The organism is Serratia proteamaculans, assembly GCF_008830365.1.
Classification (GTDB): domain Bacteria; phylum Pseudomonadota; class Gammaproteobacteria; order Enterobacterales; family Enterobacteriaceae; genus Serratia; species Serratia proteamaculans.
The window spans coordinates 511,511-569,181 of record NZ_WBKI01000002.1 but is presented as its reverse complement, the minus strand read 5'-3'; the positions used below and the strand labels follow the sequence as shown (position 1 = coordinate 569,181).

The 57,671-nt window shown below is 55.3% G+C and carries 48 protein-coding genes, 6 tRNA genes and 1 pseudogene (1 of these 55 cut by a window edge); 25 read left to right on the top strand and 30 right to left on the bottom strand.

The window, feature by feature from the left end:
- The 7 genes from F8R23_RS11705 to miaB all read right to left on the bottom strand — a co-directional run.
- A protein-coding gene (locus F8R23_RS11705; protein ID WP_151415652.1) for an amino acid ABC transporter substrate-binding protein crosses the window boundary here: on the bottom strand, window positions 1-278 show its 5' end (the start). The gene continues 619 nt to the left of window position 1, outside the view; 278 of the gene's 897 nt are visible here — the first part of the coding sequence; it begins with the start codon at window positions 276-278; its stop codon lies beyond the left edge, outside the window.
- Window positions 279-659: 381 nt separating this feature from the next.
- On the bottom strand, window positions 660-2,189 hold the full coding sequence (lnt, locus tag F8R23_RS11700; protein ID WP_129938578.1) for an apolipoprotein N-acyltransferase: 1,530 nt from the start codon (window positions 2,187-2,189) through the stop codon (window positions 660-662).
- Between the two features lie 7 nt (window positions 2,190-2,196).
- Window positions 2,197-3,075, bottom strand: coding sequence for a CNNM family magnesium/cobalt transport protein CorC (corC, locus tag F8R23_RS11695; protein ID WP_012005653.1), 879 nt, complete (start codon window positions 3,073-3,075; stop codon window positions 2,197-2,199).
- A gap of 74 nt (window positions 3,076-3,149) precedes the next feature.
- Window positions 3,150-3,632, bottom strand: a complete 483-nt coding sequence (ybeY, locus tag F8R23_RS11690; protein WP_129935806.1) for an rRNA maturation RNase YbeY — start codon at window positions 3,630-3,632, stop codon at window positions 3,150-3,152.
- Window positions 3,629-4,684 carry a PhoH family protein gene (locus tag F8R23_RS11685; protein ID WP_085115586.1) on the bottom strand — a complete coding sequence of 352 codons (1,056 nt, stop codon included), beginning with the start codon at window positions 4,682-4,684 and terminating at the stop codon, window positions 3,629-3,631. Before F8R23_RS11685 ends, ybeY begins: the two co-directional genes overlap by 4 nt.
- Before the next feature lie 215 nt (window positions 4,685-4,899).
- On the bottom strand, window positions 4,900-5,235 hold the full coding sequence (locus F8R23_RS11680) for a zinc ribbon domain-containing protein YjdM (RefSeq protein WP_085115587.1): 336 nt from the start codon (window positions 5,233-5,235) through the stop codon (window positions 4,900-4,902).
- A gap of 191 nt (window positions 5,236-5,426) precedes the next feature.
- Window positions 5,427-6,863 carry a tRNA (N6-isopentenyl adenosine(37)-C2)-methylthiotransferase MiaB gene (miaB, locus tag F8R23_RS11675; RefSeq protein ID WP_129935804.1) on the bottom strand — a complete coding sequence of 479 codons (1,437 nt, stop codon included), beginning with the start codon at window positions 6,861-6,863 and terminating at the stop codon, window positions 5,427-5,429.
- Window positions 6,864-7,062: 199 nt separating this feature from the next.
- On the opposite strand from miaB, the gene ubiF reads away from it, so the two are divergent.
- A complete protein-coding gene (gene ubiF / locus F8R23_RS11670) occupies window positions 7,063-8,244 on the top strand; it encodes a 3-demethoxyubiquinol 3-hydroxylase (protein ID WP_151415651.1) in 1,182 nt (393 codons plus the stop codon).
- A gap of 103 nt (window positions 8,245-8,347) precedes the next feature.
- On the opposite strand, the gene F8R23_RS11665 is transcribed toward ubiF, so the two are convergent.
- From F8R23_RS11665 to nagB, 12 genes are all read right to left on the bottom strand, one after another.
- Window positions 8,348-8,422: transfer RNA gene (locus tag F8R23_RS11665), tRNA-Gln, on the bottom strand.
- A 19-nt stretch (window positions 8,423-8,441) separates the two neighbouring features.
- Window positions 8,442-8,518 (bottom strand) — tRNA-Met (locus F8R23_RS11660).
- Window positions 8,519-8,555: 37 nt separating this feature from the next.
- Window positions 8,556-8,630 (bottom strand) — tRNA-Gln (locus F8R23_RS11655).
- Window positions 8,631-8,677: 47 nt separating this feature from the next.
- Window positions 8,678-8,752: transfer RNA gene (locus F8R23_RS11650), tRNA-Gln, on the bottom strand.
- A 29-nt stretch (window positions 8,753-8,781) separates the two neighbouring features.
- Window positions 8,782-8,866, bottom strand: a tRNA-Leu gene (locus F8R23_RS11645).
- An 8-nt stretch (window positions 8,867-8,874) separates the two neighbouring features.
- Window positions 8,875-8,951, bottom strand: a tRNA-Met gene (locus F8R23_RS11640).
- A gap of 220 nt (window positions 8,952-9,171) precedes the next feature.
- Window positions 9,172-10,836, bottom strand: a complete 1,665-nt coding sequence (gene asnB, locus F8R23_RS11635) for an asparagine synthase B (RefSeq protein WP_099065033.1) — start codon at window positions 10,834-10,836, stop codon at window positions 9,172-9,174.
- A gap of 289 nt (window positions 10,837-11,125) precedes the next feature.
- Window positions 11,126-12,580 carry a chitinase ChiC gene (gene chiC, locus F8R23_RS11630; RefSeq protein ID WP_129935800.1) on the bottom strand — a complete coding sequence of 485 codons (1,455 nt, stop codon included), beginning with the start codon at window positions 12,578-12,580 and terminating at the stop codon, window positions 11,126-11,128.
- A 178-nt stretch (window positions 12,581-12,758) separates the two neighbouring features.
- Window positions 12,759-13,511 carry an HAD-IIA family hydrolase gene (locus F8R23_RS11625; RefSeq protein ID WP_151415650.1) on the bottom strand — a complete coding sequence of 251 codons (753 nt, stop codon included), beginning with the start codon at window positions 13,509-13,511 and terminating at the stop codon, window positions 12,759-12,761.
- A 67-nt stretch (window positions 13,512-13,578) separates the two neighbouring features.
- Window positions 13,579-14,799, bottom strand: a complete 1,221-nt coding sequence (gene nagC, locus F8R23_RS11620; protein ID WP_085115592.1) for a DNA-binding transcriptional regulator NagC — start codon at window positions 14,797-14,799, stop codon at window positions 13,579-13,581.
- A gap of 27 nt (window positions 14,800-14,826) precedes the next feature.
- A complete protein-coding gene (nagA, locus tag F8R23_RS11615) occupies window positions 14,827-15,966 on the bottom strand; it encodes an N-acetylglucosamine-6-phosphate deacetylase (RefSeq protein WP_085115593.1) in 1,140 nt (379 codons plus the stop codon).
- Between the two features lie 18 nt (window positions 15,967-15,984).
- Window positions 15,985-16,785: a glucosamine-6-phosphate deaminase gene (gene nagB, locus F8R23_RS11610; RefSeq protein WP_012005664.1), complete on the bottom strand. Its 801-nt coding sequence runs from the start codon at window positions 16,783-16,785 to the stop codon at window positions 15,985-15,987.
- A 334-nt stretch (window positions 16,786-17,119) separates the two neighbouring features.
- Here nagB and nagE point away from each other — a divergent pair, with 334 nt between their 5' ends.
- The 8 genes and pseudogenes from nagE (at window position 17,120) to F8R23_RS11570 (ending at window position 30,277) form a co-directional block, all read left to right on the top strand.
- On the top strand, window positions 17,120-19,066 hold the full coding sequence (gene nagE / locus F8R23_RS11605) for a PTS N-acetyl glucosamine transporter subunit IIABC (protein WP_129938576.1): 1,947 nt from the start codon (window positions 17,120-17,122) through the stop codon (window positions 19,064-19,066).
- 241 nt (window positions 19,067-19,307) lie between these two features.
- A complete protein-coding gene (glnS, locus tag F8R23_RS11600) occupies window positions 19,308-20,972 on the top strand; it encodes a glutamine--tRNA ligase (RefSeq protein ID WP_129935796.1) in 1,665 nt (554 codons plus the stop codon).
- Between the two features lie 580 nt (window positions 20,973-21,552).
- Window positions 21,553-22,956 (top strand): chitoporin ChiP, encoded by a 1,404-nt coding sequence (gene chiP, locus F8R23_RS11595; RefSeq protein WP_112350046.1) that lies wholly within the window; start codon window positions 21,553-21,555, stop codon window positions 22,954-22,956.
- Window positions 22,957-23,004: 48 nt separating this feature from the next.
- Complete coding sequence (chiQ, locus tag F8R23_RS11590) at window positions 23,005-23,331, top strand: ChiQ/YbfN family lipoprotein (protein WP_112350047.1); 327 nt, start codon at window positions 23,005-23,007, stop codon at window positions 23,329-23,331.
- A gap of 14 nt (window positions 23,332-23,345) precedes the next feature.
- Window positions 23,346-26,003: pseudogene (locus F8R23_RS11585) on the top strand (beta-N-acetylhexosaminidase).
- A gap of 76 nt (window positions 26,004-26,079) precedes the next feature.
- Window positions 26,080-27,225 carry an MFS transporter gene (locus tag F8R23_RS11580; RefSeq protein ID WP_129938573.1) on the top strand — a complete coding sequence of 382 codons (1,146 nt, stop codon included), beginning with the start codon at window positions 26,080-26,082 and terminating at the stop codon, window positions 27,223-27,225.
- A gap of 48 nt (window positions 27,226-27,273) precedes the next feature.
- The gene (galE, locus tag F8R23_RS11575; RefSeq protein ID WP_129936113.1) at window positions 27,274-28,326 is read left to right on the top strand and encodes a UDP-glucose 4-epimerase GalE; all 1,053 of its coding nucleotides are present in this window, start codon (window positions 27,274-27,276) and stop codon (window positions 28,324-28,326) included.
- Window positions 28,316-30,277: a glycosyltransferase gene (locus F8R23_RS11570; protein ID WP_151415649.1), complete on the top strand. Its 1,962-nt coding sequence runs from the start codon at window positions 28,316-28,318 to the stop codon at window positions 30,275-30,277. The genes galE and F8R23_RS11570 overlap by 11 nt, the downstream gene beginning before the upstream one ends.
- Window positions 30,278-30,475: 198 nt before the next feature.
- Here the strand turns inward: F8R23_RS11570 and fur are convergent, their stop codons facing one another.
- From fur to ybfF, 4 genes are all read right to left on the bottom strand, one after another.
- Complete coding sequence (gene fur, locus F8R23_RS11565) at window positions 30,476-30,922, bottom strand: ferric iron uptake transcriptional regulator (protein WP_085115541.1); 447 nt, start codon at window positions 30,920-30,922, stop codon at window positions 30,476-30,478.
- A gap of 320 nt (window positions 30,923-31,242) precedes the next feature.
- Window positions 31,243-31,782 carry a flavodoxin FldA gene (fldA, locus tag F8R23_RS11560; protein ID WP_012005674.1) on the bottom strand — a complete coding sequence of 180 codons (540 nt, stop codon included), beginning with the start codon at window positions 31,780-31,782 and terminating at the stop codon, window positions 31,243-31,245.
- A 229-nt stretch (window positions 31,783-32,011) separates the two neighbouring features.
- Window positions 32,012-32,299 carry a LexA regulated protein gene (gene ybfE, locus F8R23_RS11555; protein WP_012005675.1) on the bottom strand — a complete coding sequence of 96 codons (288 nt, stop codon included), beginning with the start codon at window positions 32,297-32,299 and terminating at the stop codon, window positions 32,012-32,014.
- Between the two features lie 291 nt (window positions 32,300-32,590).
- Window positions 32,591-33,364: an esterase gene (ybfF, locus tag F8R23_RS11550; protein WP_112350053.1), complete on the bottom strand. Its 774-nt coding sequence runs from the start codon at window positions 33,362-33,364 to the stop codon at window positions 32,591-32,593.
- Between the two features lie 241 nt (window positions 33,365-33,605).
- On the opposite strand from ybfF, the gene seqA reads away from it, so the two are divergent.
- The 4 genes from seqA (at window position 33,606) to F8R23_RS11530 (ending at window position 37,008) form a co-directional block, all read left to right on the top strand.
- Window positions 33,606-34,145, top strand: coding sequence for a replication initiation negative regulator SeqA (seqA, locus tag F8R23_RS11545; protein WP_112350054.1), 540 nt, complete (start codon window positions 33,606-33,608; stop codon window positions 34,143-34,145).
- Between the two features lie 77 nt (window positions 34,146-34,222).
- Window positions 34,223-35,866 carry a phosphoglucomutase (alpha-D-glucose-1,6-bisphosphate-dependent) gene (gene pgm / locus F8R23_RS11540; RefSeq protein WP_151415648.1) on the top strand — a complete coding sequence of 548 codons (1,644 nt, stop codon included), beginning with the start codon at window positions 34,223-34,225 and terminating at the stop codon, window positions 35,864-35,866.
- A gap of 186 nt (window positions 35,867-36,052) precedes the next feature.
- Window positions 36,053-36,709 carry a PadR family transcriptional regulator gene (locus F8R23_RS11535; protein WP_129935784.1) on the top strand — a complete coding sequence of 219 codons (657 nt, stop codon included), beginning with the start codon at window positions 36,053-36,055 and terminating at the stop codon, window positions 36,707-36,709.
- Window positions 36,709-37,008 (top strand): DUF3861 domain-containing protein, encoded by a 300-nt coding sequence (locus tag F8R23_RS11530; protein ID WP_151415716.1) that lies wholly within the window; start codon window positions 36,709-36,711, stop codon window positions 37,006-37,008. The genes F8R23_RS11535 and F8R23_RS11530 overlap by 1 nt, the downstream gene beginning before the upstream one ends.
- A gap of 27 nt (window positions 37,009-37,035) precedes the next feature.
- Here F8R23_RS11530 and kdpE read toward each other — a convergent pair whose 3' ends face one another.
- From kdpE to F8R23_RS11500, 6 genes are all read right to left on the bottom strand, one after another.
- Window positions 37,036-37,725 (bottom strand): two-component system response regulator KdpE, encoded by a 690-nt coding sequence (gene kdpE / locus F8R23_RS11525; protein WP_129935782.1) that lies wholly within the window; start codon window positions 37,723-37,725, stop codon window positions 37,036-37,038.
- An 18-nt stretch (window positions 37,726-37,743) separates the two neighbouring features.
- Window positions 37,744-40,437 carry a two-component system sensor histidine kinase KdpD gene (gene kdpD, locus F8R23_RS11520; RefSeq protein ID WP_129935780.1) on the bottom strand — a complete coding sequence of 898 codons (2,694 nt, stop codon included), beginning with the start codon at window positions 40,435-40,437 and terminating at the stop codon, window positions 37,744-37,746.
- A gap of 78 nt (window positions 40,438-40,515) precedes the next feature.
- Window positions 40,516-41,085: a potassium-transporting ATPase subunit KdpC gene (gene kdpC, locus F8R23_RS11515; protein WP_129935778.1), complete on the bottom strand. Its 570-nt coding sequence runs from the start codon at window positions 41,083-41,085 to the stop codon at window positions 40,516-40,518.
- A gap of 19 nt (window positions 41,086-41,104) precedes the next feature.
- On the bottom strand, window positions 41,105-43,174 hold the full coding sequence (gene kdpB, locus F8R23_RS11510) for a potassium-transporting ATPase subunit KdpB (protein WP_112350057.1): 2,070 nt from the start codon (window positions 43,172-43,174) through the stop codon (window positions 41,105-41,107).
- Between the two features lie 26 nt (window positions 43,175-43,200).
- Window positions 43,201-44,889 carry a potassium-transporting ATPase subunit KdpA gene (gene kdpA / locus F8R23_RS11505; protein ID WP_129935776.1) on the bottom strand — a complete coding sequence of 563 codons (1,689 nt, stop codon included), beginning with the start codon at window positions 44,887-44,889 and terminating at the stop codon, window positions 43,201-43,203.
- Window positions 44,889-44,978 (bottom strand): K(+)-transporting ATPase subunit F, encoded by a 90-nt coding sequence (locus F8R23_RS11500; RefSeq protein ID WP_004949718.1) that lies wholly within the window; start codon window positions 44,976-44,978, stop codon window positions 44,889-44,891. The genes kdpA and F8R23_RS11500 overlap by 1 nt, the downstream gene beginning before the upstream one ends.
- A 444-nt stretch (window positions 44,979-45,422) precedes the next feature.
- On the opposite strand from F8R23_RS11500, the gene F8R23_RS11495 reads away from it, so the two are divergent.
- The 12 genes from F8R23_RS11495 to nei all read left to right on the top strand — a co-directional run bounded on the left by F8R23_RS11495 (window position 45,423) and on the right by nei (window position 55,720).
- Window positions 45,423-45,629 (top strand): YbfA family protein, encoded by a 207-nt coding sequence (locus F8R23_RS11495; RefSeq protein WP_012005686.1) that lies wholly within the window; start codon window positions 45,423-45,425, stop codon window positions 45,627-45,629.
- A gap of 144 nt (window positions 45,630-45,773) precedes the next feature.
- Window positions 45,774-46,727: a YbgA family protein gene (locus F8R23_RS11490; protein WP_129935774.1), complete on the top strand. Its 954-nt coding sequence runs from the start codon at window positions 45,774-45,776 to the stop codon at window positions 46,725-46,727.
- Window positions 46,728-46,742: 15 nt separating this feature from the next.
- On the top strand, window positions 46,743-48,173 hold the full coding sequence (gene phrB, locus F8R23_RS11485; RefSeq protein ID WP_151415647.1) for a deoxyribodipyrimidine photo-lyase: 1,431 nt from the start codon (window positions 46,743-46,745) through the stop codon (window positions 48,171-48,173).
- 22 nt (window positions 48,174-48,195) lie between these two features.
- Window positions 48,196-49,176: an MBL fold metallo-hydrolase gene (locus F8R23_RS11480; RefSeq protein WP_151415646.1), complete on the top strand. Its 981-nt coding sequence runs from the start codon at window positions 48,196-48,198 to the stop codon at window positions 49,174-49,176.
- 17 nt (window positions 49,177-49,193) lie between these two features.
- Entirely contained in the window at window positions 49,194-49,937 is a 744-nt protein-coding gene (locus F8R23_RS11475; protein ID WP_129938569.1) for a type 2 GTP cyclohydrolase I, read from the top strand.
- A 162-nt stretch (window positions 49,938-50,099) separates the two neighbouring features.
- A complete protein-coding gene (gene pxpB, locus F8R23_RS11470; protein ID WP_129935768.1) occupies window positions 50,100-50,756 on the top strand; it encodes a 5-oxoprolinase subunit PxpB in 657 nt (218 codons plus the stop codon).
- On the top strand, window positions 50,750-51,682 hold the full coding sequence (pxpC, locus tag F8R23_RS11465) for a 5-oxoprolinase subunit PxpC (protein WP_112350064.1): 933 nt from the start codon (window positions 50,750-50,752) through the stop codon (window positions 51,680-51,682). The genes pxpB and pxpC overlap by 7 nt, the downstream gene beginning before the upstream one ends.
- Window positions 51,672-52,409, top strand: coding sequence for a 5-oxoprolinase subunit PxpA (pxpA, locus tag F8R23_RS11460; protein WP_151415645.1), 738 nt, complete (start codon window positions 51,672-51,674; stop codon window positions 52,407-52,409). Before pxpC ends, pxpA begins: the two co-directional genes overlap by 11 nt.
- Before the next feature lie 60 nt (window positions 52,410-52,469).
- On the top strand, window positions 52,470-53,201 hold the full coding sequence (locus tag F8R23_RS11455; RefSeq protein WP_099065129.1) for a DUF969 domain-containing protein: 732 nt from the start codon (window positions 52,470-52,472) through the stop codon (window positions 53,199-53,201).
- Window positions 53,198-54,217: a DUF979 domain-containing protein gene (locus F8R23_RS11450; RefSeq protein ID WP_099065130.1), complete on the top strand. Its 1,020-nt coding sequence runs from the start codon at window positions 53,198-53,200 to the stop codon at window positions 54,215-54,217. Before F8R23_RS11455 ends, F8R23_RS11450 begins: the two co-directional genes overlap by 4 nt.
- A gap of 9 nt (window positions 54,218-54,226) precedes the next feature.
- Window positions 54,227-54,871, top strand: a complete 645-nt coding sequence (gene pcp, locus F8R23_RS11445; RefSeq protein ID WP_129935760.1) for a pyroglutamyl-peptidase I — start codon at window positions 54,227-54,229, stop codon at window positions 54,869-54,871.
- Between the two features lie 57 nt (window positions 54,872-54,928).
- Entirely contained in the window at window positions 54,929-55,720 is a 792-nt protein-coding gene (gene nei / locus F8R23_RS11440) for an endonuclease VIII (protein ID WP_129938568.1), read from the top strand.
- 105 nt (window positions 55,721-55,825) lie between these two features.
- On the opposite strand, the gene F8R23_RS11435 is transcribed toward nei, so the two are convergent.
- A complete protein-coding gene (locus tag F8R23_RS11435) occupies window positions 55,826-57,118 on the bottom strand; it encodes a citrate synthase (RefSeq protein WP_085115611.1) in 1,293 nt (430 codons plus the stop codon).
- Between the last annotated feature and the right edge of the window lie 553 nt (window positions 57,119-57,671).

The following is a 57,671-nucleotide window of genomic DNA, read 5'->3' as shown; positions in this document are numbered from 1 at the left end:
TTCTGCGAGGTGATCGGCAGCATTTTGACCTGCAGATCCGGAGCGTTCAGTTTTTTCTTAACCGCTTCAACGATTTGGTTGGAGTAGTCCTGGGAGTAACCCACAACTTTCTGCTGGTTGTCGTAGTAGGAGAACGGCACTGACGATTCGCGGTGGCCGACAACGATCACGCCGTTGTCTTTGATTTTCTTCAGCGTACCGGTCAGTTCTTCCGCATGGGCTACGTTAGCCGCCATACCGATCAGCAGTAACGATAACGCCAATTTACGCATTTGCATGGTCCAACTCCTTTGCTGTTGTGGTAGCTCAAATTCAAAGAGCATCAGATTCTAAATGGAGATTTATTGCTCAAGTATAAAGATAGTCCTAGAACAGATAACCGTTAGAAAATAGCCGATTGTGAACGAATTGAAACTAAAATGTTTCATTTTTTGAGACGCCGCGCGCACCAAATTAATGCAACAAAATATCAATGCACCCTTATGGTGCCAGTGATGCTCTCAGGTTGTGCACAGATGCGACGAAACGTCAGCAAAAGTAAATCGGTTCTAAATCACGGAGTAATTAAAGCAAGGAGTGTGCCAGAAGCATTGATTTGGCAATGATTTTGGACAGGTGGGGGAAACAGCGGGGCGCGCGGATGGCAACGCCCCGGGGGATTATTTACGACGCAGGCCGAGGACCAGCGCCAGACCGCCGAGCAGCAGGGTGATGATCCACAATGGTGTGGCGCCAAAGCGGGCATAAGGGGTAATGCCGGTGGTTGGGGTCATTTTCACCTCCAGCACCTTGCGAGTGAACTGCGGGATCTCTGCAATCACTTCACCGTTGGCGTCGACGGCGGCAGTCACACCGTTGTTGGTGCTGCGCAACAGGGGTCTGCCCAACTCCAGTGCACGCATGCGCGCCATCTGGAAGTGCTGCCACGGGCCGATGGAATGGCCAAACCAGGCGTCGTTGGAGATGGTCAGCAGGAAGTTGGTGTCCGGGCGGAAGTTATCGCGCACCTGCTGGCCGAGGACAATTTCATAACAAATCGCCGCCGTCAGGTTATAGCCCTTCACGCTGAGCTGTGGCTGGACGTAATCGCCGCGGCTGAATGAGGACATCGGCAGGTCGAAGAAGGGTGCAAGTGGCCGCAGCAGCGTTTCCATCGGCACAAATTCGCCGAACGGCACCAGGTGGTGCTTGTTATAGCGGTCTTTGGCCGGATAAGTGTATGGTGTCGGTTCACCCAGCACGATGGCACTGTTGTAAATTTGCTGGCCCTGTGGGGTGGCGCGGACGTCAACAATGCCGGTGATCAGGCTGCTGTTTTTGGCTCGCATCAGGTCGTCCATCATGGTCAGGAAACCGTTCTGGCTGGCTTCGTAATCCGGGATGGCAGATTCCGGCCAAATGATGATCGGCGCTTTGCCCATATAAGGACGGGTTTCATCCAGATAGGTTTGCAGCGTACTGACCAGCGCTTTGGGATCCCACTTCATCGATTGAGCGATATTACCCTGCACCATGGCGACGTTGACCGCCTTGTCCGGCTGTGGGGTATACCAATGCAACTGGCGCAGCGGCCACGGCAACAGCAGTAGGGCGACAGCCACCACTGCCGGCGTAATGCGGCGTTGATTGATGGCGTAAACCAACAGCCCGGCGATCGCCATCAACATAAAGGTAATGGTATCCACCCCCAGCAGCGGCGCCATGCCTTTCAGCGGGCCGTTGAGCTGGCTGTAGCCGAACTGCAACCAAGGGAAACCGGTCAGCACCCAGCCGCGCAGAAACTCAGTAACCTGCCACAGCACCGGTGCGGCAATCGCCAGACGGTACCAACTGGTGGTAGGCCAAAGGCGTGCCAGCAAGCCGGCGAACAGCCCGGTATACAGTGATAGATAGGCGGCGAGCAGCGCCACCAGGAAAATATTGACGGAGAACGGCATGCCCCCGAAGTCGGCAATGCTGACGTAAACCCAGTTGATCCCGGTACCGAACAGGCCGAAACCCCAGCAGAAGCCGAGCAGAGCAGATTGTTTGGTGGTGCGATTGAGGGTAACGGCCAACAGGCCGAACAGGGAGACAATGGCCGCCGGCCAGATATCGTAAGGAGAAAACGCCAGCGTGCCGCTGGCACCAGTCAACAGCGCCAGCAGGGCGCGAACCCACTGGCGATCAAGGTAAGAGGCTTTAGCCATGTTCGATTTATTCTTCCAGTTTCGGTTGCGGAGAATCGTCCGGAATTTTTACATGAACCTGGATGATACGTCGACTGTCGGCCATCGCAACTTTAAATAAGTAACCTTCGATTTCAATGGTTTCCCCACGTGCTGGCAGGTGACCGAAGGCTTGCATGACCAGGCCACCGATGGTGTCGACCTCGTCGTCGCTGAAGTGGGTGCCGAAGGCTTCGTTGAAGTCTTCAATCGGTGCCAGCGCGCGCACGGTATACATATGACGGCTGAGCTGGCGGATATCCAGATCGTCCTCGTCGTCATACTCATCTTCAATTTCGCCGACTATCAGTTCCAGAATGTCTTCGATGGTGACCAGGCCGGACACACCGCCGAATTCGTCAATGACAATCGCCATGTGATAACGCTGGGAGCGGAACTCCTTCAGCATCCGGTCGACCCGCTTGCTTTCCGGCACCACCACTGCGGTGCGCAGCACCTTGTCGATGCTGAATTCCTCGGACTCCGCGCGCATAAACGGCAGCAGATCCTTGGCCATCAGAATGCCTTCGATGTGATCTTTATCTTCGCTGATCACCGGGAAGCGCGAGTGGGCGGATTCGATAATCACGTCCAGGCACTCTTCCAGCGTTTGGTTACGCTTGAGCGTCACCATCTGGGAGCGCGGGATCATGATGTCGCGCACGCGCTGTTCGGCGATATCCATCACGCCTTCCAGCATGTCTCGGGTATCGGGATCGATCAGGTCGTTTTGCTCGGAATCACGGATCAGCTCTACCAGATCGCCACGGTTTTTAGGTTCGCCGTGGAACAGCTGGTTAAGGATAAGAGTAAAGAACCCCTTCTTGGGACTGGGGCTGTCATTGCTTTGTGAATGGTCGTCGCTCATGGCGTTTTAGTTAATATCACTCATGTCAGAGTTAGGGGAGTCAGCGACAGCCCCATACAGGGGCTGTGGGGAAATCAGCTGACGTCAGAGGGGGCTTTTTCCGCCAGGTACGGGTCCGGGTAACCCAGTCCGTGCATGATTTCGGTTTCCAAAGACTCCATTTCTTCGGCTTCATCGTCTTCGATGTGGTCATACCCTAGCAGATGAAGGCTGCCGTGAACAACCATATGCGCCCAGTGGGCCTCCAGCGCCTTGCCTTGCTCAACGGCTTCACGCTCAACCACCTGCCGACAGATAACCAAATCGCCCAGCAGCGGCAGCTCGATGCCCGGAGGGGCTTCGAAGGGGAATGACAGCACGTTGGTCGGTTTGTCCATGCCACGATAGGTCAGGTTCAGTTCGTTGCTTTCGGCCTCGTCCACCAGGCGAATGGTCACCTCGGCCTCTTCCTGAAACCGCGGCAGCACGCCTTCCAGCCAGTGCTGGAAGGTGGCTTCGTCCGGCAAGCCGCTGTTGTCTGCACAGGCCAGCTGCAGATCCAAAATAACCTGACTCATCGTGTCTCCTGCTCGGAGGCGAGGGTCGCCTCACGTTGACGTTGTTCGGCAATGGCATCTTTGCGCTTTTGTTCGGCGGCTTCCCAGGCTTCATAGGCGATTACCACGCGGGCGACCACCGGATGACGCACCACATCTTCGCTATGGAAGAAGTTGAAGCTCAGTTCTTCGACGTCCGACAGCACTTCTATCGCGTGACGCAGGCCGGATTTTTGGTTGCGCGGCAGGTCTATCTGCGTCACGTCACCGGTAATCACCGCCTTTGAGTTAAAGCCGATGCGTGTCAGGAACATCTTCATCTGTTCGATGGTGGTGTTCTGGCTTTCATCAAGGATGATAAACGCGTCGTTCAGGGTGCGACCACGCATATAGGCCAGCGGCGCAACTTCAATCACGTTACGTTCAATCAACTTCTCCACGCGCTCGAAGCCCAGCATTTCAAACAGGGCGTCGTACAGCGGGCGCAGATAAGGATCGACCTTCTGGCTCAGATCCCCCGGCAGGAAGCCCAGTTTCTCACCGGCTTCGACCGCTGGACGGGTCAGCATAATGCGGCGCACGTCCTGGCGTTCCAGCGCGTCTACCGCAGCGGCAACCGCCAGGTAGGTCTTGCCGGTACCGGCCGGGCCAATGCCGAAGGTAATATCATGGTCGAGAATATGGGCGATGTACTGCGCCTGGTTTGGCGTCCGTGGTTTCACCATGCCGCGTTTGGTTTTTATGGTGACCGCTTTGCCGTAATCCGGCACGCTGTCGGCAACCTGTTCCAGCACCCGGCTTTCTTTGATCGCCAGATGGATCTGTTCCGGATCGATATCCGGGATCACGCCGCGAATGGGGGAAGTGTCCACATACAGGTGGCGCAGAATATCGGCGGCGGCTACCACGCACAGGTTCTTGCCAACCAGCTTAAAGCGATTGTCACGACGGTTAATCTCAATGCCCAACCGACGTTCGAGTTGTTTGATATTGTCATCAAACGGGCCGCACAGGCTGAGCAATCGCTGATTGTCTGCCGGCTCTAACAAAATTTCTTGTGTTGCGACGTTCAAACTATTCCTCAAGGCTCATATCGGGCCTGGTTGATTTTCGGTACGCGCATTCAGGGCAAGCCCTGAGGTTCTCTACCTTGAATTATTCATGGTGCGAAGCACGGGCGCAAGTTTACCCATGATCTATCTGTGCGCCGACGGTGTAATTCAAGGGGCGGCAGAGGAAAAACGCGGCCAAAACAGCCGCGTACTGACTTGAGAATAGGAGCCGGGGATCAGTTCTTTTTCACGAACTCAGATTTCAGCTTCATTTGGCCAAAGCCATCGATCTTGCAGTCGATGTTGTGGTCGCCTTCCACCAGACGGATGTTCTTCACCTTGGTGCCAATTTTCAGCATCGAAGAGCTGCCTTTGACCTTCAGATCTTTCACTACGGTCACGGCGTCGCCGTCGGCCAGCAGGTTGCCGTTGGCATCTTTGACAATCAGGGCATCGTTGTCTTCTGCCGGGGCGCTGTCGCTCCACTCATGGGCGCACTCAGGGCAGATAAACAGGTTGTTGTCCTGATAGGTGTATTCGGAATTGCACTTCGGGCAGTGTGGGAGTTGCATGCTATGTCGCCTCTTAATCATCAAAAAAATAAAAAAAAGAAAATTGCCGGATGCAAGCGCCCGGCGGAGAAATAAATGTTTTTGTGCTAGATGTCATCCCAAAATAATTGGAGTTGCATCAAGGCGGCAAGAACGTAAGTCCCCAGGAGCTTAGTAAACTAAGTGACTGGGGGGCCAACACAGATGCAGCTTCAAGTATGCAGGGAGGGCTGGTAAATGCCGACACCCAGCGCATTCTCTTTGCGGGTACGGGCAATCACCGACTGCGGGGATTCATGTACGCGCAGGTCCATCTGCTGTTCGGTACGCACCACTGCGCCACGCAGTGAATTGGTCAAGATTTCGGTGATTTCCACATCAACGAACTGGCCGATCATATCCGGGGTGCCTTCAAAGTTGACCATGCGGTTACAGGCGGTACGGCCCGCCAGCTCCATCACGCTTTTACGTGAGGTGCCTTCCACCAGAATGCGCTGTACGGTGCCGAGCATCCGGCGACTGAACTGCAGCACCTGCTGGTTGATGCGATCCTGCAGGATATACAGGCGCTGTTTCTTTTCGTCTTCGCTGACGTCGTCCACCATATCGGCCGCAGGGGTGCCAGGGCGCGACGAGTAGATAAAGCTGAAGCTGGTGTCGAAGTTAATCTCGGCAATCAGGTTCATGGTCTGTTCGAAGTCGGCCTGGGTTTCCCCCGGGAAGCCGATAATAAAATCAGAGCTGAGCTGGATGTCCGGCCGCGCCTTGCGCAGTTTGCGAATGATCGCTTTGTATTCCAGTGCGGTGTGCGCGCGCTTCATCATGGTCAGTATGCGGTCTGAACCGCTCTGTACCGGCAGATGCAGGAAGCTGACCAACTCCGGCGTGTCTTCGTATACCGCAATAATATCGTCGGTGAATTCAATCGGATGGCTGGTGGTGTAGCGGATGCGGTCGATGCCGTCAATGGCCGCCACCAGACGCAACAACTCGGCAAAGGAGCAGATGCCGCCGTCGTAGGTTGCCCCGCGATAGGCATTGACGTTCTGGCCGAGCAGGTTGACTTCACGCACGCCTTGCGCCGCCAGTTGGGCGACTTCAAACAGCACGTCGTCGCTTGGGCGGCTGACTTCTTCTCCGCGGGTATAAGGCACCACGCAGAAGGTACAGTATTTGTTGCAGCCTTCCATGATGGAGACAAAGGCGGTCGGGCCTTCTGCACGGGGTTCCGGCAGGCGGTCGAACTTTTCGATCTCCGGGAAGCTGATGTCGACGATCGGGCTGCGGGTGCCCTGCACGTGGTTGAGCATTTCCGGCAGGCGATGCAGGGTTTGCGGCCCAAACACCACGTCGACGCAGGGCGCACGGCTGCGAATGTGTTCGCCTTCCTGCGAGGCAACACAGCCCCCCACGCCGATAATCAACGCCGGGTTCTTTTCTTTCAGCAGTTTCCAGCGCCCTAACATGGCGAAAACCTTTTCCTGCGCTTTCTCGCGGATCGAGCAGGTATTCAGCAGCAGCACGTCGGCTTCTTCAGCGTTGTCGGTCCATTGGTAACCGTGCGTGCTTCCCAGTAAGTCCGCCATTTTTGATGAATCATATTCATTCATCTGGCAGCCCCAGGTTTTGATATGTAGTTTTTTGGTCATTGACTTGCCATTACTCAGTGCGGAGCGAAAGTTGCGATACGCGACATGCAGGGCGCTATTGTAAACATTTGACGCCGTTGTGACCAGCGCGGGGAAAACGGCATGCGACCTGAAGCCAAATTAAAAATCCGTTACACTGATGCCAAACGCCATGCCGGTGGGGATGGCGATAATTAACCAAGAAAAAATAGCCAACAATATGAACACTTCTCAAAAACGGTATGACGCGGTGGTGGTAGGCGGTGGCATGGTTGGCGCGGCCGCTGCGTTGGGGCTGGCGCAGGCCGGTTGGTCGGTGGCCTTACTGGAACATCAGGCACCACAGGCGTTTGATGCGCAAAGCCCGCCGGACTTGCGTATTTCCGCGATTGGCTGCACTTCGGTCGGGTTGCTCAAACAGCTCGGTGCCTGGTCGGCGGTGCAAGCGATGCGCACCGCACCCTATCGCCGGTTGGAAACCTGGGAGTGGGCATCGGCACGGGTGGCGTTTGACGCCGCTTCGCTCGGCCTGCCGGAACTGGGTTTTATGGTGGAAAACCGCATTTTGCAACTGGCGCTGTGGCAGCAACTCGAGCAGTGCGACAATCTGACGCTCAACTGCCCCGCCAGGCTGCGTTCGCTGCAACGTAACGATGACCATTGGCAAGTGACACTGGACTCTTCTGAGACGCTACAGGCGCGTCTGGTGGTTGGGGCTGACGGTGCCAACTCGCAGGTGCGTAATCTGGCGGCCATCGGCACCAGCGGTTGGCAGTACCGCCAGTCCTGCATGCTGATCACCGTCGAGACCGGTGCGCCGCAGCAGGATGTGACCTGGCAGCAGTTCTTCCCTTCCGGACCGCGTGCTTTCCTGCCGCTGTACGATCAGTGGGCTTCACTGGTGTGGTATGACAGCCCGCAGCGTATCCGTCAGTTACAGGCGATGCCGCCGGCACAGCTTGAGCGAGAAATCGCTGAGGCGTTTCCTGCTCGTCTGGGGGCGGTGAAAATGCACGCTGCCGGATCTTTCCCGCTGGCGCGTCGCCACGCACAGCGCTATGTGTTACCAGGGCTGGCGTTGCTCGGTGACGCGGCGCACACCATTAATCCGTTAGCCGGGCAGGGCGTGAACCTGGGATATCGCGATGTGGACGCCTTGCTGGCGGTTTTGAGTGAGGCGCGGGAACGGGGCGAGGACTGGAGCAGTGAAGCGGTGCTGATGCGTTATCAGCGTCGTCGCCGTACCGATAACCTGCTGATGCAAAGCGGCATGGACCTGTTTTACACTGCCTTTAGCAATAATTTGGCACCGTTAAGCGTGGCACGCAATCTTGCGTTGATGGCGGCCCAACGGGCGGGCAAGCTAAAGGAACATGCGTTGAAGTACGCACTGGGGTTGTAGCAGCGGATTCGGGATAGGGCGTCGGGTACGGCGCCTTCATCAACCCGTATTTTACCTGAACGCCAGACAGCAAAAAGCCCGCCGAAGCGGGCTTTTCTAAATGTGGCTGGGGTGCCAGGATTCGAACCTGGGTATGCTGGTATCAGAAACCAGAGCCTTACCGCTTGGCGACACCCCAATTGTAAAACAGTAAAATATGGTGGCTACGACGGGATTTGAACCTGTGACCCCATCATTATGAGTGATGTGCTCTAACCAGCTGAGCTACGTAGCCATTTTCGATATTTTACTTTAAAAGTCAATAGTGTTGATGGCTGGGGTACCTGGATTCGAACCAGGGAATGCTGGTATCAAAAACCAGTGCCTTACCGCTTGGCGATACCCCATCAACAAATTTTCAACTTCTTCTTACTGCATCAAACCATTTAAAAAATGGCTGGGGTACCTGGATTCGAACCAGGGAATGCTGGTATCAAAAACCAGTGCCTTACCGCTTGGCGATACCCCATCTGATGCCTGCAACTCGATGAAAAGAAATGGTGCGGGAGGCGAGACTTGAACTCGCACACCTTGCGGCGCTAGAACCTAAATCTAGTGCGTCTACCAATTTCGCCACTCCCGCAAAAAAGATGGTGGCTACGACGGGATTTGAACCTGTGACCCCATCATTATGAGTGATGTGCTCTAACCAGCTGAGCTACGTAGCCATCTTTTTTCGCGCAACCTTCATCGGCGTTGCGGGGCGCATTATGCGTATATGGCCGTTTTGCGTCAACAAGTTTTTTCCCGAAAAAGCGACCGGATGTGTTGTTTGTCTGGGTTGTGAACATTATGGCGATAAAATCATCAATTCAGACAATTAATGGTTGAAAACATCAACAAAAAGGCGGGCCCGAAGGCCCGCCCAGGGAATAAAACGCAGGACGCTTATTTGTAGGCGGACTGGTGAACGCCGACTGCACGACCAGAAGGATCGTCCATCTTTTTGAATGACTCATCCCATTCGATGGCTTTCGCTGAAGAGCAGGCCACTGACGGGCCACCAGGCACGCATTCAGCCGCGCTTGGCAGCGGGAACAGCTCTTCGAAGATTTCGCGATACAGGTAGCCTTCTTTGGAGCTCGGCGTGTTGTACGGGAAACGGAAACGTGCAGTTTCGAGCTGTTGATCGCTGATCTGCTTGGCAGCGACTTCTTTCAGCGTGTCGATCCAGCTGTAGCCAACACCGTCAGAGAACTGCTCTTTCTGGCGCCAGGCCACGCTGGCTGGCAGGTAGGACTCAAAACATTCACGCAGGATATGTTTTTCCATTTTTCCATTGCCGCACATTTTGTCTTTCGGGTTGATACGCATTGCCACGTCGAGGAATTTCTTATCCAGGAACGGCACGCGGGCTTCCACACCCCAGGCGGACATCGCCTTGTTGGCACGCGCACAGTCAAACATATGCAGCGCCAGCAGTTTACGCACGGTTTCGTCGTGGAACTCACGGGCATCGGGTGCCTTATGGAAGTACAGGTAACCGCCGAACACTTCGTCGGCCCCTTCACCAGACAACACCATCTTGATGCCCATCGCCTTGATCTTGCGTGACATCAGGTACATTGGGGTAGAGGCGCGAATGGTAGTCACGTCATAGGTTTCGATGTGATAAATCACGTCGCGAATGGCGTCCAGGCCTTCCTGCACGGTGAAATGAATTTCATGGTGCACGGTGCCCAGGTGGTTAGCCACTTCCTGAGCGGCACGAAGATCCGGTGAACCTTCCAGACCGACGGCGAAGGAGTGCAATTGTGGCCACCAGGCTTCGCTGCGTTCCTGATCTTCCACACGGCGTGCGGCGTATTTTTTGGTAATGGCGGAGATCACCGAAGAGTCCAGGCCGCCAGACAGCAGCACGCCGTAAGGCACGTCGGACATCAGGTGGCTTTTTACCGAGTCTTCCAGCGCGTTGCGCAGGGCGTTGGCGTCGGTCACGTTGTCTTTAACCACGTCGTAATCGAACCAGTCACGCTGGTAGTATTCGCGGATCTCACCGTCCTGGCTCCACAGGTAGCTACCAGCCGGGAATTCTTTAATGGTGCGACAAACCGGCACCAGCGCTTTCATTTCAGAAGCGACATACAGGTTGCCGAATTCATCATGGCCCATGTACAGCGGGATAATACCCAGATGGTCGCGGCCAATCAGGTAAGCGTCTTTCTCTGAGTCGTACAGAGCGAAGGCAAACATGCCCTGCAGATCGTCGAGGAAGTCGGTACCTTTTTCCTGATACAGCGCCAGGATCACTTCACAGTCGGAACCGGTCTGGAACTCATAGCGATCGCTCAGCTGCTGGCGCAGCGCCTGGTGGTTGTAAATTTCACCGTTAACCGCCAGGACGTGGGTGTGCGCAGCGTTGTACAGCGGTTGGGCACCATTGTTGACGTCGACAATCGACAGGCGCTCATGCACCAGAATGGCTTTATCGCTGGCGTAAACACCGGACCAATCCGGGCCGCGGTGGCGCATCAGGCGGGACAGCTCCAGCGCTTTCTTACGCAGTTCAACGGGATCAGACTTCAGATCGAGCACACCGAAAATAGAACACATATACCGACTCTCCTAACGACTTTTTTAGACTGTGATGTTGTTTTTGCTGTTATAGGCAGCGTGGCCGGTTCATCAGTGATGGCGCGGTTTTGCTGCGTTGTGTTTATGAAAATGCGTCAAAAGCAGCAGGGGATGCAAGCATTTTAGCGCTGCGCTGAAAAATAGTTGTTTGGGGTAGGTCAAATATTAGCGGATATTCAGTTAATGGAGGTTAAAATTGATGGATATGTAATTTTTTGACGAATAGATGAGTTGCCGGAGAATTTTACCGGCAACTCATTGCAGACTATCAGGCGGTCAACTGCCACAGGGTGAAGGCTGCATCTGGCATCCAGCCCACATTAGAGGTGTGAGCCTGAAGGCAGGTGTATTTCTTGCCTTTATAGGTCACCACATCACCGGCTTTATAGCTGTGGCTGTTCTGCCACTCGCTTGGGCTTGGATCGGGTGGTGTACCGCCGTCAGCCGTTTTCACCGCCAGCGCACTGCTCGGCAGCGAGGTATTGCCCTGGTTGTCGGTGGCCGTGACAAAATAACTGTACTGAGTCGCCGGTGTCAGGCCGCTGTCTTGTAGCGACAGGCTGCCGGTCTGGCCGATCGCGCTGCCGTTACGGTAAACCGTATATTGGCTAACCGGATTGACGCTGCTGGCGGCCGCCCAGTTTAACGTCAACGACGTTGAGGCGATCGCGGTGGCGTTCAATGCCGTCGGCGCATCAGGCTTTCCCGGCAGTGGTGTTACACCTCCCTGGATCAGCGCGGCGTAATGCGTTTTGAACTCCCAGTTATAAGCTACGCCAGCTTTGCTTTTGCCGTTGTCCCAGTTAACTGACCAGGTCATCAGGCCTTTGATCGACAGACCCTTGGCGTCGAGACGAGCAAAGGCGTTATAGACCGCCATTTTATCGACCACATAACCGGTGGCGGCAGCGTCATTGTTGGTTGGCAGACCAATAACAAATTTGGCCGACGGGATTTTGGTATAACCACGAGTGCCGGTGACCAGGCTTTCGGTCAGGTAATACAGGAAGTCTTCTTTCATGGCGTCGTTATTCTGGGTGATCCAGGCGCCTTTACCGCCATTGGCTTCATCAACCCAGATGCCGTCACCGCCCTGGTTATAATATTGCGGTGCGATAAAATCGTAATAGCCTTCTAGCGCGGTAATATAATCCAGGTAAGTGCCGTTGGTGCGTAAATAAGGGAATTCTGGTGCCATGCTGACAATAAAGTTTTTACCTTCGGCGGCATAATGCGCTTTTACTTTTTTCAGTGCGGCTGGCAAAACGGTTTTATTATTGGCTGCGCCGATGGCCGCCTGTTCCAGATCGATATCCAACCCGTCGAAACCGTAGGTTTCCACCAGGCGGATAATCTCATTAGCCAGTTTGTCTTCGTCGCCGGTTTTCAATTCGATATGCGCGTCTGCACCACCCAGTGAGATCAGCACAGCACGGCCCTGACTGTTCAGTACGCCAACCTGGCGGCGGAACTCGGTATCGGACAGGTTGTAAGGTTTGAAGGTGGGAATACCGTCGCCTTTCATAAACGCCACGGCCACCACGTTATATTCGGCAGGGATGTCGGTCAGGTTCATATTGGCGAATTGCCCTTGCTGATAACCGTCACTGGCACCGGCGGCCCAGTTGTGCCAAAAACCCATCATGATTTTTTTATTGGTCATGTCCGGCATGATGGCTGCGTCATCTGCTGCTTGTGCATTGATAATATTATTGGTGTTCATGGTAACCTCGTTAGGGTAGGTAAGATTATTTCCACTGACCGCCAAGGTTTATTATTGGCGGGGCGTAAATATATAGTGCGGGTTTTTAACGAGGCTGGGGTGAAACCTTTGTCGACCAATAATAAATTAAATTCAACCTGGCGATATTAACGGGTGGCCGTGAGGGCCACCGCAGGCATTAGAAAATATTGATATCGGCAACCGAAGGGAAGATATAGCTCGGGCGGAACGGCATGGTTTCTACATCGTTCAGCGTTGAGACACCAGACAGTACCAATACGGTCTCCAGACCGGCCTGGAAGCCCGCCAGGATATCAGTGCGCAGGTTATCACCGACGATCACCGTTTCTTCTGAGTGCCCTTGCATTTTGTTCAGCGCAGCGCGGATGATCCATGGGCTTGGCTTGCCCACGTAAAACGGTTTGCGGCCGGTGATCTTTTCGATCGGGGCACACAGCGCGCCACAGGCCGGGACAAAACCATGGCCGTGGGTATCCGGGTTGGTGGCAATAAAGCGCGCGCCGTTGTTCACGAAGTAGGCGGCCTTGTGCATCATGTCCCAGTTGTAGGAGCGGGTTTCGCCGACAATCACGAAGTCCGGGTTGATATCGGTAATGGTGAAACCGGCTTTATACAGCTCGTGAATCAGTGCGCCTTCGCCGACCACATAGGCTTTTTTACCTTCCTGACGGCGCAGGAAATCGGCGGTGGCCATGGCAGAGGTATAAAACGCGCTTTCCGGCACTTCGAGCCCGGCAGCGGAGAAGCGGTTCGCCAGATCCTGCGCAGTCTGCGACGGATAGTTGGTCAGCACCACCAGCGGCATGCCCTGTTCCTGAATGCGTGCCAGGAAAAGATCGGCGCCGGGAACCGGCGTGTTGTCATGCAGCAGCACGCCGTCGATATCACATATAATGTTTTTGATTGTCATTGTTGCTGTTTCTCATGATTTGCGGCAGGCAAAACGCGAAGATAGCACACCTGCCTGAAGCGGCGGATCAGCTTTCCAGCAATCGCTGTAATAGCACGCCGTTGAGCATCGCCCGCTTGGCCAGGGCGAAAGCGCCGATCGCCGAGCGATGATTGAGTTCGGAGGTGACCACCGGCAGGTTTTTTCGGAAGTCTTTCAACACCTGGGTATTGATGCAGCTTTGGATTGCCGGCAGCAGCACTTTTTCTGCCTCGGTAATTTCACCGGCGATCACCACTTTCTGCGGATTAAACAGGTTGATGGCGATAGCCACGGCCTTGCCCAGGTAGCGGCCAACGTGTTCGATCACTTCGCTGGCCAGCAGGTCGCCGCGGTTGGCGGCTTTGCAGATGGCAGCGATGCTGCAATCGTCGAGGGTCAGCTTGCTGGGGTAGCCCTGGGTGAGCAACTGGCGCACGCGGTGTTCAATCGCAGCGTTGGCGGCGACGGTTTCCAGGCAGCCGAAGTTGCCGCAGTGGCAGCGCTCGCCTAGCGGATCGATCTGAATATGACCGATTTCACCGACGTTGCCGTTGTTGCCGAGGAAAATCTGGCCGTTAACGATAATGCCGGCACCGGTGCCGCGGTGCAGACGCACCAGAATAGAATCTTCGCAGTCGCGGGTGGCGCCAAAATAATGCTCTGCCAGCGCCAGGCTGCGGATATCGTGGCCGACAAAGCTGGTGACGTTAAAACGTTGCTGCAGGTTGTCTACCAGCGCCCAGTTGTTGACGCTGATATGGGGCATATAACGCACTACGCCCAGCGCCGGGTCAACCAGACCGGGCAGGATCACCGAGATGGCGATCAACTCACGCAGCTTGCGCTGATAGTTCTCGATAAATTGGGCAATAGCGATAAACAACGCGTTTTCCAGTGTCTCCTGGGTGCGTTCCGGCAGCGGGTAGTGTTCTTCACCGAGCGATTTGCCGCTCATGTCGTACAGGGTGATGGTGGCGTCGTGACGACCGAGGCGCACGGCCACGGTGTGGAAATTCCGTGTTTCGGAGACAATGGAAATGGCGCGGCGGCCGCCGGTAGAGGCTTGCTGATCGACTTCTTTGATCAGCCCGCGCTCCAACAGCTGGCGAGTAATTTTAGTGACGCTGGCGGGCGCTAGCTGGCTCAGTTCGGCTATTTGAATGCGCGAAATCGGACCCTGTTGGTCGATCAGACGGTAAACCGCCGCGCCGTTGAGTTGCTTGACTAAGTCAACGTTCCCTATCTGTGCCTGTCCGCCAGTACTCATCAATAATTTTACTCGCTATTCATTAAATTAAACCTCGTTACCGTTAACGAGCGTCTTGGTGATATTAAAATCACGGGTAAATGCGGTCAGGTTCGCCACTTTACCGGCTTCGATAGTGCCTAAACGGTGGTCCACGCCGATAGCGCGCGCCGGATACAGCGTTGCCATGCGCAGTGCTTCGTCCAATGCAATACCGACGTGCTCAACGCTGTTTTTTAACGCGTCAATCATGGTCAGCGCTGAGCCGCTCAGGGTGCCGTTTTCGTCCACGCACAGCCCATCACGATAGTATATTGTTTTACCGGCAAAAATAAATTGGTCGATATCGGCACCTGCCGGCGCGGTGGCGTCGGTGACCAGCACCAATTTATCACCTTTCATGCGCTTGGCGTTACGGATACTCGCCCAGGCCACGTGATGGCCGTCGGCGATAATGCCGGTATAGACCTCAGGTGTGTCGAAAATCGCCCCCATCAGCCCCGGTTCACGCCCGGTAATATACGGCATGGCGTTATACAGGTGAGTGGCGAAGGTGATACCGGCGGCAAAACCGATACGGGCCTGATCGTAAGTCGCATTCGAGTGTCCTGCGGACACCACAATGCCGGCCTCTGTCAATTGCTTGATAAAGTGGGGCTCTACCATTTCCGGTGCCAGCGTGACCTTGGTGATCACATCGGCATTGGCGCACAGATAGTCGATCATCTCGCTGGTCGGTTTGCGGATAAACGCCGGGTTATGGGTGCCTTTCTTCAGCGGACTGAGGTACGGCCCTTCCAGATGCAGGCCAAGCGCCTGATTTGGGTGTTTTTTCAGATAAGCGCGCATCACTTCGATGCTGTGCTTCATAAATTCGTCGCTGCTGGTGATCAGCGTCGGCAGATAGCTGGTACAGCCGGATTTTTCGTTGGCGCGCTGCATGATCTCCAGCGTCTGTTCCGAAATGGCTTCCAGCGAATCGTTAAATTGCACGCCGCCACAGCCGTTAAGCTGCACGTCGATCAATCCGGGGGCCAGGATAGCGCCACCCAGATCGCGCGTTTCAATGCCGGCCGGCAGTTCAGCCAGCGGGCAGACTCGTTCAATCAGCCCATCAGCGATAACAACTGCGTGGTCGTCAAGTACGTCGTGGCCGGTATAAATACGGCCGTGGGTTAAAGCGAACATCGTAGCCCCCTGCAAGAATTAAAGACTCTTAACGCTTTCCGCTTCTAACTCGCGGAAATATTTAACGGTTTTGACTTTCAGTTCCATGGTGGATGGCTCATCGCATACCACAACGGCCTTGGCATGCAACTGCAGGCAACTGATGGTCCACATGTGGTTGATGTTGCCTTCCACTGCGGCTTCCAGCGCCTGTGCCTTGGCGTGGCCGGTCACCAGAATCATCACTTCCTCTGCGTCGAGCAGCGTACCTACACCGACGGTCAGGGCAAACTTGGGTACCAGGCTGACATCACCGCCAAAGAAGCGGGAGTTGGCGATACGGGTATCTTCAGTCAGGGTTTTGATGCGAGTCCGAGAGGCCAAAGATGAAGCCGGTTCGTTAAACGCGATATGACCGTCGATGCCAACGCCACCCATAAACAGGTTGATCTTGCCGTAGGATTTGATTTTCGCTTCGTACTGGCGGCACTCGGCGTCAACATCCGGCGCATTACCATTCAGCAGGTTGATATTTTCACTTGGGATATCAACGTGATCAAAGAAATTACGGTACATGAAGGTATGATAGCTTTCCGGGTGTTCCTGCGGCAGGCCAACGTATTCATCCATGTTGAAAGTCACCACATGCTTAAAGCTTACTTCACCTGCTTTGTGCATCGCAATCAGATGTTTGTAGGCTTCCAGTGGAGTACCGCCGGTTGGCAGGCCGAGAACAAACGGACGCTCCGCAGTAGGCTTGAATGCGTTGATGCGCTGGACGATATGGCGGGCGGCCCATTTGCCGACTTGTGCAGTATCTTTCAGTGGGATAAGTCTCATCTAACACCTCTTGGGGTAAGTAAACTAAAGCTATACTGGTTCGAACCTGAACGAGAGCCTTAAGCCTAACCCAGCTTTATGATTCTCACGTGATGCGTCAGGTCCGATGATTTTTTTAATGATAAAATAAGTTTTGTGTGATGGCTAGCAATGTGGCAGCTTAAGACTGCTTTTTGGTGATATAAATCACAAAAAAGGAGGTTTTAATTTGCGATACGAAATAATTTTTTTACACTCCACGTGTTGTCGTTCGTCCAGAGTTAATCGCAGTGTGTGATGGCGCTTGCGTAAAATATGATAAAGCCCATAAAAGGGCATTAGGGGGAATACTAAGGTGAACATACTCGGCTTTTTCCAAAGATTGGGCAGGTCGTTGCAACTGCCAATCGCAGTACTGCCCGTCGCGGCGCTTTTGCTACGCTTCGGCCAGCCTGACTTACTCAATATTTCGTTTATCGCACAGGCCGGTGGATCAATCTTCGATAACCTGGCGTTAATCTTTGCTATCGGTGTGGCGGCAACCTGGTCGAAAGACAATGCCGGTTCGGCCGCATTGGCAGGCGCGGTTGGTTACTTCATTCTGACCAAAGCAATGGTCACCATTAACCCGGCGATCAATATGGGTGTGCTGGCGGGGATCATTACCGGCCTGGTGGGCGGTGCAGTCTATAACCGCTGGTCCGGCATCAAACTGCCCGAGTTCCTCTCCTTCTTCGGCGGCAAGCGTTTCGTCCCAATCGCTACCGGCTTTTTCTGTTTAATCCTTGCTGCCATCTTTGGTTATATCTGGCCACCGGTGCAGAATGCTATTCATGCAGGCGGTGAATGGATTGTGTCCATGGGCGCTATCGGTTCCGGTATTTTCGGTTTCGTTAACCGTCTGCTGATCCCAACCGGTTTGCATCAGGTGCTGAACACCATTGCCTGGTTCCAGATTGGTGAGTTCACCAACGCAGCCGGTACCATCTTCCACGGCGACATCAACCGCTTCTACGCGGGTGACGGCACTGCCGGGATGTTCATGTCCGGCTTCTTCCCGATCATGATGTTTGGTTTGCCGGGTGCGGCACTGGCCATGTATTTCGCTGCGCCGAAAGAACGTCGCCCAATGGTTGGCGGTATGCTGCTGTCCGTTGCGCTGACGGCTTTCCTGACCGGTGTGACCGAGCCGCTTGAATTCCTGTTCATGTTCCTGGCTCCGCTGCTGTATCTGGTCCATGCCATTTTGACTGGTATCAGCCTGTTTGTAGCCACCTTGCTGGGCATTCACGCCGGGTTCTCCTTCTCTGCGGGTGCCATCGACTATGTGTTGATGTACAACTTGCCGGCCGCCAGCAAGAATGTCTGGATGCTGGTCCTGATGGGCCTGGTCGCCTTTGCGGTGTACTTCGTGCTGTTCTCGGTCATTATCCGCGCCTTCAACCTGAAAACGCCGGGGCGTGAAGATGCGTCCGACGATGTCGTCGCGCCTGAAGCCAACAGCAATACCGATGAAGGCCTGCGCGCACTGTCTCGCAGCTATATTGGTGCCATCGGCGGTTCTGACAACCTGACCGGCATTGATGCCTGTATCACCCGTTTACGCCTGACCGTTAAAGACTCTTCTAAAGTGCTGGATGCCAGCTGTAAACGCCTGGGTGCATCAGGCGTGGTGAAACTGAACAAGCAAACCGTTCAGGTTATCGTGGGTTCTAAAGCCGAAGCCATTGCTGACGGCATGCGTGCGGTGATTGCTACCGGCCCGGTGGCTGCGGCAGAAGTGGCACCGGCTCCAGGTGTGACTGCAGTTAAATCGCAGGCAGTGCCTAATGCGCCGAAGGTCGCCTTCGAGTCGCTGGTGGCCCCGGTGACCGGTGAAGTCGTGGCCCTGGATCAGGTGCCTGACGAAGCCTTTGCCAGCAAAGCGGTAGGCGACGGCCTGGCGATTCGCCCGACCGACAAAACCGTAGTAGCACCGGCAGACGGCACCATCGTGAAAATCTTCAACACCAATCACGCTTTCTGTCTGGAAACCGATAAGGGCGCGGAAATTGTGGTGCACATGGGGATCGACACCGTTGCGTTGAACGGTCAGGGCTTCAAGCGTCTGGTTGAAGAGGGGGCTGAGGTGAAAGCCGGCCAGCCGATCCTTGAACTGGATCTGGAATTCCTGAACGCCAATGCCCGCTCGATGATCAGCCCGGTAGTGGTCAGTAACTCTGACGATTACGCCGGTCTGACGGCGCTGGCCACCGGTTCTGTGGTTGCCGGCCAGACTAAACTGTTTGAGATCCAAAAATAAACTGTTTTACCTGAGTAGTACCCGGGGTGTTTAACGAGTCATGACGGAACGCACCCTACCTTTGGCGGGAAGAGAGTAATCTCTTCCCGCTTTTTTATGGGCAAAGCCTGCCCCCTCGTGGTGCTGCAATCTCTCGCGGTGCAACGTTGCGCATTTTTCGTGAAACAAACGGTTGTTTCCGGGCGTGGCTTGTTGGATCATAGGCGGTTATGTGTAGCGCTTTGCATTGAGGAATAATGAAATGAGTGAGGCTGAAGCCCGCCCAACCAATTTTATCCGTCAGATCGTCGATGAAGATCTGGCGTCCGGGAAACACACGTCAGTCCATACCCGTTTCCCGCCGGAGCCAAATGGCTATCTGCATATCGGCCATGCTAAATCCATCTGTCTGAATTTCGGCATCGCTCGCGATTACCAGGGCCAATGTAACCTGCGTTTTGATGACACCAACCCGGTGAAAGAAGACATCGAGTTCGTTGAGTCGATCAAACACGACGTGGAGTGGCTGGGCTTTGAGTGGAGCGGCAACGTCCGTTACTCCTCAGATTACTTCGATCAACTGCACAACTATGCGGTGGAGCTGATCAACAAAGGCTTGGCCTACGTCGACGAACTGTCGCCTGAGCAAATCCGTGAATATCGCGGCAGCCTGACGGCTCCGGGTAAAGACAGCCCGTACCGTGGTCGTAGCGTGGAAGAGAACCTGGCGCTGTTTGAGAAAATGCGCAACGGCGAATTCGCCGAAGGTACCGCTTGCCTGCGTGCCAAAATTGACATGGCTTCATCCTTTATTGTGATGCGCGATCCGGTGCTGTACCGCATCAAATTTGCTGAACACCACCAGACCGGCAACAAGTGGTGCATCTACCCGATGTACGATTTCACCCACTGCATTTCCGATGCGCTGGAAGGGATCACCCATTCGCTGTGTACGCTGGAGTTCCAGGACAACCGCCGTCTGTATGACTGGGTGCTGGATAACATCACCATCCCTTGTCATCCGCGTCAGTACGAGTTCTCGCGCCTGAATCTCGAGTACGCCATCATGTCGAAGCGCAAGCTGAACCAGTTGGTGACCGAGAACATCGTTGAAGGCTGGGATGACCCGCGTATGCCGACCGTCTCCGGTCTGCGCCGCCGTGGCTATACCGCAGCATCCATCCGCGAGTTCTGCCAGCGTATCGGCGTGACCAAGCAGGACAACAACGTCGAAATGATGGCGCTTGAGGCCTGTATTCGTGAGGATCTGAATGAGAACGCACCGCGTGCGATGGCCGTGCTGGATCCGGTGAAGGTGATCATCGAAAACCTGACCGGCGGCGTGGAAATGGTGACCATGCCTAACCACCCGAACAAGCCGGAAATGGGCAACCGCGAAGTGCCGTTCAGCCGTGAGATTTATATCGATCGCGCCGACTTCCGTGAAGAAGCCAACAAGCAGTACAAGCGTCTGGTTCTGGGCAAAGAAGTTCGCCTGCGCAATGCTTACGTGATCAAGGCGGAACGCATTGAGAAAGACGCTGAAGGTGAAATTACCACTATCTTCTGCAGCTACGATCCAGAAACGTTGAGCAAGGATCCTGCCGATGGCCGCAAGGTGAAAGGCGTGATCCACTGGGTGTCTGTCGAGCACGCGTTACCGGCTGAAATCCGCCTGTACGATCGCCTGTTCAGCGTACCAAACCCGGCGGCGGCAGAGGATTTCCTCACCACCATCAACCCGGAATCGCTGGTGATCAAGCACGGCTTTGTGGAGCCAAGCCTGGCAGTTGCACAGCCGGAAAAAGCCTACCAGTTCGAACGTGAAGGCTATTTCTGCGCTGACAGCCGTGACTCTTCCGCTGAGCACCTGGTGTTTAACCGCACCGTGGGCCTGCGTGATACCTGGGCTAAAATTGGTGCCTGAGTGCTGATCAACAGCTAACACTATAAAGCGCAACGTCGGTTGCGCTTTTTTTATGCCTGCCAGCCCCGTTTTCTCCTCCGTAAAAGTTTTTAATTCCTCAATCTATTTTTAAATTTTAATCAGGCGGTTGTACCAGCAATTTCTTGATAAAAATCAGCAGTCATATAACATTAATTCATATATTCGCGATGCGAATTAATGTCATTTAGAGAGCGCTCTCATGTTTTTTCTTCTGACTGACTTTTTTGATTGAGCTGAAACCATTAATCGTCTCTTATTGACCTGATATCAATAATTATTCTGATTTAATTGAATTTTTTATTCGACAGCCTCTTTGCATAGCCACGTAACATAATCTCATCGATATGTGCTCTTTGTCATACTTTGACAAATCTCTCTCATAATTCATTTGATAATTCGCGTCGCGAAAAATAGTCTGTCTGTAGCAATAAGTGCTGTGGGGTTTGAGCCCGGCAGCAATATTTTTTACCCGATTGGGTTTTTTATTAGCGGTCGTGCAGGGCAGTGGTGAACACGGGCGGCTGCAACTTTTAAAGTTAAGTCAAAGAGGAATTTCATTATGGGTACGCACGGTGCTCAGCGTAAAACGCTGGCGCTCGCAGTCGCGGGTGCGCTGTTGGGAACAGGGTTTGCCATGGCCCCTGAGGCGAAAGCCGCAGGATTTATCGATGATTCCACGATGACCGGCGGTGTGTATTACTGGCAGCGTGAGCGTGACCGTAAAGATCTCAATCCGACCAGTGACGATTACAATGAATACACTACCAACCTGTCGCACTCGACCGCCAACCTGAGCCTGGATTTTGCTTCGGGCTATGCCTGGGACATGTTTGGTGTGGACGTCGGAGCTTTTACCGCCATTGAGCTGGCCGAGTCCAGCGCCAGCGGCCACCCGAATGAAATTGCGTTCTCTTCCAAAAACCGTACCTATGATGAAGACTATTCCGGCGATAAAGGCGGAATCAGCCTGTATAAAGCCGCCGGTAAATTCAAGTATGGCCCTGTTTGGGCGCGCGGCGGTTATATCCAGCCAAGCGGACAAACCCTGCTGGCACCACACTGGAGCTTTATGCCCGGTACCTATCAAGGGGCAGAGGCTGGAGCCAAGTTTGACTACGGTGATGCCGGTGAGTTGAGCTTCTCCTACATGTGGACCAATAAGTACAAAGCACCATGGCATATCGAGATGGACGACTTCCGCCAGAACGACAAAAAAACCGGCGTCTCCTATCTTCACTCTCTGGGTGCCAAGTATGACTTCAAAAATGATTTGGTACTGGAAGCTGCTTTCGGCCAGGCCCAGGGCTATGTGAATCAATACTTCACCAAGGCGTCTTACAAATTCGATCTGGTGGGCAACCCGCTGACCACCAGCTATCAATTCTACGGTACTGAAGACCGTATCAGCGACAAGAACGATCCCAACAGCATTTACGACGGCCTGGCCTGGCTGCAGGCGTTGACATTTGGTTACACCACCGGCCAGTTCAACTGGCGTCTGGAAGGCACCATGGTCAAGGCTGAAGGCAACCAGGGCTACTTCCTGCAACGTATGACCCCAACCTACGCCTCTTCCAACGGTCGCCTCGACGTCTGGTGGGACAACCGCTCCGACTTCAACGCCAACGGCGAAAAAGCGGTTTACGCCGGGGTGATGTATGACCTGAGCAACTGGAACCTGCCGGGTATGGCGGTTGGCGGTTCTTACGTTTACGCCTGGGATGCCAAGCCGAGCACCAACCCGATGTATGACCAGAGCCAGCGCCTGAAAGAGAGTGCCTGGAGCCTGGACGCGTTGTACACCATTCAGGAAGGCCGTGCCAAAGGCACCTTGCTGAAACTGCACTACACCCAGTATGACAACCACACCAATATCCCAAGCTGGGGCGGTGGTTATGGCAACATCTTCCAGGACGAGAAAGACGTCAAGTTTATGGTTATCGCGCCATTTACCATCTTCTGATGCGCCTCCCCGGCGGCAGCGCCGGGGATACTTAAAGGGAAAATATTGATGAAAAAAATCATGCTGATGTTAGCCGCGGTAGTCACGCTGAGTGCCTGTGTGCAACCCGCCGCGCCGCCGGAAGATGCCAAACTGAAACAGGCCTACAGCGCCTGCATTAATACCGCAGAAGGCTCACCGGAAAAATTGCAGTCGTGCCAGGCGGTATTGAACGTGCTGAAACAAGAAAAGCAGCACCAACAGTTCGCCGAGAAAGAAACGGTGCGGGTGATGGATTATCAGAACTGTATTCAGGCAGTTCACAGTGGTAACGGCCAGGCTTATGACGCCAAGTGCGGCAAAATTTGGCAAGAGATCCACGATAACAATAATTAAGGATGATGTTAAAAATGAACAAATTCAAATTGAGTACGCTTGCCGCATTAACGGCAACCGTTGGATTATTTGGCAGCGCGGGGAATGCGCTGGCCAATCAGCCGCTGGTGGATCAACTGAGCCAGTTAAAATTGAATTTGAAAATGGTCGATAACCGGGCTGCCGACAGCGGCCTGGATTGCGGTAAACTGGGAGCCGACTGGGCGGCCTGCAACAAGGTGTTGATCAGCCTGACCAACGATCATCAGGAGATCAAAGGTCACGACTGGGCGATTTATTTCCACAGCGCCCGTCAGACCATGCGGGTGGATAACGATCGGTTCAAAATAGCTCATTTGACCGGTGACTTGTACAAACTGGAGCCTACCGATAAATTTACCGGCTTCCCGGCCGGTAAAACGGTTGAAATCCCGATCATTGCCGAATATTGGCAACTGTTTAAAACCGACTTCGTACCACGTTGGTACGCCACCTCGGGCGATGCCAAGCCAAAAATTCTGGTCAATACCGATACCGAAGATCTCAGCCAGTTTGTGACCCCCTTTAGTGGTGACCAATGGAAGCGCATCAAGGATGACAACAATATCCTGATGACTCCGGCCTCCCGCTTTACCAAAAATGCCGAGTTGAAAACCTTGCCTGCAGCTTCACTGCGCGGCCAGATCGTGCCGACGCCGTTGCAAGTGAAAGTGCATCCACAAGATGCGAGTCTGAGCAACGGCGTGGCGCTGGAGTTGAGTGCGCTGGCCAAACCGGCAGCGGACGCCGCCATTCAACGTTTTGCACTGTTGGGCATAACCCATAACGCGGCGGGCTACCCGATCAAAACCGATATTCAGCCGGGTAAATTTAAAGGTGAACTGGCCGTGCCGGGAGCCTATGAGCTGAAAATTGGCAGTAAGGAAGCGCGAGTTATCGGCTTCGATCAGGCCGGGGTGTTCTATGGCCTGCAGTCTATTCTGTCGCTGGTTCCGACCGACGGCAGCGCTAAAATCGCCACTCTGGAGGCCAGGGATGCACCACGCTTCCAGTACCGCGGCATCTTCCTCGATGTAGCACGTAACTTCCATCATAAAGATGCGGTACTGCGTTTACTCGATCAGATGGCGGCTTATAAGCTTAATAAATTCCACTTCCATCTTAGCGACGACGAAGGCTGGCGTATTGCCATCCCAGGCTTGCCTGAACTGACTGAAGTCGGGGGCCGGCGTTGTCATGACCTGAGCGAAACTACCTGCCTGTTGCCACAGTACGGACAGGGGCCAGAAGTGTATGGCGGGTTCTTCTCGCGGCAGGATTACATCGAGATCATTAAATACGCTCAGGCGCGCCAGATTGAAGTGATCCCGGAAATCGATATGCCGGCACATGCTCGTGCCGCCGTGGTCTCGATGGAGGCGCGCTATAAAAAGCTGCATGCCGCCGGTAAAGAGCAGCAGGCCAATGAGTTCCGCCTGGTGGATCCGACCGATACTTCCAATACCACCTCGGTGCAGTATTTTAACCGTCAAAGTTACCTTAACCCATGCCTGGATTCGTCCAAGCGCTTTGTTGACAAGGTGATCGGCGAAATTGCCCAGATGCATAAAGAAGCCGGGCAGCCGCTGCGCACCTGGCACTTTGGTGGCGACGAAGCGAAAAACATTCGCCTGGGGGCCGGCTATACCGACCTTACCAAGCCAGAAGCAGGCAAAGGCATCATCGATCAGAGCAAAGAAGATAAGCCTTGGGCGAAATCCCAGGTCTGCCAAAAGATGATCAAAGACGGCAAAGTCGCCGATATGGAACATCTGCCAAGCTACTTTGGTGTGGAAGTCAGTCAACTGGTGAAAGCGCATGGCATCGACAGAATGCAGGCCTGGCAGGACGGCCTGAAAGACGCGAAAAACGCCAAGGCCTTCGCCACTCAACGGGTTGGGGTTAACTTCTGGGATACGCTGTATTGGGGCGGTTTTGATAGCGCCAACGACTGGGCGAATAAAGGTTACGAAGTGATCCTTTCCAACCCGGATTACGTTTACATGGACTTCCCGTATGAGGTGAACCCGGACGAGCGCGGTTACTACTGGGGCACTCGATTCAGCGACGAACAGAAGATGTTCAGCTTTGCCCCGAACAACCTGCCGCAGAACGCCGAAACCTCGGTTGATCGCGATGGCAATCACTTTACCGCCAAGAGCGACAAGCCGTGGCCGGGTGCTTACGGTATCTCCGCCCAGATGTGGAGTGAAACTCAGCGCACCGACGATCAAATGGAGTACATGATCTTCCCGCGTTCCTTGTCGGTGGCTGAGCGCGCATGGCACCGGGCGGATTGGGAGCAGGATTATAAGGCGGGTCGGGAATATAAAGGTGGTGAAACCCACTTTATCGACAGCCAAAAACTGGATCGGGACTAGCTGCGTTTTGCCAATATCCTCGGCCAGCGAGAGTTGGCGAAACTGGACAAGGGCGGCGTGAGTTATCGGTTGCCAGTGCCTGGTGCCTGCGTGATGGGGGGCAAACTGGAGGCCAATATCTCGTTGCCGGGTCTGGGCATTGAGTATTCCACCGACGGTGGCAAGCAATGGCAGCGTTACGATGGCAAAGCCAAGCCTGGCGTCACCGGTGAGGTGCTGATCCGTGCGGTCAGCCCGGACGGCAAACGCTATAGCCGCGCCGAGAAAGTGTAATCCCTGAGCCACGGCCCGTCTGTTCGCAGGCGGGCCGTTATTGATGGTTAACAGCAGTGACCGACGGTAATCAGAGATGAATTCGATACGGCTGACCTTTATGGTCGTTGCTTTTTTTTCCGGGATTGCCGGGGCACTGCAAATACCGACCCTAAGCCTGTTCCTCACCACCGAGGTGCGGGTGTCGTCATTATGGGTCGGTTTTTTTTATGCGGTTAACGCCGGGGTCGGCATTATTGTCAGTTTTTTACTGGCGAAAAAATCAGATCGCCAGCGTGACCGGCGTCATTTGATTTTTATCTGTTATTTATTGGCGGCGGGAAACTGTCTGTTATTTGCTTTTAATCGCAATTACCTGACGTTAATTACGGCAGGCGTGCTGTTAACCGCCATTGCCAATACGGCGATACCGCAATTATTCGCTCTGGCGCGAGAGTACGGGGAGCGGTCATCGCAAAACGTCGCTATGTTCAGCGCCATCATGCGCGCCCAGCTTTCTTTGGCCTGGGTATTTGGTCCGCCGTTGGCTTTTATGCTGGTGGTGAATTATGGCTTCACGGCGATGTTTATTTTTGCTGCCGGCATATTTCTGCTGGTCACACTGCTGGCCTGGTGGATATTACCCGAGGTCGCTCGCCCCGCGGTGGGCGATGAAGTCGCCATACAGCAAAAAACGGTCTTCGATAAAGACGTTAGCCTGCTGTTTTTCGCCTCGGTGTTGATGTGGACCTGCAGCGCGATGTATCTGATTGATGTGCCGCTGTATATCACGGCCGAGCTGGGTTTGCCGCAAAGTCTGACCGGCTGGATGATGGGCATCGCCGCCGCAATCGAAATCCCCATCATGATCCTGGTGGGACGTTACGTAAACCGAGTGGGCAAGCGCCTGCTGATGGCGGGGGCCATGGTGGCCGGCATACTGTTTTATGCCGGGATGCTGTGGTTTACCTCATCCAACGGGTTGCTGGCCCTACAACTGTTTAACGCCATTTTTATCGGCATTATTGCCACCGTCGGCATGCTGTATTTCCAGGATTTGATGCCGGAACGGGCGGGCATGGCCACCACGTTGTTCACCAACAGCATTTCCACCGGCGTGATCCTGGCCGGAATATTACAAGGGATCCTGACCGAGTACGGGCCACATTCCTCCGTTTATCTGTTAGCCATATTACTGCTTTGTATTGCTTTACCTGTCGGTTTTAAGACCCGGGAAGTTTAGGTGGTTTCTGAGTGAGTCGTTTATTTTAAACACAAACAAGGATATATGATGGCTATATTGGTGACGGGCGGCGCCGGTTATATCGGCTCGCATACGGTGTTGGCGCTGTTGGAAAGGGGGGAGGAAGTTGTCGTACTGGACAATCTGTCCAATAGCTCGCCAGAGTCTTTGTTTCGAGTGGAACGCTTGACCGGTAAAAAAGTGATTTTTTATCAGGGAGATATCCAGCAGCATCACTTGCTGGATCATATATTCCGCCAGCATGATATTCATGCGGTTATTCATCTTGCGGGATTGAAGTCGGTCAGGGAATCTACCGAAGAACCGCTGAGATATTATCAAAATAATATCTCCGGCTCATTGATCGTACTGGACAGAATGCGCCATGCTGGCGTTAAGCAATTTATTTTCAGCTCTTCGGCCACCGTCTATGGGCCGGCGGAATATACTCCACTGACGGAGAACTGTCGCGTTGGGCAGACCACCAACCCCTACGGAACCTCCAAACTGATTGTCGAGCAGATCCTGGCGGAGTTTGCCTCCACTGCACCGCAGATGGCGATTACCGCGCTGCGTTACTTTAATCCTGCCGGCGCGCATGAGTCTGGCTTGATTGGTGAGGATCCCGCCGGCATTCCCAATAATCTTCTGGCTTATCTGGCGCAGGTGGCTATTGGCAAACTCGCGGTGTTGCCGGTGTATGGCAACGACTATCCCACCAGCGATGGTACCGGGGTACGAGATTATATTCACGTGATGGACCTGGCCGAAGGGCATTTGAAGGCGCTGGATAACCTGCTGCCCGGTTTTAACGTCTATAACCTGGGCACCGGTAAAGGCTACTCGGTTCTGGAGATTATTCGGGCTTTTGAACGCGCCTGCGGGTTCAAAATCGCCTATCAATTTAACCCCCGGCGTGCGGGAGATATAGCCGAGTGTTGGTCCGATCCGTCGCTGGCGGCAGAGAAATTGGGCTGGCAAGCCAAACGCAGTCTGGAAAAAATGGTGGGCGATGCCTGGTCCTGGCAGAGCAAAAATCCGCAGGGTTATGGCTCTTCGGTATCGCTGTCATCGATAAGGGTGGCCTCCGATGAAGCTTAACAATGGGCATTTTGGCGCTCTGCGAGACGATCTGTTTCGAGCCGAATACGAGGCACGGGTCCATGACCTGAAGTTTGAGTTCGTAAAATATCAGCGCCAGACTTCACCGGCGCTGCTGGAAAGCTATCAGCGTGGGGTCACTCAACTGCGCGAATGGCTGGCGGCACATGGGCATTTATTTGATGCCGCCCGCTGTTCTTCACTCTTTTGCGTTCCTACCCGCCCGCTGGCAGCGAGTGAAAAACGGCTGCACCGTATCTGGCTGGGGGGCGCTATTCCTGACGATGCCAGAGAGGTTATTTCCCAATGGGGCGACGCGCAGCAGACGGTGGCTAGCGCCGAGACGACTGACTGGGTCGGTATGTTGTGGGTTTGGGACGTGCAGCAACTGGAAAGGGATGCGTATTTCACCCCCGTATCGGTGAGAAAAGGTGGCTACCTGGGGGAGTATGATGCCGGTAATCATCGCCTGCAGGTGTATTCGCTGAGCGAACTGGCGCAAAAAAGGGTCGGCGACAACCTGGGCTTTATCCATCAACTGCACGATAAGCGCTATTACGCCACGCTTTCCGACTACTTCCGCTTTCTGATTTTGATCGAGATGGGGGGGTTGTACATGGATATCGATACCATTCCCCACCGGTCGGCGACGCTGTTTTTGATCAAGCCTGAACTGCCGGATTATCTCCAGTTTCTGGCTGAGGGCGAGGTCAGCCACGTCAGCTGGCTGAATCTGTTTCTCGATGAAACCGGCATGATCATCAGCCGCAAGGGGGATATGTCACTGTGCCAGATGCTGGTGGGGTTGGATCAGATCTATGCGGCGGAAAGTGGCGAAGTCCCGGATAAGAATTCGGTTTATGAACGGAAGCTGTTTGATCCCTTTTATCAGTTGTGGAGTCGCCACATAGGTCGGTCCTTCCTCAGTCACGACCGCTTCTGTCAGGATTATGGCGTCCATTATGATGCGTACCCACAGGCAGTCACCTGTGGTATCCGTGGCATGCGCCTGTTGGAGGATGTGATCACCAATGAACGGCTACCGTTGTCACAGGAAGAACAGCGCAGTTATCTGCAATGTGTCAGCCGCTTAGAGCAGGTGGATTGGCGGCTTGATCAACCGTTGGATCTGGCACGCTATGCGGAAATATTTACCGTCGATGAAGTGCCGCGTATGGCCTATCCAGCGCAGATCCGTTCCGATATCGACCATTATCACTATTATTCCGTGCTTTCCCATGACCGCCGGCTTGATCGGGTAAATCAACTTTTTGGAGAATACCTGATCGCCGATAACCGGCGGCAGATTACGGCGGGTAATTACTGGTGCCAGACCACTGGAGGGGGAGATGCGGTGTTGTCGGAGCCGGGGGGATCAGTGCATTTTCTTCCGGGGCGGCAGGCGAGTGAAGCAGATAAAACCCGCATGGCGAAGCTGATTTTTAGTACCAGCTACCTGGAGTACTGTTCTGTTGGCAACCGGGCCGGGCTGGATCTGGTGTCGCTTCAGCAGGCACAAAATATCGAGCCTTATCTGGATCTGATCACGGTGGCTTACGATCGGCGCGGAACGTTTGTCGGTTTTTTCAATGCGGCTACTGTCAGTGAGCTGTATGGCGTAAAAGCGGATTACCACTACCGCGATGAAGTGAAGCCGCTTGATGAGGCTTACGATCACTTTGTGCAAAGCCTGTGCACTGAGGATGATTATTTTATCTGTAGCCTGGCGATTGAAAGCCAGTTTCGCGGACAGGGGAATTTTAACCCGATGTTCGCCCTGATAAAGCAGCAGGCTGATCGGCACCAGGCGAAAAACATCGTTCTGTGTGTATGGCAAAGCAGTGAGGCCAGCCAAATTTATCTGAACAAAGGGTTCCGTGTCCGCGGTGTATTCGATCAGGCCTGGTCGTTGTTCTTTGACCGGCTGCTGTTTCTTGAGTATGAGCTGTGAAGAGTTTACCCATCCGCGTGTCGGCGGGTGAGTTGACGGTGAAGTGAGTGTAAGTGGGAAGTGAGAGAGAAGTGCCGCTGCCATTGTCGTATTTCAAGCTGTGAACTTTCCCCGGACCTGTCCGGGGATTTTTTTATCCGCTCGTCGCAGGCATAAAAAAACCGCCGTTAAGGCGGTTCTTGATGCCGGTTAAGGGCATTATTTTTTGTCGTGCAGAGTGTCGTCTTCGCGGCAGTCACCAATTGCACAGTGGCCGTACAGGTACAGACTGTGATTGCTGAGTTTGATGCCGTGTTGTTTGGCGATATCACGCTGACGCGCTTCGATAGATTCATCGCTGAATTCGATCACTTTGCCGCAGTCCAGGCAAATCAGGTGATCGTGGTGATGCTGCTGGGTCAGTTCGAACACGGACTTGCCGCCTTCGAAGTTGTGACGGGTCACGATACCGGCATCATCAAATTGGTTCAGTACGCGATAAACTGTAGCCAGGCCAATTTCTTCGCCCATATCTATCAGTTTTTTGTACAGATCTTCCGCACTGACGTGATGGCATTCCGGATTTTGCAGTACTTCCAGGATTTTGAGTCGCGGAAGCGTGACTTTTAAGCCGGCCTTCTTCAATGCGGTGTTGTTGTCAGTCATGCGGATTCAGTCCTGTTACTATGCTAATCAAGTTGAGGCGTTCTCGCCTGTGGCATCGGTCGGCACAAAGAGTTAATTGCGTCTCATTATAGAACCGGTTGACCTAAATAGAAACCGCCGGTTGTTAACAAAGATATAATTGCACTATTGCATGTCACACACGCAACGTCTTGATGGGCGGGATAAACCGATAACTCAGTCTACCTTGACGATGTGGGAAGTTACAAATTTGTATCTTCGATTGCAGTAATCAGTACTGCCAATGATGGCCCTGCCGGCAACACTATGCACTCTGCAGGGCTTTTGTTCAACCTTTGGCGTTACCCGACAATTTCGGCCAGGCTCAGCTCTTCGACGATTTGTTTTACCCAGCCTTCAACACGTTCGTTGGTCAGCTCCGGTTGACGATCTTCGTCAATCGCCAGGCCGATGAAATGGCTGTCGCTTGCCAACCCTTTAGAGGCTTCGAAATGGTAGCCTTTGGTTGGCCAGTGGCCGACAATGGCGGCACCACGCGGTTCAATGATGTCGCGGATGGTACCCATCGCATCACAGAAATATTCTGCGTAGTCTTCCTGATCGCCACAGCCGAACAGCGCTACCAGCTTGCCGTTGAAGTCGATGTCTTCCAGCGTCGGGAAGAAATCATCCCAGTCACACTGGGCTTCGCCGTAGTACCAGGTTGGGATGCCGAGCAACAGGATATCGAAACCTTCCAGGTCTTCTTTGCTGCTTTTGGCGATGTCGTGAATTTCGCACACATCGTCGCCAAACTGTTGCTTAAGAATTTTCTGGATCATCTTGGCAATGTTTTCGGTATTGCCAGTGTCGCTGCCAAAGAAAATGCCTACATTAGCCATATCGCGTATAACCTTTAAATTCAAGTAATTGCATTACACGATGTTAGCGCTGACCACGATAACACCGATTAAAATGATGCCATGACAAGGGATATCCCTCACCGGTAATTGCGTATCATGCCAGAAATTTACCCGGGGGTTTTATCGCGTTTATGCGATGCCGGGTGGAATAAAACGATGTTGATCGGGCGTCATCCTTAACGCCGCGCCGCATGTGCGGCTGCAATGATCAATGTTCTGGCTGGTCGTCCGCCAGTTGTGCCAACAGCATTTGCTCAATAAGCTCGCTGCGGCTGATATTCCGCTGTTCCGCCAGTTTGTTCAGGGCGTCCACCGCATCCGCGTTGATCTTCAGTTCTACACGCCGTAAGCCACGGACTTTATCGCGTCGAAGCTGATTACGCTTATTGATTCTAAGCTGTTCATCTCGGGATAGCGGGTTGGTTTTCGGGCGCCCCGGACGGCGTTCATCTGCGAACAGATCCAGCGTCGTGCGATCCGTTTGTTCTTTTGCCATAGGTAGCGGTACTGCAAGGGAGTTTGCATCTAAAAGCGCGTAGACGCTTCTGGATGGTTCGGTTAACACACTTCGGGCCAATAAACCCTAACCCAAATTTACCCCCAGCCTGGCGTTAATGAACACGCTCGGCACGGCGGCAAAATTATAGCGCGCCATATTACCCCAGCAGGTGGAGCAACGACAATGCTTAACTGAACTCAAAACGCGCTAAGCCGTTATCTTTAGCGCGTTTTTTCACCAGATGGCTATTTTAGGCGGAGTCTGCACTGTTATAAGGTTGCGTTTGGCTCAGGCTTCACCGAGAAAACGGTGAATGGCACGCAGCACCGCCTCTGGTTTTTCCGCATGCACCCAGTGTCCGGTACCGGCGACCACATGCGCGCGAGCCTGCGGGAACTGGCGGGCAATATCTGCGCGGTAGCTGTCCTGCACGTAGGGCGACAGCCCACCACGAATGAATAATGTAGGATGCGGCCAGGCGGGAATTTCCTGCCAGCCAGTGATATTTTCGTATTGCTCGATCAATACCGGCAGGTTAAAGCGCCATTCGCCCTGGTGGAATGATTTCAGCAGGAACTGGATCACCCCTTCCTCTTGCAGATAGTCGCGCATCAATTCCGCTGCCTGCTGGCGTTGGGTGATACCGGCCGCGTTTACAGCTTGTAAGGCGACGAAAATTTCGTCGTGGCGGCGGGTCTGATAATCCACCGGCGCCACATCAATAATAATCAGTTTCTCCACTCGCTCAGGTGCGATTGCCGTCAGCGCCATCGCCGCTTTGCCACCCATCGAGTGGCCGATAACAATCACTTTGTCCAACTGCAAATCATCCAGCAATGCCAGTAGATCCTTCGCCATTTCCGGGTAGGTCATCACCGCTGAGCGGGGCGACAGGCCATGGTTACGCAGATCGACTTTAATCACGCTGTGTTGTTGGTTGAGATCGCGCGCCAGCACGCCGAGATTGTCCAGATTGCCGAACAGTCCGTGGATCAGGATCACCGGCAGCGCGTCGGACTCGGTAGACAGCAGTTGATAATGTAATTTCATGGCAAAGTTCATACTGAGAGAGATTCAGATTAGGGTATCATGATTGAAACTCACGATGAATAACGCGGATTTTTCATGGTAAGGTGCTGGGTTGGCAGGGCCGATGCCAAGCAGGCTTTAGGTAATTGTCTGCTTTTGCCGTGTTGAGGCACATTGTTATGTTCGCACCTGCGCTTTTAACCTTATAATCCCATGACTTGAATGCCGGATCTGGCTTCAGGTTCTAAGTAGAAAAAAACAGTACTGGATAAAGATGAAAACTATTGAAGTCGACGAAGAGCTCTACCGTTATATTGCCAGCCATACGCAACATATTGGTGAGAGCGCGTCCGATATTTTGCGCCGCATGTTGAAGTTTACCGCAGGTCAGCCGTTACGTGCTGTGCCGGCCGCCAGTGCTCAGAGCGCTGAGCAGGATAAGATTGTCGCCGTGTCGCGTCCGCGCGATCGCGTGCGTGCCGTACGTGAACTGCTGTTGTCAGACGAGTATGCGGAACAGAACAAAGCGGTGAACCGTTTTATGCTGGTACTTTCCACCCTGTACACCCTCGATGCGGCTGGTTTTGCCACGGCGACCGAGGCGTTGCATGGCCGTACCCGCACTTATTTTGCCGGCGATCAGCAAACCCTGCTGGCGAACGGAACGCACACCAAACCGAAGCACGTTCCGGGCACGCCTTACTGGGTGATCACCAATACCAATACCGGTCGTAAACGCAGCATGGTGGAACATATCATGCAGGCTATGCAGTTCCCCGCGGAACTGACAGAAAAAGTTTGCGGCACTATCTAATTTAGCGAACAGCCCGTCATGGTGGCCGTGAGCGACATATTGCCAGGCCGCAGGACAGGGATTAGGGAGATATGTCGATGGCGAATAATCCACGTGCCGGGCGGCCGGCTCAGCAAAGCGATTTGATCAACGTAGCTCAGCTGACGTCGCAGTACTATGTACTGCAACCTGAAGCGGGCAATGCGGCACATGCTGTGAAGTTCGGAACTTCAGGCCATCGCGGCAGTGCTCTGCGCCATAGCTTTAATGAAAACCATATTCTCGCTATCGCACAGGCGATTGCCGAAGTCCGTCATCAGCAAGGGGTGACCGGCCCATGCTACGTGGGTAAAGACACCCATGCGCTGTCCGAGCCGGCCTTTATTTCCGTGCTGGAAGTGTTGACCGCCAACGGCGTCGATGTTGTCGTGCAGGAAAATAACGGCTTCACGCCAACCCCTGCGGTATCCCATGCCATTTTGTGCCACAACCGCAACGGTGGAGCACTGGCCGACGGTATCGTTATCACCCCGTCCCACAACCCACCGGAAGACGGCGGCATTAAATATAACCCGACCAACGGCGGTCCGGCCGACACCAATCTGACTTCAGTGATCGAAAAGCGCGCCAATGAACTGCTGTCATTGCAGTTGAAAGGCGTACAGCGTCAGTCACTGGATAAGGCCTGGAACAGCGGTCGCGTGCACGCACAAGATCTGGTGCAACCCTATGTCGAAGGGTTGGTGGATATCGTCGATATGCCTGCTATCCAGCGCGCCGGCCTGAAGCTGGGCGTTGACCCACTTGGCGGTTCCGGCATTGCCTACTGGCAGCGTATTGCCGAGCATTACAAACTGGATCTGACGCTGGTGAACGATGCTATCGATCAGACCTTCCGCTTTATGCACCTGGACCACGATGGCGTGATTCGCATGGACTGCTCGTCAGTTCCGGCGATGGGCGGTTTGCTGGCGCTGCGCGACAAGTTCGACCTGGCGTTTGCCAATGACCCGGATTACGACCGCCACGGCATTGTTACGCCGAAGGGCCTGATGAACCCGAACCACTATCTGGCAGTGTCTATTAACTACCTGTTCCAGCATCGTCCGCAGTGGGGCGCTGATGTGGCGGTGGGCAAAACGCTGGTTTCCAGTGCAATGATTGACCGCGTGGTCGCCTCTCTGGGCCGTAAGCTGGTGGAAGTGCCAGTGGGCTTCAAATGGTTTGTCGATGGCTTGTACGATGGCAGCCTGGGCTTTGGCGGTGAAGAGAGCGCTGGGGCATCCTTCTTGCGTTTCAACGGCACCCCTTGGTCTACCGATAAAGACGGCATGATTATGTGTCTGTTGGCGGCGGAAATCACCGCAGTGACCGGCGAAAACCCACAGAATCACTACGAAGATCTGGCCAAACGCTTTGGCGCGCCTAGCTACAACCGTATTCAGGCGCCGGCAACTTCAGCGCAGAAAGCGGCATTGTCCAAGCTGTCGCCGGAAATGGTCAAGGCCGATACTCTGGCGGGTGATCCGATCACCGCACGTCTGACCGCAGCACCGGGCAATGGCGCATCCATTGGCGGCCTGAAAGTGATGACTGACAATGGCTGGTTCGCAGCGCGTCCTTCCGGTACCGAAGAGGCTTACAAGATTTATTGTGAGAGCTTCCTGGGGGCCGAACATCGCGAAAAGATCGAGCACGAAGCGGTCGAAATCGTCAGTGCAGTGCTGGCTTCCGCCAAGTAAGTTTTCCCCACTTCCGATGAAAGCGCTGTTTTTACAGCGCTTTTTTTATGCCTGCAATTTAGATATATCTATTTAACGAACAGCGCTTGCACATTTAGATATATCGATCTAGATTAGCTATATCGAGGTTGTTTAGATATATCTAAACCACCTCGTCAACTCACTATCTATTGAGAGGTATACCCTATGTTTCACCGTTTAGATTCACACCGTCGTCACGGCGGTCACCCTGAGCACGAAGAAGGGCACTGTCATCATCATCGCCGCCGTGGCGGACGTCATCACTTTGGCGGCGATCACGGCGAAGAGCATGGCCGGGGCGGGCGCGGGGGCCGTGGTGGCCGTCACCGGATGTTTGAACATGGCGACCTGCGGTTAGTGTTGCTGGCGCTGGTGGCACGTAAACCGAGCCACGGTTATGAATTGATCAAGGCCATTGATGAGGCGTCTTCCGGTCTGTATGTGCCAAGCCCTGGGGTGATTTATCCGACCCTGACGCTGCTGGAAGAGCAGGATTTCCTCGAGCCGATCACCAGCAGTAACGGCCGCAAAAGTTATCAGATCACCGAACTGGGTCAGAGTGAACTGCAAAAGCACCAGGCCGCTGTCGACGTGATCCTGGCCCGTTTGGCGGGTGTCGGTCGCGGACATCATCATCACGGCAATCTGGCTGAAGGCATCTCTGAAGCCATGAACCGCCTGCGCAGTTTGCTGCGAGGCAACGTGATGCGTGCGGATCTTTCACCGCAGCAGGTTGAGAACATTAATGCGGCGCTGCTGACCGCCGTGGCGGCGATTGAAAGCGAAATGAACATTGCCCCGACGGCACAGGAGAGTGAATGATGCCAGGCCACCGTTTTCGCATTACCGTTGAAGCCCTGAGCGATCGCAAAGGCGAACCCGTAGATAAAGCGCCACTGAGTTTTGAAGTAGAAAACCACGACGACATTCTTGGCATCGTTGAGCGCATCAAAGCGCGTGAAGATCTGAACTTTGGCGAGAACAACAGCGCGGCCTTTGCCGTTGGCCTGAAGCTGTTTTCCGAAGTGATGATCGAAAACCGCAAGCATCAGGTATTTGCACCGCTGCGCGAAGCGTTCAAGGAATTTATGATGGGATTGAAGAAAGGCCCTAACGCGTAGGGGCGCCGTATGCTGCGCCCGTTAACCTCAAGGCATAAAGCGGTAACCGACGCCGGTCTCGGTCAGCAAGTGTTTCGGCCGGGCCGGGTCGGTCTCCAGTTTCTGTCGCAGATGCCCCATATATATCCGTAGATAATGGCTATGCTCGACATAGTTTGGCCCCCAGACGTGGCTCAGTAATTGACGCTGGGTGATCACCTTGCCTGAGTTGGCCAGCAGTTCGGCCAGCAGACGAAACTCTATCGGCGTCAGGTGCAGATCTTCACCCTGACGCAGTACCCGGCGGTTGATCAGATCGACGGTGATTTCGGAGAAGCTGACCAAGGGGCTTTCTTGCAGGCTACCGGAATGACGACGTAACGCGACCCGCACGCGGGCCAGCAGTTCGCCGATACCAAACGGTTTGCTGAGGTAGTCGTCTGCCCCGGCGTCGAGCGCGGCGATTTTGTCTTCTTCCGCATTGCGTGCCGACAGCACGATCACGGGAATGGCGCTCCACTGCCGCAAATCGCGGATATAGTTCAGCCCGTCGCCGTCCGGCAACCCCAAATCGAGAATAATCAGATCCGGCTTGCGCGTGCCGGCTTCAATTAGCCCGCGTTGCAGCGTTTCGCTTTCAAACACCCGCAGGCCTTCACTTTCCAGTGCGGTGCGGACGAAACGCCGGATCTCTTTCTCATCTTCAACAATCAGAATATTGGTTGGCGTGCTGCTCACAAGGCTCCCGGCAATTAATTACAGATCAAAGGCTTCGCTGTCTATCTCAGGCGGTTTCTCCAGCGGCAGTACAAAGCGGAAGCTGGCACCGCCATTGGCACGGTTTTCTGCCCAGATACGGCCACCGTGTACTTCAATAATGGCACGGCAAATCGCTAACCCCAAACCCACTCCGGGGATCGCCGATTCTTTATTACCGCGGGAAAATTTATCGAAAATAAGCTGCATTTTCCCTTCGGGAATGCCCGGTCCATCGTCCCAGACCTCGACTTCCAGCCAGTCTGGTAGCGTATGGGCACGAATACCGATAGTAGCATCGTAACCGGCATATTTATTGGCATTTTCCAACAGGTTAGTGAATACCCGTTCCAGCAGGCTGCCATCGCAGTTGACCAAGACCAGCTCCGGCGGCAGCTCCACTTTGATCTGATGCTGGGTCATCAGCGGCTCCAGCATGTGCAGTGATGCGCCGACGATCTCTTCCAGCGACTGCCACTCTTTACGCAGGTTAAAGCCACCGGATTGAATACGCGCCATATCCAGCAGATTATTCACCAGCCGGGTGGTGCTCAGCACCTGCTGGCGGATCTGACTGGCCTGGGGCGCATGGTTGGAGCCTTCTGCCGCCAGATCGAGCGTCAGAATCTCTGCCTGACCGAACAGCACCGTCAGCGGGGTGCGCAAATCGTGGGACAGTGCTGCCAACAGCGAGTTGCGCAGTTGTTCGCGTTCGGCGTCCAGCTTGGCTTCCTCGGCGCTGCGCGCCAAATGCAGGCGTTCCAGTGCACTGGCAATCAACACCGCAAAGGTCTGTAGCAGCCGCTGTTGCTCCGGCACCATCAGCTGACGCAGGTTGCTGGGCTCAATGGCCAACAGGCCGAAGGTTTGCTTCGACGTGGCTAATGGCAACAGTTGATAGGGCACGCCGGGCAGAGTGTCGGTACCGGCTCCGGCCGGCATACCCTTGTCAAAGCTCCAGCGGGCAATCGCCTCATCCACCGACAGCAGTCCCCCGGTTTCGCCGACCATTTGCTGCAGTTTACCGTCCTCCTGTGGCAGCAGCAGTACGGTTTTTGCCTGGAAGCTGCTGGAGAGGAAATGGCGGCTGGTTTTGGCGATGTCTTCGGTGGTCAGCGCCTGGCTCAACCCACGGGAGATCTCATACAGATGACGAGCCCGCTGTTCGCGATAACGCGCCACCCGCGCCTGATAACGTACGCCGGCGGTCAGGTTACCGATGGTGATACCTACAATCAGCATCACGCCAAAGGTCAGCAGATACTGCATATCGCTGACGGCAAACGACCATTGAGGCTGAACGAAAAACAGGTCAAAGCTGGCGACGTTGATCACCGCCGCCAGCACCGACGGCCAGCGGCCAAAGAACAGCGCGACAATGGCAACGCCAAGCAAATAGACCATCACCAGGTTGGCCTGGTCGAAGCCCGGCAGCAGCCACTGAGAAAGCAGGGTAATCAGGGCGCACAGCGCGACGGCGACCGCACAACCGCGCAGTTGGATACGCCACTTCTCGCCAAAGTTGCGGCTGTCGTGTTCTTTGCCTGGCTGCGGGGGGCTGTCGTTTTCCAGCGCGACGATCACCAGATCAAGATCGGGCCCCAACCGGCCAAGACGATCGGCAAAACTGCCGCGCAGCTTCCAGCGTTGTTCGCTGCGGCGGCCAATGATGATTTTGCCCAGGTTGTGCTCGCGGGCGTAACGTAGCACCGCGCGTTCTTCATAAGGTTCGGACAGGGTCGCGGTTTCGGCGCCCAATTCTTGCGCCAGCCGCAGTGCCCGCAGGATCGCCCGACGCTGACTCTCCGGCAAACGGTGTAACTTGGGTGTTTCTACATATACCGCGTGCCAGTGACAGCCCAGTCGCGCCGCCAGCCGGGCTGCGATGCGTACCAGCTTTTCGTTGCCGTTGTTATGGCCGACGCACAGCAGGATACTGTCACGGGTGTGCCATACGCGCTCACGGCCCTGGGTATCGCGGAAGGCGCGCATCTGGTCATCGACCCGATCGGCGGTACGGCGCAGTGCCAGTTCGCGTAAGGCAATTAAATTGCCTTTGCGGAAAAAGTGCTCGATGGCGCGCTCGGCCTGGCCGGGGATATACACCTTGCCTTCATTCAGCCGCTGGCGCAGATCGTCCGGCGGCAGATCGACCAGCACCACTTCAGTGGCTTCATCGAATACATGATCGGGAACCGTTTCACGCACCCGCACTCCGGTCACGCCGCCGACCACGTCGTTCAGGCTTTCCAGGTGCTGTACGTTGACGGTGGTCAGTACGTCGATACCGGCGTCCAGCAACTCTTCGACATCCTGCCAACGCTTCGGATGACGCGAGCCGTGGGCGTTACTGTGCGCCAGTTCATCCATCAGGATCAGTGCCGGGTGGCGTGCCAGCGCGGCGTCGAGATCAAACTCCTGTATCTGACGGCCGCGATACTGAATACGCTTTTTCGCCAGTAGATCCAACCCGTTCAGCAATGCGGCGGTTTCGCTGCGGCCATGGGTTTCCACCACGCCGACCAGCAAGTCCAGCCCCTGGGCACGCAATCGCTGCGCCTCCTGTAGCATGGCATAGGTTTTACCCACTCCGGCACAGGCGCCGAAGAACACCTTCAGGCGGCCGCGGGGTTTTTCATTGGCCAGCGCCAGCAGGCTGTCAGGGTCAGGGCGCTGTTGTTCCTCATCCACCATCGGAGCTCCTTTTGCAGCAACGTAAAGCGGGTCCGGCACGCCGAACCCGAGAACTATTTTTTAGCAGCACGCGAGGCACTATTTCAATGCGTCGAGTGCCAGATTCAATTTCAGCACGTTGACTACCGACTCGCCCATAAAGTTGGGGGTGGCCTGATCGGTGTTTTCATCAATCAGTTTGGCGACCTGCTCAGGAGCCAGTTGACGCGCCGCCGCCACCCGCGCCAGTTGATACTGTGCCGCCGCGGGGGAAATTTGCGGATCCAGGCCGCTGCCGGAAGCGGTCAGCAGATCGACCGGGATCGGGCCTTTCATCGCCGGATTAGCCTGACGCAGTTGCGCCGCACGCTCGGCAATGGCTTTGTCCAGTGCCGGGTTTGTGGCGGCCAGGTTGCTGCCGGCAGACGCCATGGCATTATAGGCCGAATCACCGCTGGCAGAAGGGCGGCCCCAGAAATACTCGGGTTTAGTGAAGTTTTGGCCGATTAACGCCGAACCCACTACTTTGTCGCCCTGGTACAGCAGCGATCCGTTGGCCGCGCCGGAAAACAGCAGTTGCGACAGCCCGGTGGTCAACAGCGGATAGGCGATACCGGTAATCAACGTCAGCAGGATCAACATCACCAGCGAAGGTCGTAAATAAGACATTTTCATTTCCTCTTAATGATTAACCGGCGATATGCAAGGCGACCAGGATCAGGTCAATCAGCTTGATACCGACAAACGGCACCAGCAGACCGCCCACGCCATAAAGCCACAGGTTACGACGCAGCAGTGCAGCGGCGCTCATTGGCTTGTAGCTCACCCCTTTTAGCGCCAGCGGGATCAGGAACACGATCACCAGGGCGTTGAAAATAACCGCCGACATAATGGCAGAAGCGGGGGAGTGCAGGTGCATCACGTTCAGCGCGTTCAACTGCGGATAGGTTGCCGCGAACGCCGCCGGGATAATGGCAAAATACTTCGCCACGTCGTTGGCGATACTGAAGGTGGTCAGTGAACCGCGGGTCATCAGCATTTGTTTACCGATATGCACCACTTCAATCAGCTTGGTCGGGTTGGAGTCCAGATCGACCATGTTGCCCGCCTCTTTGGCGGCCTGGGTACCCGAGTTCATCGCCACCGCCACATCGGCCTGCGCCAGTGCCGGGGCGTCGTTGGTGCCGTCGCCGGTCATCGCCACCAGGCGGCCTTCCGCCTGATATTGACGGATCAACGCCAGCTTGGCTTCCGGCGTCGCTTCCGACAGGAAGTCATCGACTCCGGCTTCGGCGGCAATGGCGGCAGCGGTCAGCGGGTTATCACCGGTGATCATCACCGTTTTGATGCCCATCTTGCGAAGTTCGACAAAGCGCTCTTTGATGCCGCCCTTGACGATATCCTTCAGCGCCACCACCCCCAACACGCGTGGCCCTTCGGCCACCACCAGCGGTGTACCGCCGGTACGTGCCACGCTGGCCACCAGGTCGTCTACCGCCTGCGGGAAGTGGCCCTGATTGGATTCTACGTGACGGCGAATGGCATCCACTGCGCCTTTACGGATCATGCGGTCCTGCACGTTGACGCCGCTCATGCGGGTCTGGGCGGAGAAGGGCACGAAGGTGGCGTTCAGCGTCTGCAGGTCACGTTCACGCAGGTTAAAGCGCTGTTTGGCCAGAACCACGATGCTACGGCCTTCCGGCGTTTCATCCGCCAGGGACGACAACTGTGCGGCGTCGGCCAGTTCCTGTTCTTTGACGCCCGGTGCAGGTAAAAACTCGGAGGCCTGACGGTTACCCAGCGTGATGGTGCCGGTTTTATCCAGCAGCAGCACGTCAACGTCACCGGCGGCTTCCACCGCACGGCCACTGGTGGCAATCACGTTGGCGCCCAGCATCCGGCTCATCCCGGCCACGCCGATGGCGGACAGCAAACCACCGATGGTGGTGGGGATCAGGCAGACCAGCAAGGCCACCAGCACGGTGATGCTGACCACCGACCCACCATTGGCGGCGTCCACGCTGTACTGCGAGAACGGGAACAGCGTGGCGGTCGCCAGCACGAACACCAGGGTCAGCGCCACCAGCAGAATGGTCAGCGCCACTTCGTTCGGGGTTTTGCGACGCTTGGCGCCTTCCACCATGGCGATCATCCGATCAAGGAAGGTTTCGCCCGGATTGACGCTGCACTGCACCACCAGCCAGTCGGACAGCACGCGGGTGCCGCCGGTGACCGATGAGAAGTCGCCGCCGGATTCACGGATCACCGGTGCCGATTCGCCGGTAATGGCGCTTTCATCCACCGATGCACCGCCTTCCAGTACTTCGCCGTCGCACGGAATGGTATCGCCGGCTTCCACCAGCACCACGTCACCCTTGCGCAGGCTCTCGGCGGAAACTTTCTCGGTGGCACCCTCGCGGCGCGGCGCGGCCAGTTTCTTCGCCCAACTGGTTTTCTTGGTGCCTTTCAGGCTTTCCGCCTGAGCTTTGCTGCGTCCCTCGGCCAGCGCTTCGGCAAAGTTGGCGAACAGGACCGTGAACCACAGCCACATGGCAATACTGCCGGTAAAGGCGGCGCTGCCGTCGGTCTGTTTGGCGAGGATCGCCAGCCAGATGGCCGTGGTCAGAATGCTGCCGATATACACCACGAACATCACCGGGTTACGCCACTGGGTACGCGGATCCAGCTTTTTCAGCGCATCGATCAGCGCGGTACGGACCAGTGCCGGTTCAAACAGCGCGCGTTGTTTGCGAGTCATCTTTTATTCTCTCTCTATGACGTCGGTTATTTGGTCAGCCAAAGTTGCAAATGCTCAGCCACCGGTCCCAGCGCCAGCGCCGGTACGAAGGTTAATGCGCCCACCAGCAGCACGGTGCCGACCAGCAGGCCGATAAACAACGGCCCGTAGGTTGGCAGGGTGCCGTTGCCCGCAGGTTGCCGTTTCTTGGCGCACAGCGAACCGGCGATTGCCAGCACCGGCAGGATCACCCCGAAGCGGCCGACGAACATGGCAAAGGCCAACAGCAGGTTGTAGAACGGTGTGTTGACGCTCAGCCCACCAAAGGCGCTGCCGTTGTTATTGGCAGCGGAGGAAAGCGCATACAGCACTTCGCTGAAACCGTGCGCACCCGGGTTAAGAATGCCGGCGCGGCCTACGTCGGTGGAGATGGCCAGCGCGCTGCCCAGCAGCACCAGGGTCGGCGTGACCAGGATCGCCAGCGCGGTCATTTTCATGTCATAGACGTCGATCTTTTTGCCCAGATATTCCGGGGTACGACCGATCATCAACCCGGCGATAAACACCGTCAGCAGCACGAACAGCAGCATGCCGTACAGGCCGGAACCGACGCCGCCGAACACCACTTCACCAATCTGCATCAGCCACATCGGTACCATGCCGCCCAGCGCGGTGAAGGAATCATGCATCGCGTTGACTGCACCACAGGACGCGGCGGTGGTGACGACCGAGAACATGCTGGTGGCGAGAATGCCAAAGCGTGATTCTTTGCCTTCCATATTGATGTTGCTGGCACTGCCCAATTCGCTCAGATGCGGATTACCCGCCAGTTCGGCGAACATCACTACCACCACGGCGACGATGAAGATCAGCGACATCGCCCAGATCAGCGCATGGCCCTGACGGTTTTCACCGGCCGCCTGACCGAAGGCAAAGCATAGCGCGCAGGGGATCAGGAAGATCGCCAGCATTTGCACAAAGTTGGTCAGCACGGTCGGATTTTCGAACGGGTGCGCCGAGTTGACGCCGAAGAAACCACCGCCGTTGGTACCGAGCATCTTGATCGCTTCCTGCGAGGCCACTGGCCCCATCGGCAGCGTCTGCTGCGCGCCTTCCAGCGTGCTGATATGCAGGTAAGGCAGGAAGTTTTGCAGCGTGCCCTGGCTGACGAAGAACAGCGCGATCAGCAGTGAAAGCGGCAACAGCACATACAGCGTCACGCGGAACAGGTCGATCCAGGCGTTACCGATGGTGGCGCTGGACCGGCGGGTGAAGGCGCGGATCAACGCAAAGGCCACGGCGATGCCGGTAGCCGCAGACAGGAAGTTCTGCACGGCCAGCCCGGCCATCTGGCTGAGGTAGCTGAGGGTGCTCTCACCGCTGTAGGCCTGCCAGTTGGTATTGGTGACAAAACTGACGGCGGTATTGAACGCCAGATCCCAGGACAGGCCAGGGAAACCCTGTGGGTTAAGCGGCAGTGAGCCTTGGCTCATCAGCAGTACAAACAGCAGTACCAGACCCAGCAGGTTGAACCACAGGATCGCCAGTGCGTACTGCCACCAGTTCATCTCGGCGGTGGTCGTGCCGGCACAACGCCAGACGGCGGCCTCTACCCGACGCAGTGCGGGCAAAGGGTCACCTTCGATCAGGCGCGCCAGGAAACTGCCTAACGGCCGGGCCAGCAGCAAAAGCACCAGCATGAAGCTGGCAATCAATAAAAAGGCTGAAGCTGCCATCAGAAGTCCTCCGCGTTGAACAGGGCATAAACCAGATAGCCCAACAGCAGCAGGACCAACAGCGCACCACCAATAACGCTGATACTCACAGGACACCTCCAGAGGTGTAGTTTTTGATAGAGCGAGTGTAGAGAGGGCGGTAGAAAGAAGATGAAAAAATAGCGCCGGTCGGTGTAAAAAAAGTATAAAAATGGCTGAAATTACAGCGAAAAATGGCTTTTCATCGAGGGTTTTGTGGCGGGCGGCGCGTTTGGAGCAGCGCTTTGCCTTTCCAGGCAGAGTGGTTGGCGTAAACCGGTGGTCAATATCCACAATGTAACCAATGGTTAGTTAATTATTAACTTGGTTGTAACAAAGTTACGGAATGGCGCATTTATTTGCGATTTTTTGACCAATTTAGTGGTCGGATGAGTAGTAAACTTTCATCAGTTGCGCTAAAATTTTGTCCAGTTACCAAATCATCCCGTTTAATGGTTTACGCCAGTGCTGTTTCCAAGACAAATCGACGGCCGGGCGTTTTTAAGGAGGTTCGCATGTCTATCTACCCAGCTTATTCATTGCATCGGATTCTCCTGCGTCGCAGCGCAGTGATCCTGGCAGGTGTGTTGGCTTTACCGGTAATGCTGTTCCGCAGCGACCGCGCCCGTTTTTACAGCTATTTGCACCGTGTCTGGTCAAAAACCAGCGATAAACCTGTCTGGCTGCAACAGGCGGAACTGGCGGCCTGCGATTTTTACTGATCGCCCCCGCTTTCCCCTGAAACCCTCGCTTCTCAGCGAGGGTTTTTTTATGGGCGCTATTCGGCCTTAGTGCTGGTAACGTTCGTCTCCTGACGCAAATTCCTCTACACTTTTAACATCATCCAATACTGCGGGAGCCCATCAATGAGTGACAAAATTCCTATCGGGATCAGCGCCTGCCTGCTGGGCGAGACGGTGCGTTTTGACGGCGGCCACAAACGGTTGGCCTTCGCGGTGGAACAACTGGCACCCTATGTAAAGTTTGAGGCGATTTGCCCGGAAATGGCGATCGGCCTGTCGACGCCGCGTCCGGCGCTGCGGTTGATCAAAAAACCGCATCATGTGGCGCTGCGCTACAGCAACGACGACAGCATCGATGTGACAGACAAGATGCAGCAGTTTTCCGCCCAGCGAATTACCGCCTTGCAGAACCTGTGTGGCTACATTGTTTGTGCCAATTCGCCAAGCTGCGGGATGGAGCGGGTGCGGCTGTATGATGAAAACGGTGAGGGCGCACGTAAAAGTGGCGTCGGGCTGTTCACCGCCGAGTTGCTACGCCAAATGCCCTGGCTGCCGGTGGAAGAGGACGGACGGCTGAATGACGCAACGCTGCGGGAAAACTTTGTCGAGCGAGTTTACGCGCTGTATGAGTTGAACATGCTGTGGCGCAAGGGGCTGACCCGAGGCGGGCTGATCGCCTTCCACAGCCGCTATAAGCTATCGCTGTTGGCGCATTCGCAGCCGGAATATCGTGAGTTAGGGCGTTTTGTGGCAGACGTGGATAAATGGACCTCGCTGGAGGCGTTCGCGATTGAATACCGCAGCCGGCTGATGAAACTGCTGGCGCACAAGGCGACGCGCCGCAACCACACCAACGTGCTGATGCACGTGCAGGGGTATTTCCGCAGCCACCTGAGTTCGGCGCAGCGCCAGGAACTGGCACAGTTGATCGACCGTTATCGGCAGGGCGTGCAGCCGCTGCTGGCACCGATCACGCTACTTAAACATTACATGGCCGAATACCCCGATCGCTATCTGGCCGATCAACGCTATTTCGAACCCTATCCCGAGGCGTTGCGCCTGCGTTATGGCCACTAACTGACAAGGAGTTTTATGACCACGCATTTGGTCTGGTTGCGTAACGATCTGCGTATGACCGACAACAAAGCGCTGTACGCCGCCTGCAGCGATCCCGACGCCCGCGTGCTGGCGGTATTTATTGCCACCCCGCAACAATGGCGGCAGCACGAGATGGCGCCGCGTCAGGCTGAATTTATCCATGCCAATTTGCTGCAGGTGCAGCAGGCCCTTGCCGAACGGGGCATTCCGCTTAGCTACCACCAGTGTGATGATTTTGCCGCCTCGGTTGACTGGTTGACGGCGTATTGCGCGCAGGAGCGGGTGGATACGCTGTTTTACAATCGCCAGTACGAAATCAACGAACGCCAACGCGATCAACGGCTGGAGCAGCGTTTGTCCGGGAAGGTGATTTGCCAGAGCTTTGATGACAGCCTGCTGTTGCCGCCGGGCAGCGTGAAAACCGGCGGTGGCGAAATGTACAAAATCTATACGCCATTCCGTAAAGCCTTTATCCAGCGCCTGACTGAATCCGACGTTCGCTCCTTACCGGCGCCCAAACCACGGGCGAGCGGTGCATTGTCGGTAGCTACCGTCCTTGCGGGATTTGATTATCCGCCGGCCGAGCCCTCGGGGGATTTTCCCGCCGGGGAAGAGGCGGCGTTGCAGCGGCTGCGTACCTTTTGCCGTGAGCAGGTGCAGGATTACCTTGAACAGCGGGATCGGCCTGCCATTGCCGGTACCAGCAGTCTGTCGCCCTATCTGGCGATTGGCGCGTTGTCGCCACGACAGTGCTTCAACCGCCTGCGCGCTGAATGCCCGCAACTGCTGGAAAATCACGACAGCGGTGCCTTTGGCTGGCTGAATGAGCTGATTTGGCGCGAGTTTTATCGGCATCTGATGGTGGCCTATCCTGCGTTATGCAAGCACCGTCCCTTTATCGATTGGACGGATAGGGTACGCTGGCGGGATAACCAGGCCCTGTTGCAGGCATGGCAGCAGGGTGCCACCGGCTACCCGATTGTCGATGCCGCCATGCGCCAGTTGAATACCACCGGCTGGATGCACAACCGGTTACGCATGATCAGCGCCAGCTTTCTGGTGAAAGACTTGCTGATCGACTGGCGTGCCGGTGAACGCTATTTCATGGCCCAACTGTTGGACGGCGATCTGGCGGCTAATAACGGCGGTTGGCAGTGGGCAGCCTCAACCGGCACCGACGCCGCGCCGTATTTCCGCATCTTTAACCCGACCACTCAGGGCGAACGTTTTGATCCGCAAGGCACTTTTATCCGTAAATGGTTGCCCGAGCTGGCGGATGTACCGGACAATGCTATCCATCAACCCCATCGCTGGGCGGAACAACAGCAGCGCGTGCTGGATTATCCGCTGCCGATTGTCGACCACAAGCAGGTGCGGCTGGAGACGCTGGCTGCCTTTGAAGCGGCGAAGCGCGGGGAATATTAAGGTAACAGCAAGGAGCGAAATAATGATGAAAAAGGTGCTGGCCCTGTGTCTGAGTGGCTATTCAGCTCTGGCGCTGGCCGGCTTTGACGTGGTGGCGCTGGGCGTGGACGGCGGCGTCAGCGACGGCAATCTGACCTCCTACCTGATCCGCAACGACAGCCAGCCGCAGTATCTGGCGCTGGATGCCGGTTCACTGCTGCCGGGGATTGCCAAAGGGCTGGAGAAAGGCAGTTTCCCGCAGGTTACCCTTGAGTTGGCCGCGCCTTATACCCAGCAGGGCTACATATTTCGCCAGTTGATCGGCGCCTACTTTATCAGCCACGGCCATCTTGACCACGTGGCAGGGCTGATTATTGGCGCGCCGGAAGACACTAAAAAGAATATCTATGCCCAGGCCGATACCATTTTGACCCTGCGCAATCATTACTTTAACTGGAAGGCCTGGCCTAACTTTACCGACTCCGGCAATGGTTCACGCTTGGGGACCTACCGGCTGCAAACGGTAAGGCCGCAGCAACGCGTGACCCTGGGCGTCACTGGTCTGAGTGGCGTGATGTATCCGCTCAGTCATGATCGCTACCCTTCCTCAATGCTGTTGGTGTCTGATCGCAGCGGATCTTTCGCCTATTTCGGCGACACCGGGGCGGATGCCCTCGAGCAATCACGCAATCTGGATAGTGCCTGGCGCGTGCTGGGGCCGCTTATCGAACAGAAAAAACTGAAAGGGATGATTATTGAAACCTCCTATCCCAATGAGGTGGAAGATAAAAAACTGTATGGCCACCTGACGCCTGCCTGGTTGTTGAAGGAGCTGAAAAGTCTGACCCAGTACAGCGGGGGGGAAGGCTCGCTGAAAGATTTCCCGGTGGTGATCAGCCATATCAAGCCCAGCCTGAAGCAGGGGGAAGATGTGCGTGCGACCATCAAACAGCAGTTGGATCAGGGTAACAACCTGGGCGTAAAATTTCTCCTGATGGAACAGGGCGAACGGCAGACATTTTGAATTGAAGAGAGAATTCTATGCGTAACCTCGATCTGGAACAGTTGATCAATAACGAACTGAACACCGCGGCCTTTCAGGATTACGGTCCGAATGGCCTGCAGGTGGAAGGGCGGCCGCACGTGCAGCGTATTGTCACCGGCGTGACCGCCTGTCAGGCACTGCTGGATGCCGCAGTGGATCACCAGGCGGACGCCATTGTGGTGCATCACGGTTATTTCTGGAAAAACGAAGCGCCCTCGGTTCGTGGTATGAAGCGTAACCGGCTGAAAACGCTGCTGAGCAATGACATCAACCTGTACGCTTATCACCTGCCGCTGGACGCGCATCCGGTGCTGGGTAACAACGCACAGTTGGCGCATTTGCTGGGCATCCGAGTGGTTGGCGAAGTGGAGCCGTTGGTGCCGCACGGTGAATTCGAGCAGCCGCTGACTGGCGTTGAACTGCAACAGCGCATCGAGAGCCGTCTGGGCCGTGCGGTGCTGCACTGTGGCGATAACGCACCGGCGCATATCCGCCGTGTGGCCTGGTGTACCGGCGGTGGTCAGGGCTTCATCGACAGCGCCGCACGCTTGGGCGTAGATGCCTTCATCAGCGGTGAGGTCTCTGAACAAACTATTCACAGCGCGAGGGAAATGGGCATTCACTTCTTTGCTGCCGGCCACCACGCCACTGAGCGTGGTGGCGTCAAAGCGCTCGGTGAATGGCTGGCCCATCATCATGGTTTTGATGTGACCTTTATCGATATCCCCAATCCCGCCTGATTTCCTCTCCAGGATCCAGCCCGGTTTTTACCGTGGCTGAATCCTTTTAATAGCCTAATCCCTTATTTTCTCAAAGGTTGTTCTATTGACAGCCAGCGCGCTGTCACGCATAACAGATGGGTTTTGAAAATAATAAAAGATGACGGGGATAAGGGGAAAAGGGTGCAACGAGCACGATGTTACTTATTAGGTGAAAGAGCGGTAGTGCTTGAACTGTCGCCACCGGTGACGCTGCCAAGTCAGCAGCGGATCTGGGCGCTGGCCGAAAAACTGAATCATCATCCCGATGTGTGTGAAGTGATACCGGGCATGAACAATCTTACGCTGCTGCTGAATACGCCGCAGGCCGACGCGCAAGCGATGCTGGCGCTATTGCAACAGGGGTGGGACAGCAAGGAAAGTCTGATACCAGAATCGCGTCAGGTGGATATTCCGGTGATCTATGGCGGTCAGGATGGCCCCGACCTGGATGAAGTGGCCCGCCACACCGGCATGACGCCGCAGCAGGTGGTGGAATGTCACTCCTCAGCGGCCTACGTGGTCTATTTCCTTGGCTTTCAGCCTGGTTTCTCCTACATGGGCGGCATGCCGGAAAAGTTGGCAACGCCGCGCCGAGCCGAACCGCGCCTGTCCGTGGCGGCAGGCTCCGTCGGCATCGGTGGCAGCCAAACCGGAATTTATCCATTGAACACCCCCGGTGGCTGGCAGTTGATTGGCCGTACTCCGCTGGCACTGTTTAATCCCCATGAAATGCCACCAACCTTGCTGCGCCCCGGCGATAGCGTGCGGTTTGTGCCGCAGAAGGAGGGAGTATGCTGAAGATCTTGCGTGCGGGCATCTACACCACGGTGCAGGATCTGGGCCGTAACGGTTTCCGTCGTCTGGGCGTTAGCCAGGGCGGGGCGCTCGACGAACCTGCGCTGAGGATCGCCAACCTGCTGGTGGGCAATGACGCCCATGCTGCCGGGCTGGAAATCACCCTTGGGCAATTTAGCGCCGAATTTACTCAGCCAGGTTGGATCGCTCTGACCGGGGCCGGTTGCGATGCGCAATTGGACGGAAAACCGCTGTGGACCGGCTGGCGTTATCCGGTTAATTCGGGCCAACAGCTCATACTGAAAACGCCAAAACGCGGTATGCGCACCTATCTGGCGATCGGCGGGGGCATTGCGGTACCGGAAATGCTCGGTTCGCGCAGCACCGATAACAAAGCCGCCTTTGGCGGGCTGGAAGGGCGCAACCTGCGCGATGGCGACAGCCTGCCGCTGGGGCAAGGCCATTCATTGCCACGGCAGAGCACCGGCGTGAAGCAACCGCTGTTTAACAACCGTATCCGGGCGTTACCGGGGCCGGAATATGATGAATTCAGCGAAGAGGCGAAAGAGGCTTTCTGGCGTACCGCCTGGCAACTGAGCCCGCAAAGTAACCGTATGGGTTATCGTCTGCACGGCAGCCATGCGCTGAGCCGCACCACTGACCGCGAAATGCTGTCGCACGGCCTGTTACCGGGGGTGGTGCAGGTACCGCACAACGGCCAGCCAATCGTGCTGATGGCGGATGCGCAGACAACCGGTGGTTACCCGCGTATTGCCTGCGTGATCGAAGCCGATCTTTACCATCTGGCGCAGATCCGTCTGGGTGAAGCCATCCACTTTGTTCCCTGTACTTTGGCCGAGGCACAACGCGCCAGGGTCGAACAGGAACACTTTATCCAACAGATTGCCTGGGGGTTAAATGATCGTTGATTTGAACGCCGATCTCGGCGAGGGCTGCGCCAACGATCAGGCGTTGCTGCAACTGGTTAGTTCGGCCAATATCGCCTGTGGTTTTCACGCCGGTGATGCACAAACTATGCGGCAATCGGTGCGTTGGGCGCTGGAATACGGCGTAGCCATTGGCGCGCACCCGAGTTTTCCCGATCGCGAGAACTTTGGCCGCACCCGCATGCAGCTGCCAGCGGAAACGATTTACGCGCAGGTGGTGTATCAGCTTGGCGCGCTGGCGGCGATCGCCCGTGCTGAAGGTGGGGTGATGGTTCACGTCAAACCGCACGGCATGCTGTACAACCAGGCGGCGGTAGAACCGGAACTGGCGGAAGCCATCGCCCGGGCGGTTAAAGCGGTCGATCCAACGCTGCGGCTGGTGGGGTTGGCAGGCAGCGAGTTGATCCGCGCCGGTGAAAAACAGGGGCTGGTAACGCGGCAGGAAGTGTTCGCCGATCGCGGCTACCAGGCCAACGGCACCTTGGTCCCTCGCGGTCAGCCAGGGGCACTGATTACCAGCGATGAACTGGCGCTGGCACAAACGCTGGAAATGGTACGTCACCACCGGGTTCGCACCCTGGACGGCACCTGGGCCGCCGTTCAGGCTGAAACCGTCTGCCTGCACGGCGACGGTGAACACGCGCTGGAATATGCGCGCACGCTGCGCGAACGTTTTGCCCTGGAAGGCATCAGCGTCAACGCTCAGTAAGGCAGTTCATACACAACACACAACACAACAAAAACTATTAGAAATTACCGAGGGAATACTATGGAACAGGCCGTTAACTTATGGCCACTGATTGGTATAGCTGCCATCGTGGTTGGATTTGTTTTACGCTTTAACCCAGTGCTGGTAGTGATTGCCGCCGGCATTATCACCGGTCTGGCGGCACTGATGCCGCTGGACGTGATCCTGGAGAAACTGGGCGAAGGCTTCCTCAATACTCGTAACCTGCCGCTGATCCTGTTGCTGCCATTGGCGGTGATCGGCCTGCTGGAACGTCACGGTCTGAAAGAACGCGCACAGGCGTGGATCGCCAAGATCAAAAGTGCCACCGCCGGACGTTTGCTGATCGTCTATCTGTTCGTGCGTGAAATTACCGCCGCCATGGGGCTGACCAGCCTGGGCGGTCACCCGCAAATGGTGCGCCCACTGCTGGCGCCGATGGCTGAAGGGGCGGCGGAAAACCGTTACGGCGAGCTGCCGGAGCGTACGCGTCACCGTCTGCGTGCCATGTCTGCCGCCACGGATAACGTCGGCTTGTTCTTTGGCGAAGATATTTTTGTCGCCTTCGGCGCAATCATCTTCATGCACAACTTTATGCTGGAATCCGGCGGCATCCAGACCGAGCCGTTGCATATCGCCTTATGGGGCATTCCTACCGCCATTTTTGCCTTCCTGATCCATGCGTTCCGGCTTTACCGGATGGATAAACAGCTCAGCGCTGAACTGTCGCAGCTCAACCAGGCGGCGCTGCAGGCCAAAGGAGATGCCCAATGACTTTCCAACAACAATATCTCTACTGGCTGGCCGGGGTAGTACTGCTGATCGTGGCGGTGATGTCATTCCGCGATCGTGCCAACCCGCGCCGCGTCACCACTGGCCTGTTCTGGGCACTGTATGGCCTGGTGTTCCTGGTTGGCGACTGGACCTATAGCCTGTTGGGCGACGTGCTGGGTGAAGGCAGCAACGAGAAACGCATGCTGCACATCATTGTCGGCGTGGTAGTGGTGATCATGGCGTTGATCGCCGGTTTCGGCGGTGTGCGTTTGGGCAGTTATCACCAACGTACCCCGCAGCAGCGCGAAGAGAGCGCCAAACGTCTGGGCAACCGGCTGTTTATCCCGGCGCTGGCAATCCCGGTGGTGACGGTGGTGGGCGTGCTGCTGTTCAATAATATTCCGGCGCTGCAAACTGCGGTCTTCGGCAGCGGCAACCATGCCACCTTGATTACCCTGTTTTCGATGACCGCCGGTTGTTTGCTTGGCCTGGTTATCGCAGTAAAAATGACCCATGAAAAAGCGCTGCAGCCGATCCAGGAAGCGCGTCGCCTGCTGGACTCCATCGGCTGGGCGTTTATTTTGCCGCAAATCCTCGCCACGCTGGGCCTGCTGTTTACCACTGCTGGTGTCGGTACGGCAATTTCTCATCTGACCCAGGAGTATCTGGCCGTCGATAACCGCTTTATCGCAGTGGCGGTTTATGCCATCGGCATGGCGCTGTTGACCATGATTATGGGCAACGCCTTTGCGGCTTTCCCGATTGTCACCGCCGGTATCGGCATCCCGATCCTGGTGCTGCAGCACGGCGGTAACCCGGCAGTGATGGCGGCTATCGGTATGTTTTCCGGCTATTGCGGCACGCTGATGACGCCAATGGCTGCTAACTTTAATATTGTACCGGCGGCGTTGCTGGAATTGCCGGACAAGAATGCGGTGATCAAGGCACAGATCCCGACCGGGGTGCTGCTGTTGTTGGTCAACGTATTCCTGCTTTATTTCCTGATGTTCCTGTAAGGAGAACGCATGCGAAAGGTATTGATTACGGGCTTTGAGCCCTTTGGCGGCGAACGCGTTAATCCTTCGTGGGAAGTGGTCAAGCAACTTAATGATATGGAACTGGCCGGTGCACGTATCATTGCGCGCCAACTGCCCTGTGTGTTTGGCGCAGCGCTGGAAGCACTGAATACGGCGATTGAGGAAGTGCAGCCGGTGATGGTGTTGGCTATCGGCCAGGCCGGTGGGCGTACCGACATCACCCTCGAACGGGTGGCGATCAACGTCGATGATGCACGAATTCCCGATAATCAAGGGAAACAGCCGATCGACGAACCTATTGTTGAAAGCGGACCGGCAGCCTATTTCAGCACGCTGCCGATCAAGGCTATGGTGGGCTCGATGCGTGAAGCGGGCATCCCCGCCTCGGTATCGCAAACGGCCGGCACCTATGTCTGCAACCACGTGATGTACGGTTTGTTGCACCGTTTAAGCGACCAGCAGGCAATCAAGGGCGGGTTTATTCATATCCCTTATCTGCCGGAACAGGCTGCTGCTCACCCGGGCGCGCCAAGCATGGCGGCGACCACGGTGTTGTTTGCATTGGAACTGGCCATTTCCATTGCGCTACAGGTTGAGTACGATCTGAAGGTTGTCGGCGGTGCGACGCATTAACCGCAGTTATCCCCCCGGTGCACTTTGCTGCACTGGGGTCCACTCAGGAGTTTTCATATGCCGGAAGGACCGGAAATTCGCCGGGCGGCGGATGCACTGGCGGCGGCGGTGATCGACCAGCCGCTGACCGAAGTCGGTTTTGCCTTTCCCCAGCTTAAACACTACCGCGACCGGTTAATCGGTGAGCGTATTATCGCTATTGAGCCGCGAGGTAAGGCACTATTGACCCACTTTTCCAACGGACTGACGCTGTATAGCCATAACCAATTGTATGGCGTATGGAAGGTGGTGAAAGCGGGGGAGACGCCGGAAACCAAGCGGGATCTGCGCGTGCGACTGGAAACGGCGGAGCGGGCGATTTTGCTGTACAGCGCCTCGGAGATTACCGTCGGGCCGCGTGAAGAAATAGAACAGCACCCGTTCCTACAGCGTATCGGCCCCGACGTGCTGGATATGACGTTAACGACGATGGCGGTAGAACAGCGGCTGTTATCGCCGGCGTTTCGCCGCAGGCAACTGGGCGGCATGTTGCTCGATCAGGCATTTCTTGCCGGGTTGGGCAATTATCTGCGGGCTGAAATTCTCTGGCAGGCTGAACTGGCACCTCAACATAAGCCACAGGATCTGGAACCTGATGTTTTACAGCGACTGGCGGAGGTGTTGCTGGCGGTGCCTCGTTTGTCTTACCAGACGCGCGGGCAAGTGGATGAAAACCGCCACCACGGCGCGTTGTTCAGTTTTAAGGTGTTCCATCGCAGTGGCGAACCTTGCGAGCGATGCGGTGCGATGATCGAGCGCACGACGCTGTCTTCACGACCCTTTTATTGGTGCCTGGGTTGTCAGAAATAGGTTATTCAATGTTTCCCTCACCCCGCCCCTCTTCCTGGGGATAGGGCAAAAAAAACGCCGTCCAAGGGGACGGCGTTTTGCTGCTTTATGTAGGGTAAAGCGGCGTTATTGGTTTTTCAGTTGGGACTTGAAATCACGCTCGGCATAGCCGGTGTACAACTGACGCGGACGGGCAATCTTGATGCCTTCGTCATGCATTTCGTTCCAGTGCGCAATCCAGCCGATGGTACGGGCGATGGCAAAGATAACGGTGAACATGGAAGAAGGAATACCCATCGCCTTCAGGATGATGCCTGAGTAGAAGTCGACGTTCGGGTACAGTTTCTTCTCGATGAAGTACGGGTCGTTCAGCGCGATGTGTTCCAGCTCCATCGCCACTTCCAACAGGTTGTCATCTTTCTTGTTCAGTTCTTTCAGCACTTCGTGACAGGTTTCACGCATCACGGTGGCGCGTGGGTCATAGTTCTTGTACACGCGGTGGCCGAAGCCCATCAGACGGAACGAGTCGTTCTTGTCTTTGGCGCGCTTGATGAACTCAGGGATGTGCTCAACGGTCTTGATCTCTTCCAGCATCTTCAGTGCGGCTTCGTTGGCGCCGCCGTGTGCCGGCCCCCACAGAGAAGCGATACCGGCAGCGATACAGGCAAACGGGTTAGCGCCTGAAGAGCCTGCGGTACGTACGGTGGAAGTGGAAGCATTTTGCTCGTGGTCTGCGTGCAGGATCAGGATACGATCCATCGCGCGTTCCAGCACTGGGTTCACCACGTATTCTTCACACGGGGTGGCGAACATCATATGCAGGAAGTTACCGGCGTAGGACAGGTCGTTACGCGGATAAACGAACGGCTGACCCAGCGAATATTTGTAACACATGGCCGCCACGGTAGGCATTTTGGACAGCAGGCGGAACGCGGTGATCTCGCGGTGACGCTCGTTGTTGACGTCCAATGCATCGTGGTAGAACGCCGCCAGGGCGCCGGTCACACCGCACAGTACGGCCATTGGGTGTGAGTCACGACGGAAGCCACGGAACAGATGGGTGATCTGGTCGTGGATCATGGTGTGACGTGTCACGGTAGTTTTGAAGGTTTCAAACTCTTCTGCGGTCGGGGTCTCGCCGTACAGCAGGATGTAGCACACTTCCAGATAGGAAGACTCTTTCGCCAACTGTTCGATCGGGAAGCCGCGGTGCAGCAGTACGCCTTTATCACCGTCAATGAAGGTGATTTTGGATTCGCAGGAAGCGGTAGAGGTAAAGCCGGGATCAAACGTGAAATAACCTTTGGAGCCCAGGGCGCGGACATCAAGGACATCGGGGCCCAGTGTCGGGGTCAATACGCCCAGTTCGATTGGAGCTTCACCATCATTAATGGTTAGCGTCGCTTTCTTATCAGTCATTTACAGTCTCCTTTGCGCCTTATTTTAAAAACCTCTAACAACTGAAATACCTTAATTCTCCTCAGGTTGCCCGCAAAAAATGGAGCGGACGCTAACTCTGTGAGCGACTGCGCAAATGCGCGGGTAGGGTACAGAGTGCTAACCAGGCGAACGAGGCGGGTGACCAGTTGTTAACGATTCATCGGAATTCGTTATGTTCTGTTAATCTTACCTACGACGTGTTCGGGGGTGGTTGAACCTATCCCAATAGGTTGTTTTATATGCCTTGTTTGTGCTTATCTGCGGCAATGTGCTGCAAATATGACCGGCAAAAACCGCCATTGGGATAGGCTCTTTCAAATACACTGTTGCATATCTTGAACATCGGGGGAAGTGTATCTGCTGACCTATAGCGCATCATAGGGCCGTTTGTGCCCCTATATGTAATGGAATTGTTGATCTCTTGTCAAATCAGATAATTAATTTTGTGCCAATTGTGAAATCCGTGATCTAAATCACTGTTCGGGGGAAATGTTACCAAAGGGATTGTATGGGAATTGTAATCAGAATGTGA

Coding starts and splice junctions, on each gene's coding strand:
- lnt (WP_129938578.1), bottom strand. CDS start 2,189: ATGGCTAAAGCCTCTTACCTTGATCGCCAGTGGGTTCGCGCCCTGCTG.
- corC (WP_012005653.1), bottom strand. CDS start 3,075: ATGAGCGACGACCATTCACAAAGCAATGACAGCCCCAGTCCCAAGAAG.
- ybeY (WP_129935806.1), bottom strand. CDS start 3,632: ATGAGTCAGGTTATTTTGGATCTGCAGCTGGCCTGTGCAGACAACAGC.
- F8R23_RS11680 (WP_085115587.1), bottom strand. CDS start 5,235: ATGCAACTCCCACACTGCCCGAAGTGCAATTCCGAATACACCTATCAG.
- miaB (WP_129935804.1), bottom strand. CDS start 6,863: ATGACCAAAAAACTACATATCAAAACCTGGGGCTGCCAGATGAATGAA.
- ubiF (WP_151415651.1), top strand. CDS start 7,063: ATGAACACTTCTCAAAAACGGTATGACGCGGTGGTGGTAGGCGGTGGC.
- asnB (WP_099065033.1), bottom strand. CDS start 10,836: ATGTGTTCTATTTTCGGTGTGCTCGATCTGAAGTCTGATCCCGTTGAA.
- chiC (WP_129935800.1), bottom strand. CDS start 12,580: ATGAACACCAATAATATTATCAATGCACAAGCAGCAGATGACGCAGCC.
- F8R23_RS11625 (WP_151415650.1), bottom strand. CDS start 13,511: ATGACAATCAAAAACATTATATGTGATATCGACGGCGTGCTGCTGCAT.
- nagC (WP_085115592.1), bottom strand. CDS start 14,799: ATGAGTACTGGCGGACAGGCACAGATAGGGAACGTTGACTTAGTCAAG.
- nagA (WP_085115593.1), bottom strand. CDS start 15,966: ATGTTCGCTTTAACCCACGGCCGTATTTATACCGGCCACGACGTACTT.
- nagB (WP_012005664.1), bottom strand. CDS start 16,785: ATGAGACTTATCCCACTGAAAGATACTGCACAAGTCGGCAAATGGGCC.
- glnS (WP_129935796.1), top strand. CDS start 19,308: ATGAGTGAGGCTGAAGCCCGCCCAACCAATTTTATCCGTCAGATCGTC.
- chiP (WP_112350046.1), top strand. CDS start 21,553: ATGGGTACGCACGGTGCTCAGCGTAAAACGCTGGCGCTCGCAGTCGCG.
- chiQ (WP_112350047.1), top strand. CDS start 23,005: ATGAAAAAAATCATGCTGATGTTAGCCGCGGTAGTCACGCTGAGTGCC.
- F8R23_RS11580 (WP_129938573.1), top strand. CDS start 26,080: ATGAATTCGATACGGCTGACCTTTATGGTCGTTGCTTTTTTTTCCGGG.
- galE (WP_129936113.1), top strand. CDS start 27,274: ATGGCTATATTGGTGACGGGCGGCGCCGGTTATATCGGCTCGCATACG.
- F8R23_RS11570 (WP_151415649.1), top strand. CDS start 28,316: ATGAAGCTTAACAATGGGCATTTTGGCGCTCTGCGAGACGATCTGTTT.
- fur (WP_085115541.1), bottom strand. CDS start 30,922: ATGACTGACAACAACACCGCATTGAAGAAGGCCGGCTTAAAAGTCACG.
- fldA (WP_012005674.1), bottom strand. CDS start 31,782: ATGGCTAATGTAGGCATTTTCTTTGGCAGCGACACTGGCAATACCGAA.
- ybfE (WP_012005675.1), bottom strand. CDS start 32,299: ATGGCAAAAGAACAAACGGATCGCACGACGCTGGATCTGTTCGCAGAT.
- ybfF (WP_112350053.1), bottom strand. CDS start 33,364: ATGAACTTTGCCATGAAATTACATTATCAACTGCTGTCTACCGAGTCC.
- seqA (WP_112350054.1), top strand. CDS start 33,606: ATGAAAACTATTGAAGTCGACGAAGAGCTCTACCGTTATATTGCCAGC.
- pgm (WP_151415648.1), top strand. CDS start 34,223: ATGGCGAATAATCCACGTGCCGGGCGGCCGGCTCAGCAAAGCGATTTG.
- F8R23_RS11535 (WP_129935784.1), top strand. CDS start 36,053: ATGTTTCACCGTTTAGATTCACACCGTCGTCACGGCGGTCACCCTGAG.
- F8R23_RS11530 (WP_151415716.1), top strand. CDS start 36,709: ATGCCAGGCCACCGTTTTCGCATTACCGTTGAAGCCCTGAGCGATCGC.
- kdpD (WP_129935780.1), bottom strand. CDS start 40,437: ATGGTGGATGAGGAACAACAGCGCCCTGACCCTGACAGCCTGCTGGCG.
- kdpC (WP_129935778.1), bottom strand. CDS start 41,085: ATGTCTTATTTACGACCTTCGCTGGTGATGTTGATCCTGCTGACGTTG.
- kdpB (WP_112350057.1), bottom strand. CDS start 43,174: ATGACTCGCAAACAACGCGCGCTGTTTGAACCGGCACTGGTCCGTACC.
- kdpA (WP_129935776.1), bottom strand. CDS start 44,889: ATGGCAGCTTCAGCCTTTTTATTGATTGCCAGCTTCATGCTGGTGCTT.
- F8R23_RS11495 (WP_012005686.1), top strand. CDS start 45,423: ATGTCTATCTACCCAGCTTATTCATTGCATCGGATTCTCCTGCGTCGC.
- F8R23_RS11490 (WP_129935774.1), top strand. CDS start 45,774: ATGAGTGACAAAATTCCTATCGGGATCAGCGCCTGCCTGCTGGGCGAG.
- phrB (WP_151415647.1), top strand. CDS start 46,743: ATGACCACGCATTTGGTCTGGTTGCGTAACGATCTGCGTATGACCGAC.
- F8R23_RS11480 (WP_151415646.1), top strand. CDS start 48,196: ATGATGAAAAAGGTGCTGGCCCTGTGTCTGAGTGGCTATTCAGCTCTG.
- F8R23_RS11475 (WP_129938569.1), top strand. CDS start 49,194: ATGCGTAACCTCGATCTGGAACAGTTGATCAATAACGAACTGAACACC.
- pxpC (WP_112350064.1), top strand. CDS start 50,750: ATGCTGAAGATCTTGCGTGCGGGCATCTACACCACGGTGCAGGATCTG.
- pxpA (WP_151415645.1), top strand. CDS start 51,672: ATGATCGTTGATTTGAACGCCGATCTCGGCGAGGGCTGCGCCAACGAT.
- F8R23_RS11455 (WP_099065129.1), top strand. CDS start 52,470: ATGGAACAGGCCGTTAACTTATGGCCACTGATTGGTATAGCTGCCATC.
- F8R23_RS11450 (WP_099065130.1), top strand. CDS start 53,198: ATGACTTTCCAACAACAATATCTCTACTGGCTGGCCGGGGTAGTACTG.
- pcp (WP_129935760.1), top strand. CDS start 54,227: ATGCGAAAGGTATTGATTACGGGCTTTGAGCCCTTTGGCGGCGAACGC.
- nei (WP_129938568.1), top strand. CDS start 54,929: ATGCCGGAAGGACCGGAAATTCGCCGGGCGGCGGATGCACTGGCGGCG.
- F8R23_RS11435 (WP_085115611.1), bottom strand. CDS start 57,118: ATGACTGATAAGAAAGCGACGCTAACCATTAATGATGGTGAAGCTCCA.